57 protein-coding genes (1 of these 57 only partly in view) are annotated in these 55,575 nt (G+C 60.8%); 32 read left to right on the forward strand and 25 right to left on the reverse strand.

The features are described from left to right. Window positions 1-149: 149 nt before the first annotated feature. From VNZ65_RS11615 to VNZ65_RS11625, 3 genes are all read right to left on the reverse strand, one after another. Entirely contained in the window at window positions 150-1,097 is a 948-nt protein-coding gene (locus VNZ65_RS11615) for a cupin-like domain-containing protein (protein ID WP_325669098.1), read from the reverse strand. A 111-nt stretch (window positions 1,098-1,208) separates the two neighbouring features. Then, window positions 1,209-2,471 carry a hypothetical protein gene (locus tag VNZ65_RS11620; protein WP_325669100.1) on the reverse strand — a complete coding sequence of 421 codons (1,263 nt, stop codon included), beginning with the start codon at window positions 2,469-2,471 and terminating at the stop codon, window positions 1,209-1,211. A 308-nt stretch (window positions 2,472-2,779) separates the two neighbouring features. Then, window positions 2,780-3,685: a LysR family transcriptional regulator gene (locus tag VNZ65_RS11625; protein ID WP_325669102.1), complete on the reverse strand. Its 906-nt coding sequence runs from the start codon at window positions 3,683-3,685 to the stop codon at window positions 2,780-2,782. A 93-nt stretch (window positions 3,686-3,778) separates the two neighbouring features. On the opposite strand from VNZ65_RS11625, the gene VNZ65_RS11630 reads away from it, so the two are divergent. Beyond that, entirely contained in the window at window positions 3,779-4,846 is a 1,068-nt protein-coding gene (locus VNZ65_RS11630; RefSeq protein ID WP_325669104.1) for a zinc-binding alcohol dehydrogenase family protein, read from the forward strand. 18 nt (window positions 4,847-4,864) lie between these two features. On the opposite strand, the gene VNZ65_RS11635 is transcribed toward VNZ65_RS11630, so the two are convergent. Both VNZ65_RS11635 and VNZ65_RS11640 read right to left on the reverse strand, forming a co-directional pair. After that, a complete protein-coding gene (locus VNZ65_RS11635) occupies window positions 4,865-5,275 on the reverse strand; it encodes an SRPBCC domain-containing protein (RefSeq protein ID WP_325669106.1) in 411 nt (136 codons plus the stop codon). A gap of 137 nt (window positions 5,276-5,412) precedes the next feature. Beyond that, window positions 5,413-5,637 carry a VF530 family DNA-binding protein gene (locus tag VNZ65_RS11640; RefSeq protein ID WP_062118045.1) on the reverse strand — a complete coding sequence of 75 codons (225 nt, stop codon included), beginning with the start codon at window positions 5,635-5,637 and terminating at the stop codon, window positions 5,413-5,415. Window positions 5,638-5,783: 146 nt separating this feature from the next. On the opposite strand from VNZ65_RS11640, the gene VNZ65_RS11645 reads away from it, so the two are divergent. Then, the gene (locus tag VNZ65_RS11645) at window positions 5,784-6,137 is read left to right on the forward strand and encodes a FlxA-like family protein (protein ID WP_325669110.1); all 354 of its coding nucleotides are present in this window, start codon (window positions 5,784-5,786) and stop codon (window positions 6,135-6,137) included. A gap of 88 nt (window positions 6,138-6,225) precedes the next feature. On the opposite strand, the gene VNZ65_RS11650 is transcribed toward VNZ65_RS11645, so the two are convergent. Then, a complete protein-coding gene (locus VNZ65_RS11650) occupies window positions 6,226-7,566 on the reverse strand; it encodes an SGNH/GDSL hydrolase family protein (protein ID WP_325669112.1) in 1,341 nt (446 codons plus the stop codon). A gap of 670 nt (window positions 7,567-8,236) precedes the next feature. Here VNZ65_RS11650 and VNZ65_RS11655 point away from each other — a divergent pair. The 7 genes from VNZ65_RS11655 to VNZ65_RS11685 all read left to right on the forward strand — a co-directional run bounded on the left by VNZ65_RS11655 (window position 8,237) and on the right by VNZ65_RS11685 (window position 14,241). Next, window positions 8,237-8,893 carry a response regulator transcription factor gene (locus tag VNZ65_RS11655; protein WP_325669114.1) on the forward strand — a complete coding sequence of 219 codons (657 nt, stop codon included), beginning with the start codon at window positions 8,237-8,239 and terminating at the stop codon, window positions 8,891-8,893. A 14-nt stretch (window positions 8,894-8,907) separates the two neighbouring features. Next, complete coding sequence (locus tag VNZ65_RS11660; RefSeq protein ID WP_325669223.1) at window positions 8,908-10,212, forward strand: sensor histidine kinase; 1,305 nt, start codon at window positions 8,908-8,910, stop codon at window positions 10,210-10,212. 245 nt (window positions 10,213-10,457) lie between these two features. Further along, window positions 10,458-11,957 (forward strand): DegQ family serine endoprotease, encoded by a 1,500-nt coding sequence (locus VNZ65_RS11665; RefSeq protein ID WP_325669116.1) that lies wholly within the window; start codon window positions 10,458-10,460, stop codon window positions 11,955-11,957. A 23-nt stretch (window positions 11,958-11,980) separates the two neighbouring features. Then, complete coding sequence (locus VNZ65_RS11670) at window positions 11,981-12,286, forward strand: hypothetical protein (RefSeq protein ID WP_061942826.1); 306 nt, start codon at window positions 11,981-11,983, stop codon at window positions 12,284-12,286. A 494-nt stretch (window positions 12,287-12,780) separates the two neighbouring features. Continuing rightward, window positions 12,781-13,215, forward strand: coding sequence for a YciI family protein (locus VNZ65_RS11675; protein WP_325669119.1), 435 nt, complete (start codon window positions 12,781-12,783; stop codon window positions 13,213-13,215). A gap of 30 nt (window positions 13,216-13,245) precedes the next feature. Next, complete coding sequence (locus tag VNZ65_RS11680) at window positions 13,246-13,773, forward strand: SRPBCC family protein (RefSeq protein WP_325669121.1); 528 nt, start codon at window positions 13,246-13,248, stop codon at window positions 13,771-13,773. 57 nt (window positions 13,774-13,830) lie between these two features. Then, on the forward strand, window positions 13,831-14,241 hold the full coding sequence (locus VNZ65_RS11685; protein WP_325669123.1) for a VOC family protein: 411 nt from the start codon (window positions 13,831-13,833) through the stop codon (window positions 14,239-14,241). 546 nt (window positions 14,242-14,787) lie between these two features. Here the strand turns inward: VNZ65_RS11685 and VNZ65_RS11690 are convergent. The 3 genes from VNZ65_RS11690 to VNZ65_RS11700 are packed head-to-tail and all read right to left on the reverse strand — an operon-like array spanning window position 14,788 to window position 15,832. After that, complete coding sequence (locus VNZ65_RS11690) at window positions 14,788-15,015, reverse strand: hypothetical protein (RefSeq protein ID WP_325669125.1); 228 nt, start codon at window positions 15,013-15,015, stop codon at window positions 14,788-14,790. Window positions 15,016-15,049: 34 nt separating this feature from the next. Continuing rightward, window positions 15,050-15,526, reverse strand: a complete 477-nt coding sequence (locus tag VNZ65_RS11695; RefSeq protein ID WP_098493604.1) for an Lrp/AsnC family transcriptional regulator — start codon at window positions 15,524-15,526, stop codon at window positions 15,050-15,052. Window positions 15,527-15,538: 12 nt separating this feature from the next. After that, a complete protein-coding gene (locus VNZ65_RS11700; protein WP_325669128.1) occupies window positions 15,539-15,832 on the reverse strand; it encodes a hypothetical protein in 294 nt (97 codons plus the stop codon). Between VNZ65_RS11700 and kynB the strand changes: the two genes are divergently transcribed. From kynB to kynA, 3 genes are read left to right on the forward strand one after another with little or no spacing between them, the layout of a single operon-like run. After that, the gene (kynB, locus tag VNZ65_RS11705; RefSeq protein ID WP_325669225.1) at window positions 15,719-16,321 is read left to right on the forward strand and encodes an arylformamidase; all 603 of its coding nucleotides are present in this window, start codon (window positions 15,719-15,721) and stop codon (window positions 16,319-16,321) included. The two genes, VNZ65_RS11700 and kynB, sit on opposite strands and share 114 nt — an antisense overlap. Further along, a complete protein-coding gene (gene kynU / locus VNZ65_RS11710; RefSeq protein ID WP_325669130.1) occupies window positions 16,318-17,580 on the forward strand; it encodes a kynureninase in 1,263 nt (420 codons plus the stop codon). The genes kynB and kynU overlap by 4 nt, the downstream gene beginning before the upstream one ends. Before the next feature lie 9 nt (window positions 17,581-17,589). Further along, on the forward strand, window positions 17,590-18,432 hold the full coding sequence (kynA, locus tag VNZ65_RS11715; RefSeq protein WP_325669132.1) for a tryptophan 2,3-dioxygenase: 843 nt from the start codon (window positions 17,590-17,592) through the stop codon (window positions 18,430-18,432). On the opposite strand, the gene VNZ65_RS11720 is transcribed toward kynA, so the two are convergent. The 6 genes from VNZ65_RS11720 to VNZ65_RS11745 form a co-directional block, all read right to left on the reverse strand. Beyond that, on the reverse strand, window positions 18,427-19,005 hold the full coding sequence (locus VNZ65_RS11720; protein WP_325669134.1) for a hypothetical protein: 579 nt from the start codon (window positions 19,003-19,005) through the stop codon (window positions 18,427-18,429). The genes kynA and VNZ65_RS11720 overlap by 6 nt on opposite strands. A gap of 29 nt (window positions 19,006-19,034) precedes the next feature. After that, complete coding sequence (locus VNZ65_RS11725; RefSeq protein WP_325669136.1) at window positions 19,035-19,280, reverse strand: hypothetical protein; 246 nt, start codon at window positions 19,278-19,280, stop codon at window positions 19,035-19,037. Then, window positions 19,273-20,205, reverse strand: coding sequence for a DNA/RNA non-specific endonuclease (locus VNZ65_RS11730; protein ID WP_325669138.1), 933 nt, complete (start codon window positions 20,203-20,205; stop codon window positions 19,273-19,275). Before VNZ65_RS11730 ends, VNZ65_RS11725 begins: the two co-directional genes overlap by 8 nt. A 171-nt stretch (window positions 20,206-20,376) precedes the next feature. Continuing rightward, window positions 20,377-20,790, reverse strand: coding sequence for an inner membrane protein YiaA (gene yiaA / locus VNZ65_RS11735; RefSeq protein WP_325669140.1), 414 nt, complete (start codon window positions 20,788-20,790; stop codon window positions 20,377-20,379). A gap of 255 nt (window positions 20,791-21,045) precedes the next feature. After that, window positions 21,046-21,558, reverse strand: coding sequence for a hypothetical protein (locus VNZ65_RS11740; protein WP_325669142.1), 513 nt, complete (start codon window positions 21,556-21,558; stop codon window positions 21,046-21,048). Between the two features lie 76 nt (window positions 21,559-21,634). Beyond that, window positions 21,635-22,585, reverse strand: a complete 951-nt coding sequence (locus VNZ65_RS11745) for a GlxA family transcriptional regulator (RefSeq protein WP_325669144.1) — start codon at window positions 22,583-22,585, stop codon at window positions 21,635-21,637. A 188-nt stretch (window positions 22,586-22,773) separates the two neighbouring features. On the opposite strand from VNZ65_RS11745, the gene VNZ65_RS11750 reads away from it, so the two are divergent. Together VNZ65_RS11750 and VNZ65_RS11755 are read left to right on the forward strand one after the other, a co-directional pair. Next, window positions 22,774-23,388 carry a cysteine hydrolase family protein gene (locus VNZ65_RS11750; RefSeq protein ID WP_325669146.1) on the forward strand — a complete coding sequence of 205 codons (615 nt, stop codon included), beginning with the start codon at window positions 22,774-22,776 and terminating at the stop codon, window positions 23,386-23,388. A 22-nt stretch (window positions 23,389-23,410) separates the two neighbouring features. Then, window positions 23,411-23,872, forward strand: a complete 462-nt coding sequence (locus tag VNZ65_RS11755; protein WP_325669148.1) for a cupin domain-containing protein — start codon at window positions 23,411-23,413, stop codon at window positions 23,870-23,872. 7 nt (window positions 23,873-23,879) lie between these two features. Here VNZ65_RS11755 and VNZ65_RS11760 read toward each other — a convergent pair whose 3' ends face one another. Then, a complete protein-coding gene (locus tag VNZ65_RS11760) occupies window positions 23,880-24,428 on the reverse strand; it encodes a GNAT family N-acetyltransferase (RefSeq protein ID WP_325669150.1) in 549 nt (182 codons plus the stop codon). A gap of 118 nt (window positions 24,429-24,546) precedes the next feature. Between VNZ65_RS11760 and lepB the strand changes: the two genes are divergently transcribed. Then, window positions 24,547-25,212, forward strand: coding sequence for a signal peptidase I (gene lepB, locus VNZ65_RS11765; RefSeq protein ID WP_325669152.1), 666 nt, complete (start codon window positions 24,547-24,549; stop codon window positions 25,210-25,212). Between the two features lie 11 nt (window positions 25,213-25,223). Here the strand turns inward: lepB and VNZ65_RS11770 are convergent, their stop codons facing one another. After that, window positions 25,224-26,165, reverse strand: a complete 942-nt coding sequence (locus VNZ65_RS11770; protein WP_325669154.1) for a LysR family transcriptional regulator — start codon at window positions 26,163-26,165, stop codon at window positions 25,224-25,226. Between the two features lie 147 nt (window positions 26,166-26,312). On the opposite strand from VNZ65_RS11770, the gene VNZ65_RS11775 reads away from it, so the two are divergent. The 9 genes from VNZ65_RS11775 to VNZ65_RS11815 all read left to right on the forward strand — a co-directional run bounded on the left by VNZ65_RS11775 (window position 26,313) and on the right by VNZ65_RS11815 (window position 33,576). After that, complete coding sequence (locus tag VNZ65_RS11775) at window positions 26,313-27,611, forward strand: citrate:proton symporter (RefSeq protein ID WP_325669156.1); 1,299 nt, start codon at window positions 26,313-26,315, stop codon at window positions 27,609-27,611. 26 nt (window positions 27,612-27,637) lie between these two features. Then, complete coding sequence (locus VNZ65_RS11780) at window positions 27,638-28,972, forward strand: acyclic terpene utilization AtuA family protein (RefSeq protein ID WP_325669158.1); 1,335 nt, start codon at window positions 27,638-27,640, stop codon at window positions 28,970-28,972. A 1-nt stretch (window position 28,973) separates the two neighbouring features. After that, entirely contained in the window at window positions 28,974-29,297 is a 324-nt protein-coding gene (locus VNZ65_RS11785) for an AtuA-related protein (RefSeq protein ID WP_325669160.1), read from the forward strand. Between the two features lie 64 nt (window positions 29,298-29,361). After that, window positions 29,362-30,747: a M20/M25/M40 family metallo-hydrolase gene (locus VNZ65_RS11790; protein ID WP_414649108.1), complete on the forward strand. Its 1,386-nt coding sequence runs from the start codon at window positions 29,362-29,364 to the stop codon at window positions 30,745-30,747. Between the two features lie 127 nt (window positions 30,748-30,874). Next, a complete protein-coding gene (locus VNZ65_RS11795) occupies window positions 30,875-31,792 on the forward strand; it encodes a DMT family transporter (RefSeq protein WP_325669164.1) in 918 nt (305 codons plus the stop codon). A gap of 71 nt (window positions 31,793-31,863) precedes the next feature. Further along, window positions 31,864-32,091, forward strand: a complete 228-nt coding sequence (locus VNZ65_RS11800) for a hypothetical protein (protein WP_325669166.1) — start codon at window positions 31,864-31,866, stop codon at window positions 32,089-32,091. Beyond that, window positions 32,088-32,654, forward strand: a complete 567-nt coding sequence (locus VNZ65_RS11805) for a DUF2975 domain-containing protein (RefSeq protein ID WP_414649106.1) — start codon at window positions 32,088-32,090, stop codon at window positions 32,652-32,654. The genes VNZ65_RS11800 and VNZ65_RS11805 overlap by 4 nt, the downstream gene beginning before the upstream one ends. A gap of 8 nt (window positions 32,655-32,662) precedes the next feature. Then, window positions 32,663-32,896: a helix-turn-helix transcriptional regulator gene (locus tag VNZ65_RS11810; protein ID WP_325669168.1), complete on the forward strand. Its 234-nt coding sequence runs from the start codon at window positions 32,663-32,665 to the stop codon at window positions 32,894-32,896. 269 nt (window positions 32,897-33,165) lie between these two features. Further along, window positions 33,166-33,576, forward strand: a complete 411-nt coding sequence (locus VNZ65_RS11815) for a hypothetical protein (RefSeq protein WP_325669169.1) — start codon at window positions 33,166-33,168, stop codon at window positions 33,574-33,576. 115 nt (window positions 33,577-33,691) lie between these two features. On the opposite strand, the gene VNZ65_RS11820 is transcribed toward VNZ65_RS11815, so the two are convergent. After that, window positions 33,692-33,919 (reverse strand): hypothetical protein, encoded by a 228-nt coding sequence (locus tag VNZ65_RS11820; RefSeq protein WP_325669171.1) that lies wholly within the window; start codon window positions 33,917-33,919, stop codon window positions 33,692-33,694. Window positions 33,920-34,238: 319 nt separating this feature from the next. Here VNZ65_RS11820 and VNZ65_RS11825 point away from each other — a divergent pair, with 319 nt between their 5' ends. From VNZ65_RS11825 to VNZ65_RS11835, 3 genes are all read left to right on the forward strand, one after another. Beyond that, window positions 34,239-35,609 (forward strand): DUF308 domain-containing protein, encoded by a 1,371-nt coding sequence (locus VNZ65_RS11825; protein WP_325669173.1) that lies wholly within the window; start codon window positions 34,239-34,241, stop codon window positions 35,607-35,609. A 596-nt stretch (window positions 35,610-36,205) separates the two neighbouring features. Beyond that, window positions 36,206-38,464, forward strand: coding sequence for a filamentous hemagglutinin N-terminal domain-containing protein (locus VNZ65_RS11830; RefSeq protein ID WP_325669175.1), 2,259 nt, complete (start codon window positions 36,206-36,208; stop codon window positions 38,462-38,464). Window positions 38,465-38,606: 142 nt separating this feature from the next. Beyond that, window positions 38,607-40,352, forward strand: coding sequence for a ShlB/FhaC/HecB family hemolysin secretion/activation protein (locus tag VNZ65_RS11835; protein WP_325669177.1), 1,746 nt, complete (start codon window positions 38,607-38,609; stop codon window positions 40,350-40,352). A gap of 138 nt (window positions 40,353-40,490) precedes the next feature. Here the strand turns inward: VNZ65_RS11835 and VNZ65_RS11840 are convergent, their stop codons facing one another. Then, window positions 40,491-41,474, reverse strand: a complete 984-nt coding sequence (locus tag VNZ65_RS11840; protein WP_325669179.1) for an AraC family transcriptional regulator — start codon at window positions 41,472-41,474, stop codon at window positions 40,491-40,493. Window positions 41,475-41,597: 123 nt separating this feature from the next. Here VNZ65_RS11840 and VNZ65_RS11845 point away from each other — a divergent pair, with 123 nt between their 5' ends. Then, window positions 41,598-42,491 carry an SDR family oxidoreductase gene (locus tag VNZ65_RS11845; protein WP_325669181.1) on the forward strand — a complete coding sequence of 298 codons (894 nt, stop codon included), beginning with the start codon at window positions 41,598-41,600 and terminating at the stop codon, window positions 42,489-42,491. A gap of 296 nt (window positions 42,492-42,787) precedes the next feature. Here VNZ65_RS11845 and prpF read toward each other — a convergent pair whose 3' ends face one another. The 4 genes from prpF to prpB all read right to left on the reverse strand — a co-directional run bounded on the left by prpF (window position 42,788) and on the right by prpB (window position 49,217). Continuing rightward, on the reverse strand, window positions 42,788-43,978 hold the full coding sequence (gene prpF, locus VNZ65_RS11850; RefSeq protein ID WP_325669183.1) for a 2-methylaconitate cis-trans isomerase PrpF: 1,191 nt from the start codon (window positions 43,976-43,978) through the stop codon (window positions 42,788-42,790). Between the two features lie 331 nt (window positions 43,979-44,309). Further along, on the reverse strand, window positions 44,310-46,928 hold the full coding sequence (acnD, locus tag VNZ65_RS11855; RefSeq protein WP_325669185.1) for a Fe/S-dependent 2-methylisocitrate dehydratase AcnD: 2,619 nt from the start codon (window positions 46,926-46,928) through the stop codon (window positions 44,310-44,312). A gap of 185 nt (window positions 46,929-47,113) precedes the next feature. Then, window positions 47,114-48,286: a bifunctional 2-methylcitrate synthase/citrate synthase gene (prpC, locus tag VNZ65_RS11860; protein ID WP_325669187.1), complete on the reverse strand. Its 1,173-nt coding sequence runs from the start codon at window positions 48,284-48,286 to the stop codon at window positions 47,114-47,116. Between the two features lie 43 nt (window positions 48,287-48,329). Beyond that, window positions 48,330-49,217, reverse strand: coding sequence for a methylisocitrate lyase (gene prpB, locus VNZ65_RS11865; RefSeq protein ID WP_061942892.1), 888 nt, complete (start codon window positions 49,215-49,217; stop codon window positions 48,330-48,332). A gap of 381 nt (window positions 49,218-49,598) precedes the next feature. Here prpB and prpR point away from each other — a divergent pair, with 381 nt between their 5' ends. Together prpR and VNZ65_RS11875 are read left to right on the forward strand one after the other, a co-directional pair. Further along, the gene (prpR, locus tag VNZ65_RS11870; RefSeq protein ID WP_325669190.1) at window positions 49,599-51,254 is read left to right on the forward strand and encodes a propionate catabolism operon regulatory protein PrpR; all 1,656 of its coding nucleotides are present in this window, start codon (window positions 49,599-49,601) and stop codon (window positions 51,252-51,254) included. A gap of 22 nt (window positions 51,255-51,276) precedes the next feature. Continuing rightward, window positions 51,277-51,681: a GFA family protein gene (locus VNZ65_RS11875; RefSeq protein ID WP_325669192.1), complete on the forward strand. Its 405-nt coding sequence runs from the start codon at window positions 51,277-51,279 to the stop codon at window positions 51,679-51,681. A 44-nt stretch (window positions 51,682-51,725) separates the two neighbouring features. Here VNZ65_RS11875 and VNZ65_RS11880 read toward each other — a convergent pair whose 3' ends face one another. Further along, window positions 51,726-52,322, reverse strand: a complete 597-nt coding sequence (locus VNZ65_RS11880; RefSeq protein WP_325669194.1) for an NADPH-dependent F420 reductase — start codon at window positions 52,320-52,322, stop codon at window positions 51,726-51,728. A 121-nt stretch (window positions 52,323-52,443) separates the two neighbouring features. On the opposite strand from VNZ65_RS11880, the gene VNZ65_RS11885 reads away from it, so the two are divergent. Then, complete coding sequence (locus VNZ65_RS11885; RefSeq protein ID WP_325669196.1) at window positions 52,444-53,385, forward strand: LysR family transcriptional regulator; 942 nt, start codon at window positions 52,444-52,446, stop codon at window positions 53,383-53,385. A gap of 64 nt (window positions 53,386-53,449) precedes the next feature. Then, window positions 53,450-54,049 (forward strand): NAD(P)H-dependent oxidoreductase, encoded by a 600-nt coding sequence (locus VNZ65_RS11890; protein WP_325669197.1) that lies wholly within the window; start codon window positions 53,450-53,452, stop codon window positions 54,047-54,049. 220 nt (window positions 54,050-54,269) lie between these two features. Here VNZ65_RS11890 and VNZ65_RS11895 read toward each other — a convergent pair whose 3' ends face one another. Then, window positions 54,270-55,575: the 3' portion of a hypothetical protein gene (locus VNZ65_RS11895; protein ID WP_325669199.1), read on the reverse strand. It continues 203 nt past the right edge of the window; 1,306 of the gene's 1,509 nt are visible here — the last part of the coding sequence; the start codon falls outside the window, past its right edge; its stop codon occupies window positions 54,270-54,272.

Raw genomic sequence — 55,575 nt, forward strand, 5'->3', positions numbered from 1 at the left:
CCTGCCTCATCTGTCGGCATCTCGCTGGTCCTTGACCCGTATCGCGTCGTTGCGCCTCGTCGCCATAGCACCGCTATGTCTCCTTGGCACGCCTAGCGCTACGGGCCAAGGCCGGCGCGATATACCGACAGATGAGGCAGGACACGACACTAGTATTTATGGCAGGTGCAATTACCCCAGCGGTACAGATGCATTTTGTGGAAGATGTGCTTGATCTCGTTCGGCACGCCGCCGAACAGGACTTCCGGCGCCGTCAGGCCAAACACGCCGAGGCTGATCGACGGCTCCAGCGCCACCACCGCGTGCCAGGTGCGCTTGGGAATGAACAAGGCATCGCCCGCTTCCACCCTGGCATACAAACCCTGGGTCTTTTCAAATTCCTTGAGCTGTTCCGGCTGCTGGTCCAGGCGCGAGATGTTGATATCGCTCAGGATCGCGCCCCAGTCGAACTTCTCGGAGATGCACATGTGCGGCGTATTCTCCGGCGGGAACAGGATGAATTCCTTGCTGCCGCGCACCTGGCAAAACCAGTTGTGCGGGAAATCGTAGTGCAGCCCGGTGACGGTGTTGGCCGGCCCCATGAACACGTATTCCCAGGTCCAGCGCCAGCCCGGCCACAGATCCCTGATCGAGAAATCGTGGCGCAGCGCCGGGAATTCGTCGAGGATGTTCCACTGCGCCAAGTACATGCGGTCCGGCTGGAACGATTGCATGTGCGACCAGTCGAGGAAAAATTTCTCGCCTGCCGCCAGCTGGCGGCGCCGGCGGTCCGGCAGCAGGCCGACGTCGTCCGCCAAAGGCTCCCTGGCCAGCTGCGCCAGTTCCTGCAGATAAGGACCGACCGGCATCACCGGCCGGTGCCGGGTCTGGCCCTGCTCCACCAGGCCGTTCTGGAATTTCACCTGCGGCTCGCCGCCATCCTTGTAGCGCAGCGCCGCCATCTGCTCGAACGACCAGTTGCTCTGCGCCGGCCAGTTGCGCAATGCGCCTTTCACCAGCAGCGGCCGGGTGCGCGCGCCGAAGCCGCCGTCGCGCTGGAGCTGCTCGGCGTCGATCTGGTCGACTAGCTGGAAAGATGGGCCGCGGATCGAAGTCATGGTCAATAAAAATAAGCTGAAAGAATGGCGACATGCCGAATCCGCTAGTTTAGCAGGATGCGCGGCAGTTTTTTGCCGCCGGCCGCTTCGCCCAGAGCGGCTGCGCGACGTTCAGAAATTGCGGATATCGTCCTGGATCATGCGGATCCGGTTGTCGCTGTTGAGGCGGTTGATCAGCTGGGCCTGCGCCGCCTGCCACAACTGGTCGCGGTCCATCAGGTAGCCTTCGGTGCGATAGCCGTAACGGCCGTTGCCCGGCACATCGCCGTAGTAGCTGATGGTGGTGCGGCGGCTTTCCGCCACTTCGTTATAGCGCAGGTCCAGGTTGGGCACCCGGGTCACCGACAGGTCCAGAGTGATCTGCATCGAATTTTCTTCCACCATCACCCGGCGGTTGAAACGATAGGTGCGTACCGAGCTTGTGCCGTCCTGGTTCTTGACGTCGACATTCTCGCTCACCGCTTCCACGTATTGCCTTACCTTGGGCGGATAGTAGAGATAGGAAGTGTTCAGGTACATGCCGAGGTCGGCCGTGCCGCCGCTCTGGTACTGGAAGCGGGTGAAGCCAAGATCGAACAGGGCCAGCACGCTGCGGGTGATGTCGCCGTTGGGTTCGTTGCTGCTGACCTGCAGCACCACCGTGCCCATGGCGCGGTATTTGTCGGCCAGCGTCTGCGCATCCTTGTAGGCGCCATGGTCACGGTAGACCGTGTAGGCATTGTAGAAAGCCTGGCCGGCGTCGCGGTACATGGCGCGGCTGCGCTGCTGGTTGCGCGCGACCAGGTCCTGGCCCTGCCGGTAGAATTCGCCGGCGTCCTGGCTGTCGGCGGCGAGCTTGTATTTTTCCGCCAGCTTGGCGGCATCCTTGTAGGGGCCATATTGCTGAAAGGTCTCCACGGCGGCAGCATAGCCGATGGCGGCCTGGCGGTTATCCTTGGCGGCGGCCGCGGTGCCGGCTTTCAGGTAGTACTGGCTGGCCAGGAAGTCGCGCAGCACGGGCTCCGAATAACGCTCCGGCAAGTCGGTATACTTGGCGTAATAGCTGCGGCTGGCCAGCAAGCTGCGGATTTCCAGCAAGGCCGAATAGGCGGCGATTTTCTGGTCGTAGTCGCGCTCGCCGGCATTCTTGACGGTCGATTCGTAGCTGGCTTCGATAATCCGGAAGCGTTCGCGGATGCCGTTGCGCTCATCGCTGTCATCGTAGCCGGGCTTCTTGTATTTGTCATCGAGATAGCTGATTGTCGATCTGACACTGGCGACATAGTTACCTTTTTCAAACTGCGAAATCGAAGTCGACAAGGAAGCGCAGCCGGCCAGCAGCAAGGCACAGCCGAACAGCAGCAAGGCGGATAAAATGGTCTTGGTTTTTTGCATGCAATTTCCCGGTGATGGCTAGCGTTGCAGTCATGGCAATGAGCAATGGCAGATCTTAAGCGCAAGCTAAGATGCATGCAATCTTTGCGACTGCTGAAAAACACGCAGGAAATGCGGCAGATAAAAAAAGCCCGCCACCTTGCGGCAGCGGGCTAAATATCAACATAGGAGAGGATAGGCTCCGATAGACAACTCATTCTAGTAAGAATCCGCTGCCGCCACACCTGTCACATTTAACAGGTTTACAAATCGAGAATCCTGTCATTCATTTACTAATCGACAATGCGTTTCCGATAGTATTAAAGTCATCATGTCAGCGCCGCAATGGCGTCGCGCAGCCATAGCAAGGCGGGATCGTTGTGGTTGCGCGGGTGCCAGCAAGCGAACAAGGAAAATCCCCGTGCCGGGAACGGCAATGCAAAACCATCCAGGCGCTCGCGATGGCGCTGTAAAAAACGGCTGGGCAAGGTCGCTACATAGTCGCTGCTGCACAACAAGTCCGGCACCAGCGTGAAATTCTGCACGGACAGCATGACCTCCCGCTGCCGTCCCAGCAATTCCAGATGTTCATCCATGAAGCCATGGAAGCTGCCGCCGCTGGTGGACACCAGCACATGCTTCAGCCCGCAGTACTGATCCAGATCGAGCGCAGCGGCGCCGCGCGGATGGCCTTTGCGCTGCGCCATGACAAAGTGCTCGTCATAGATTTTCCGCGCTTTCATGGCAGCCGGCACCATGCGCTCCGAACCCAGCAGCAGATCGATCTCCGAACGTTCCAGCTGCTGCGCCACCTGGCGCTGATCGGCGCTGACGAAAGCGATCCTGACGCCGCCGCCGGCCAGTTGCGGCAGCTGTTCCATCAGGCGCAGGCCGAGCACGGCGGTAGCGTTGTCGTTGGCGGCAATCACGAAGCGGCGACTGTCCTGCCAGGGATCGAAGGCCGGACGCTGCCTGACCACCGTCTGCAGATCGCTGAGCGCGGCGTGCAGCGGCGCAATCAAGCCCAGCGCGCGCGCACTGGGGGTCATGCCGCGGCCACTGTCGGCCGGTATCAGCAAGGGATCGTCGAACACCTTGCGCAAGCGCGCCAGCTGGGTCGACACCGCCGGCTGGGTCAGGTGCAGGCGCGCCGCCGCCTTGGTCACATTGCACTCTTCCAGCAGGGCGTCGAGCGACACCAGCAAATTCAAGTCTATCCCGCGAAGATCAATCACATTGATAGGTCCTATGCCATTAATTGATTTCAAATATACGTCGGCGCGCCTTAAAGTTCAATCGTCGTCGTCACAAACCCACAGGAGAGCAGCATGAAAGCATGGATGTTCAACCGTAACGAATTGACACTGGCGCTGCAAGATACAGCGCAACCCGAATTGCGCGCCGGCGCCGCGCTGGTGCGCATGGAAGCGGTGCCGCTGCTGAGCTATACCCGTAACTATCTGCAAGGCGAGCTGCCCTACGCTTACCCGCCTGGTCCTTTTACGCCGGGCACCAACGGCATCGGCCGCATCGTCGCAGTCGGCGCCGGCGTGCAGTCGCTGCGGCCTGGACAGCGGGTTGCCCTCAATCCTTACTGGATCGCCGACGAGGCCGTGGCGGAAGCGCCGCAGGTATTGATCGGCCTGACCGGCATCAGCGCCGACAGCGCGCCCATGCTGGCGGAATATCCGCATGGCAGCTGGCGCGAGGTCGCCGACTTTCCCGCTTCCACGCTGCTGCCGCTGGACGGACTCGATCATGTGGCGGCAGAACGGCTGGCGCTGCTGGCGAAATTCATCGTTCCTTTCGGCGGCTTGCGGCGCGGCCGCCTGAGCGCCGGCGAAACGGTGGCAATCAACGGCGCCGGCGGCTACTTCGGCTCCGCTGCGGTGCTGGCCGCGCTGGCGATGGGCGCGGCCCGGGTGATCGCCCTCGGCCGCAATGCGCAGGCATTGCAGCAACTGGTCGAACTGGGTAAAGGGCGGGTGCTGGCGGTGCTGCTGACAGGCGACGTTGCCGCCGATGCGGCAGCCATCCGCGCCGCTGCCGGCAGCGGCGTCGCGCTGGGACTGGACATGGTCGGCCAGGCGACCGACGCCGGCAGCACCCTGGCGCTGCTGCATGGCCTGGGACGCGGCGGCCGGCTGCTGCTGATGGGCAGCATGCAGGTGGATCTGCCGCTGCCGTACGGCGCCATGCTGCTGAATAACTGGGAACTGATCGGCAACTTCATGTACACCGCCGCCGATTACCGCGCGCTGCTGGCGCTGGTGCGGGCCGGCCTGCTGCCGCTGGATGCGGTGGAGCTGAAGACCTTCGCTTTTTCCGCACTGGAAGCGGCGATCGACCATGCCGCGCAGATGAAGGGCTTGCAGGCGACGGTGGCGCTGTTTTAGGCAAACACCGGCAATCCGCTAGCGCGTGGCCGACCATTCATTGGCCAGGAACTCGCGCCAGGGTTCGAAATATTTTTCGCGCCAGCCTTTCTTGACCTCCTCGTAGTCCTGCTCGGGGACGTCCAGGTGCACCAGGTCGATGCGGCCGTGTTCGCCCTGCGGATGGAAGGAGAGAAACAGGATGGAATCCGGCTCGTCGGCGCCAAATGCCGGCGAGCGCCAGGTCTGCACGATCAGGCGCGGCTTGACCACCTGCAGCATGACGCCGCTGAGGGCGCCGTCGAAGGCCTGGAACGGGTCGCCAGCCTCGGCGCCTATGGCTGCCGGCAAGCCGGTGATGGCCTGGTGCAGCTGCGGATCGAGATACATGTCGAACAGCGCTTCGGCAGACGCCTTCAAGACCACGGTCTTATAAATCACGTTGCGCATGCTGGTTCTTCTTTCAGGGCAGTGAGATCAACAAGCGCCACGGGTCATCCGGGTTTCTTGAAATGGCGCAACAAGCAATTCCTTGCCGCCGGCAATCCACGCGGCTGCGACAAAACTTTACCCTATTTTCAGAAATCTCATTTCATCGCCCGCCGCATGCCGACGTACAGGGCTTCCACCTTCTCGCGCGCCCACTCCGTCTTGCGCAGGAATGTCAGGCTGGACTTGATGCTGGGATCGCTCTTGAAACAACGGATGTCGATACGCTGGCCCAGGCCTTCCCAGCCGTAATGCGCGACCAGTTCGGTCAGCATCGCCTCCAGCGTGACGCCGTGCAGATGATTGTGTGATGTTTGTGTCATGTGCTTCTCGATCAGGATTCAGATCCGTATTTTACGTCGCTGCCTGCGGTTTGCGGCGCGCTGCCGTTTTCCTTGCGGTCAGCACGGGATTAAAGAAAGCGAAGATTTTGCCGTTATCTGAATGACACTAACCCTGAAAGGATGTCATGAAAATCAGCGCAAGCCAGGCTGCGGCCCCTTCGCCAAGCAATATCGCGACGCAGATCGCCGCCTTGCAGAAGCAGCTCGCGCTCCTGCAGAAACAACTGTCATCGACATTGAAGGAAATGCCGGGGCCCGGCGAAAAGGAGCTGGCCGAAATGCAAGTCAAGAGCCTTCAGCTGCAGATCACTTCCATAGAAGCGGAAATCAGCAGGCTGACGCAGATGGCGGCGCTGCCGCAGTTAGGCGATGCGGCTTCAGCCATGGCCGGCCCGCAGCAGAAAGGCCAGGACCGGCCGGCGCCGCCGGCCGAGCGGCGCAAGCATGGCGCCGGCGGCAACGTCGATGTGTATATCTGATGCGGGATGCGGCCCGGCGCGGATCTGCCGGGCCGCTTCGCCGCCGCTGGCTACCTCGCTGGCTTCCTGTTGGCGCTTAACAACACGCTTAAGGTTGCAGGTTGGCCTGGTAGAACGCCGTCACCGCATCGGCCAGCAATTTGTGCGTATGCGTGGTCGGATGCAAGGTATCCCAGAACACAAAGCTATCCGGATTGCTGCACTGTGAGCGCGCACTCTGCTTGCTCAGGTAGTTCGTGCTGGAATCGGTGTTGATGTTGAGGCAGGACTGGGTGGTGTTGCTGACCTGGTATTTGGCCGGATTGGACAGCAGGTCGTTGAACAAGGCATAGGTATCGAACAGCTGGATATGCAGGCTGCTGCCGTATTGCGCCTGCAGCGTTGCGACCAGCGCCGTCAGTCGGTTGTTGAGGTCGATCACCTGCGCCGCCACCGTCGGGCCGGTGGTCTTGATGCCGAACACCGGCGCCTTGGAAACGTCAGGCAGTTTCAGCAGCAGGATATTGCGGGCGCCGGACTGGATCAGGCTTTGCAGGGCCTGGGTTTCGCCGCTGATGACCTGGTCCACGGTGCTGTTGTAATTGACCAGGTCATTGCCGCCGATCAGCAAAGTGAACAAGGTATTTTGCGGCTGGTAGTTCTGCGCCTTCTGCATGTAGCTGACATACGACTGCACCTGCTGGATCACGCCTGGAATCACCAGTTGCTGCGTATCGACGCCGGCGCCGCCGATCGCCCAGTTGTACAGAGGCAGTTGCAGGTTGTTGGCGAAATATTCGACCCAGTTGTTGCCGTTGCTGAAGCGGCCGAGAAACCAGCTGCTGGAATTCGGCAAGTTCCAATTCGAGGCGTTGTAGATATTCTGGTTGTCGGACAGGCTGTCGCCGAAGGCGACGATCTTGTTGATGCCGCTCTGCGCCACGCTATCGTTGGTCCAGACCGTGTAGTTGAACGACAGCGCATTGTCGGCGGCGGCGACCAGCGCCACCGGCTGGCTGATGCCCTTGGCGTTCAGCGTGCTTTTGCATACCGACTGCAGCGTGCCCTGATCGGTATCGCTGTAGAACATGTTTTCCCAGTTCAGCAAACCGCCTGCCCACCAGTAGCCGTTGATACGGTAATAATCGCCGCTGGAAGGATCCAGACCCCAGGCATAGGTGGTGGTCGGCTTGGTCGGATCGCTGCCGGTGCGGTACCAGCAGCGCAAATAAGTATAGGTATTGGTGCTGGCGGCGTTGACCGCGGCGCCGGCAGCCAGGCTGCGTATAGCCGGCGTCTTGGCCGGCTTCTGTTTCAGCAGCTGTTCCTTGGACAACGGCCCTGCCGAGGACAGATGATGAGTGTAGGCGGGATCGGGTTTTACATCGGCGGCGACTTGCGCCAGCGCCATATTCGAACACAAAGCACAAAATACAAACAGAGTTTTCATTGCTGGATTCCTTGTTTTGTCTTGCCATCTTTGGATCACTTGGAAGGTCCGGCGCAAGTTGCGGTGAGGCGCCGGCTGCGGAATAGGCCGCGGTCGCCCGCTAAACGCGGCTGGCGCTCAGCGGGCGGCAGCAAAGGCATGCCCGGGCGAATATTGGCACGTGGCAACAATTAAGAATTGACAATATCGGCCATTAGATTTCCGCTTCTAATTCCCTATTCCCTGCCTACTTACCCACAGATTGTGTGGACAGGATTGTTGATAACCCTGCGGCAATCTAGCTATGTGCATGATTTATATGGGATTTTCATCGCTGCTCAAAGTGCGCATCCGGACTTACCCACAGATTTTGTGGACAGCATTGTTGATAACTACCGTGCAATTCCCTTAAGTGCTTGATCCGTAAGGGAATTTTGTCTCTGCTCAGTTTCGCTCTGTATACTTACCCACAGATTTTGTGGACAGTCCTGTTGATAACTGCTGAGTGATTTAGCTAAGCCACTGATCTGTATAGGTTTTTTATCCATGCTCGGATGGCGGCACAGGCCGCTTCGGAGCGTGGCGTCATTTGTTTAAGAATCATTTAATTCAATCCGGCTAAACTGCTGCAATTGGCGGCCGCATGATTTCGCAGGAATGCGCCCACAGTTTTTTCTAAGGAGCCGGAGCTATGCGTTTGCTGTTGGTAGAAGACGACCTGATGGTGGGCGAAGCCGTACGCAAGGGATTGCGCCAGGACGGCTTTGCGCTCGACTGGGTGCAGGACGGCGTCGCTGCGCTGAGCGCACTGGGACAGGAAGACTATCAACTGTTGCTGCTCGATCTCGGCCTGCCGCGCAAGAACGGGCTGGAAGTGCTGAAGTCGCTGCGTGCCGGCGGCAACCAGATTCCGGTACTGATCCTGACCGCGCGCGACGCGGTGTCGGACCGCGTGGCCGGGCTCGACGCCGGCGCCGACGACTACCTGGTCAAACCGTTCGACCTGGAAGAGCTGGCGGCGCGTATCCGCGCACTGCTGCGGCGACAGTCGGGACGCGCCGAACCGCTAGTGGAACTTGGCGGCCTGGTCCTCAATCCCGCCACCCATGAAGTCACGCTGGACGGCCAGCAAGTCAATCTGTCGGCACGTGAATTCGCCCTGCTGCGCGCTTTCCTGGACCGCCCCGGCGTAGTGCTGTCGCGCGCCCAGCTGGAAGAAAAAATGTACGGCTGGGACGACAGCATAGAAAGCAATGCGGTCGAGGTATACATCCACGCCTTGCGCAAGAAGCTGGGCAGCAATTTCATCAAGAATGTGCGCGGCATCGGCTACATGGTGGCCAAATGAGAATGACGTCGTCGCTGCCGTCGATCCGCAAGAGCCTGCTGCGCTGGCTCGCTGTGGGCCTGGGCAGCGGCATCCTGCTGGCCGGGCTGGCGCTGTACTACCAGGCGCGCGGCGAAGCCAACGCGCTGTTCGACTACCAGATGCGGCAGATCGTCGCCTCGCTGCCGCGCCAGGCCTTTCCGCCGATCATCGACGGCAGCGTCGGCGGTCCGCAGCTGGACGACCAGATCATGATCCAGATCTGGGACAACACCGGGGTCGTCATCTATCACTCGCATGCCCAGGATTTCCTGCCCTTGCAGGCCGAACTGGGTTTCGCCAACGTACGCCTGCGCAGCGGCGTGTGGCGGGTCTACAGCGCGCAGATAGGCAACACCGTAGTGCAGATCGCGCAACCGCAAAGCGCGCGCAACCAGATCGCCGCGCAGATGGCGGTCAAGACCGTGACGCCCTTGCTGCTGCTGTTCCCCTTGCTCGGCGTCCTGATCTGGATCGCGGTCAGCCGCGGCCTGGCGCCGATCAAGCGTGCCGCCGCCGAAGTACAGGCGCGCGACATGCACGCGCTGTCGGCGATCCCGGACGCCACCCTGCCGCAGGAAATCCAGCCGCTGACGCAAGCCTTGAACGATCTGCTGGCGCGCCTCGGACAATCGATCAATGCCCAGCGCGCCTTCGTCGCCGACGCCGCGCACGAACTGCGTACGCCGCTGACCGCCCTGCGGCTGCAAGTGCAACTGGCCGAGCGCGCCAGCGACGACCACGAACGGCAAGCGGCTTTCGGCGATCTCAAGCAGGGACTGGACCGCGCCACCCACTTGCTGCAACAGTTGCTGACGCTGGCGCGGCAGGAGCCAGGCGCTTTTGAACAAGCCCACGCCCGGCTCGACCTGGGCGCATTGATGCACAGCGTGGTCAGCGATTTCGCGCTGGCCGCCAATGACCGCCAGGTCGACCTGGGCATCAGCGCCGAGACCCCGGCCAGCATCAACGGCAATGCCGACGCCCTGCGCATCCTGCTCAACAACCTGGTCGACAATGCGCTGCGCTACAGTCCCGCCGGCAGCAGCATCGATGTCTCGCTCGCCAGCGACGCCGCAGGTGTCACGCTGGCAGTGGAAGACCACGGCCCGGGCATCCCGGAAGCCGATCTGCAGCGTGTGTTCGACCGCTTCTATCGCGCCGCCGGCAGCCAGGCGCAAGCCGTCGGCAGCGGCCTCGGGCTGGCGATCGTCAAGCAGATCGCCGACGCCCACCGGGCCAGCGTCAGCCTGCGCAATACCGGCCACGGCTTGCTGGCAAGCGTGCACTTCCCGGCCTGAAGCGGCGCCAGACTGGCGCAAAAAAACTTTGGATTTGATTGTTCAGGCGTATCTGTGAGCAAAGGGGACGCTATCGCGCATAGGCAGGGTGGGCACGCTTTTGTGCCCACGCGGATAGCAATACAGCGTGGGCACAAAAGCGTGCCCACCCTCCCCCCTCCCGCAAAAAGACTTTGGATTTTTTAAGTTTGCTTTAATTCTGGCTCTTTATGCTGTGTGTTATTCCATCAGCGAAGGAGCAACACATGAGCCGTCTGACCTTTAACCGCAGCGCCATCGCCATCGCCGTTCTGCTCGTAGCCGGCGGCGCATACCTGCATTCCAGGAATGGCGATATCGGCATCGACAACGCCAACGCAGCAATTCCGCCGGCAGTGACGGCGCCAGTTGCCAGTCCGGCGCCGGCCGGCAATGCCGCGCCTGCCGTCGCCGTGGCCACCGATTTTTCCAGCATCGTCGAGCGCGCCGGGCCGGCGGTGGTCAACATCAGCGTCACCGGCAAGGCCAAGCAGAGCGCCGTCTCCGACCAGGATGACGACTCCGGGCTCGATCCGAACGATCCCTTCTCGCAGTTCTTCAAACGCTTCGGCCCGCAGCTGCAGATCCCGCGCCATCCGCAAATCATGCGCGGCGAAGGCTCGGGTTTTATCATCAGCCCTGACGGCCTGATCCTGACCAATGCCCACGTCGTCGACGGCGCTTCCGAAGTGACCGTCAAGCTGACCGACCGCCGCGAATTCAAGGCCAAGGTACTGGGCTCGGACAAGCAAAGCGACATTGCCGTGATCCGCATCGACGCCAAGAATCTGCCGACGGTGCAGATCGGCAATCCGGCCCTGACCCGCGTCGGCGAACCGGTGCTGGCGATAGGCTCGCCGTACGGCTTTGAAAACACCGCCACCGCCGGCATCGTCAGCGCCAAGTCGCGCTCGCTGCCGGACGACACCTATGTGCCGTTCATCCAGACCGACGTCGCCGTCAATCCCGGCAACTCCGGCGGCCCGCTGTTCAACATCAAAGGCGAAGTGATCGGCATCAATTCGCAGATCTACAGCCAGACCGGCGGCTACCAGGGCTTGTCGTTTGCGATACCGATCGACGTCGCCACCAAAGTCGAACAGCAGCTGGTGGCGCACGGCAAGGTCACCCGCAGCCATCTCGGCGTCAGCGTGCAGGAAGTCAACCAGGCCCTGGCCGAATCGTTCGGCCTGAAGAGCGCCGCCGGCGCCCTGGTCAGCTCGGTCGACAAAGGCAGCCCGGCCGACAAGGGCGGCATGCAAACAGGCGACGTCATCCTGCGCTTCAACGGCCAGGCCATCAATCACTCGGCCGACCTGCCGAGCCTGGTGGCCGACACCGCCCCCGGCACGTCCAGCACGATCGAAGTGATGCGCGGCGGCCAGAGCAAGACCCTGACCGTCAAGCTGACCGAAGCCACGCCGCTGAAAATCGCCGGCAAGGACAACGGCAGCGACTCACAGGGACGGCTGGGCCTGGCCTTGCGTGAGCTCAGTCCGGACGAGCAGCAGCAGGTCGGCATCCGCGGCGGACTGGTGGTGGAAGACGCCAGCGGACCGTCGGCGCTGGCCGGCATCCAGCGCGGCGATGTGATACTGTCGCTCAACGGCAAGCCGGTCAACAGCGTCGAACAGCTGCGCCAGCTGGTCAGCAAGGCCGGCAAGAACGTCGCCCTGCTGGTACAGCGTGACAAGGACAAGATCTTCGTTCCTTTAAACCTGGGCTAAGGCTCACCACACTCGGGGCAGAGATGTTCAATCCGATAAAAAACCATAATTTATCGCAGCACATCCTGCCCTCCTCCGCCACCATGATCGGCGTCTGCATCACCGCGCTGTCGATTATCAAACTCGCAAGATTCAGCGGCCTGGCCATCTGGCTCAGCCACCTGCTGGCGCTCAACAGCCTGGTGTTCCTCACCAGCGGCGTACTTTCTTACGCATCGATGCGTTCGCGCCAGAGCACGCGCCTCGAACAATATGCCGATATCGCCTTCATCTTCGGCCTCACCCTGCTCAGCCTGTCGACCGTTTTCATGGCGGTGGTGATTGACTGAACATTCCGGATTGAATTCTCATTCACCCAAAGTTATTCACAGAATCTGTGGATAGTCCTGTTGATAACCTCTGTCAACATCCTCTATGTAGCTGATCTATATGGTTTTTTCCGCCGTGCTTAATGTTGTGCGCGATATTGGCTGAATGCCCAAAAAATCGGCAATTGCAACCCTCGATCCGATCTTCCCTGGCACGGCCCGGGATTTGAGCGATCGATCAGTTTGATTGTCCTGCGCGCTTGCCTAAGCTGCGATTGAACCCGCGCGCCGCCCAGGCCGTCCAACCGTGCAGCACTGTCCAGCGCTGTCATCCAGAGAAAATATGTGATGCTTTAACAAGCAATCGCTCGCCAGCAAATATAATCGAAAAAATATTGCGCGGCTGTCGATTCGGGCCTGCGCCCTTCGACTAGTTAGCAGATTCAGGATTTAATCGGCCACGGGCCAAGAACCAAGAGCTACGTAAGGCAACCACAACCAACGGAGATTTCAAGATGCGATTCATGATCATACGCAAGGCCGACCAGGCGACCGAAGCCGGCGAAATGCCAAGCGAAGAACTGATAACGGCCATGATGAAGTACAACGAAGAAATGATACAGGCCGGCGTCATGCTGGCCGGCGAAGGCTTGCAGCCCAGCGCCAAGGGTGCGCGCATCAAGTTCTCCGGCGGCAAGCCGACCGTGCTCGACGGTCCTTTCGCCGAAACCAAGGAACTGATCGCCGGTTTCACCATGATCCAGGTCAAGTCAAAGCAGGAAGCCCTCGAGTGGGTCAAGCGCTGGCCGCCGCTGGATGCCGGCGGCGGTGTCGAACTGGAGCTGCGCCAGGTATTCGAAGCAGAAGATTTCGGCGATGAGCTGACGCCGGAACTGCGTGAAACCGAAGAACGTCTGCGCCGCCAGGCCAACGACAACGCCAAGCCTTGATCCTTCCATCCATCGACCAGCGGAGAACCCATGCTCAAGACCATCGCCATCGTTATTGTCGTCGCCATCGCCGCGATCCTAGGCTATGCCACGTTGCGGCCAGACGATTTCCGCGTCCAGCGCTCCATCACGATCAAGGCGCCGCCGGAAAAAATCTTTGCCCTGATCGACGACTTTCACGCATGGGGCAGCTGGTCGCCTTTCGAAAAGCTCGATCCGGGCATGAAACGCAGTTTCAGCGGCGCCGCCAGCGGCAAGGGTGCGGCCTATGCCTGGGACAGCAGCGGCAAGGCCGGCGCCGGCAGCATGGAGATCAAGGAGTCTACGCCGCCCAGCAAGGTCCTCATCACGCTGGATTTCACGAAACCGCTGGAAGGCCATAACACGGCCGAATTCAGCATCGACACCCAGGGCGACAGCAGCAAGGTCACCTGGGCCATGTATGGACCATCGCCCTATGTCGCCAAGGTGATGGGCATCTTTTTCAGCATGGATAACATGATCGGCAAGGATTTTGAAAGCGGTCTTGCCACCCTGAAAAGCGTTGCAGAAAAATAAGCGACGAGCATCCCTTTCCGCATTTCCATCATTCGTCATCCATTACAGGAGCATGTCATGCAATTGCACCCCTACCTCAATTTCAACGGTACCTGCGACGCCGCCTTCAAGTTCTATGAAAAAGTCCTGGGCGGGAAAATCACCTTGAAGCTGCGCTTCGGCGAAACCCCGATGGCCGAACAATGCCCACCCGGTTCGCAAGACCAGATCGCTCACGTGCGCCTGGAATCCGGCAGCATGGTGCTGCTAGGCTCCGATTGCCCGCCTGAGTTTTTCGAAAAAGCCCAGGGCACCGTACTCTCGCTAAACGTCGACAACATCGCCGAGGCTGAGCGCGTGTTCAATGCATTGAAAGAAAACGGCAGCGTCAAGATGCCGCTGGAAAAAACCTTCTGGGCCGTCCGCTTCGCCATGCTGACTGACCAGTTCGGCACGCCTTGGATGGTCAACTGCGAGAAGGATAACTGATCGGGGCGCAACTTTATGTACTCCGTGGTCCGTCAATTGGGGTCAGAGTAATTTTCGCAAAAAACCGCGAAAAAAAACTCTGACCCCAATTGACTATTGCGCCGAGGTTTTGACGTTGGGGTTGCTTTTGAAGTTGCCGTTGCTTTTGAAGTTGCCGTTGCTTTTGAAGTATCCCGCATGCGGACGTTGCCAAATCCGGCGCGTGTCAGCCGGGTGAGGGGCAAAACTCGCCTTCGGCTCAAACGTGCCCCTCACAATTCCCGGCTGACACGCGCCGGATTTGGGGACCCGACCGAAGGGAGGGCAACGGCTGTGCGGTCGCCTTTTCTTTGCCTACTTTCTTTTGGCCGGGCCGCGCAGGCAAGCAAAAGAAAGTAGGCGGCTGCCGGGCCGCTCCCGGCTTGCATCCACGGAGTAGCAACTGTTTTAGCAACGCGCAGGCCGTTCTTAGTATGCCAAGGCATGTACTCCGTAGAACGTCAAATGGGGTCAGAGTAATTTACGACGATAAAGCCGTCGTAAAAAAACTCTAACCCCATTTGACTTCTACAGCTGAGGTGTTTTGGTGACGGTTATACGGTCGATGAAGAATTCGCCGTCTATGCATTTGCGGTGCGGCACGCCCGCCACCTTGAATCCCGGGCCGCCGTCCGCCACCCAGACGCGGGCAACGGTATCGAACTCCTCGACCTCCAGCCCCAACATCGCCGCCGACAGCACAAACTGCGCACCGTCCTTTTGCCTGTCACGAATTTCGTCTATCGTCTTTGCCATATTTTCAATCTGCTTTTACAGTCCGGTTAAATCATCAAGCATCGCGCAATAACTCGCGCGGCAATTCATAGGTTTCCTTGATCGCCTGCAGCACGATATTCGAACGGATATCCTGCACGCCCGGGATCTTGTACAGCTTCTCCAGCACGAACGCCGAATAATGCTTGAGGTTGCGCGCCTTCACCCGCAACAGGTAATTGGCGTCGCCGGTAATGATATAGGAGCCCACCACCTCCGGATAATTCTGCAAAGCCTGCATGAAATTCTCATGCCAGCTTTCCACATCCCGCCGCATCGTCACCTGCACGAACACATCCAGTTCCAGACCCAGCTTCTCCGGACTCAGCAAGGCGCTGTAACGGCTGATGATGCCCTCCTCCTCCAGGATCCGCACCCGCCGCAAACAGGACGAAGGCGACAGGAACACCTGCTCCGCCAGGTCCTGGTTGCTGATACGGCCATTCTGCTGCAACAGCGTCAGAATGTTCAAATCGATGGCATCGAGCTGCATTGAAATTATCTTTCAATATTTATAGTTAATATCTATATATATTCTAAAATTAATGCAAATTTTACAGCAATTTCGTATAAAAATTCCAAGCCGCTCGCCTAAAATAATTCCATCGTTTCCATCCGGCCAGAGGAGAAAACCATCGCTACCGCACAACAAATCTGGGACATCAGCCCGCTGCTCGCCGCCAGCATTCCGGTCTGGCCCGGCGACACCCCCTTCAGCGCCCAGGCCACCTGGGAAATCGCCGACGGCTGCCCGGTACATGTCAGCCGCATCACGCTCTCCACCCACACCGGCGCTCACTGCGACGCCCCCAGCCACTATGACACCCAAGGCCTGGCAATAGACCAGGTGCCGCTGGATGCCTATATCGGCCCCTGCCGCGTCATCCATTGCATAGGCGCCGCGCCGGTCAAGCCGGAGGATATCGCGCACGCGCTGGCCAATGTGCCGCCGCGCGTGCTGCTGCGCACCTACGCCCGGGCCCCGCAGCAGCAGTGGGACCCGGCATTTGCCGCCGTCGCGCCGGAAACCATTGCCTTGCTGGCGCAGCATGGCGTGCGCCTGGTCGGCATCGATACGCCCTCGCTCGATCCGCAGGAATCCAAGACCATGCAAGCCCATCACGCCGTCCGCCGGCATGGCATGGCGATTCTCGAAGGCATCGTGCTCGACGCGATTGCCGCCGGCGACTACGAACTGATCGCTTTACCCTTGCGCCTGGCCGGCATGGATGCCAGCCCGGTGCGTGCCATCTTGCGCCCTCTTTCATCATCAGGAATCCAGCCATGACCAACACCATAGACAGCCGCGCCGCCTGCCAGGCGCTGGACGCCAGCGATCCGCTGGCGCCGCTGCGCGCGCAGTTCGATCTGCCGCCCGGCGTGATCTACCTCGACGGCAACTCGCTCGGCGCCCGTCCGCGCGCAGCGCTGCAGCGGGCGCAGCAGGTGATCCAGCAGGAATGGGGCGTCGACCTGATCCGCAGCTGGAACAAGGCCGGCTGGTTCGATCTGCCGGCCCGCCTCGGCAACCAGCTGGCGCCGCTGATCGGCGCCAGGGACGGCGAAGTGGTGATCACCGATTCCACCTCGATCAACCTGTTCAAGCTGCTGGCCGGCGCGCTGCAGCTGCAAGCAGCCAAGCCGGATGCGGCGACACGCAAGGTGATCGTCACCGAACGCGACAATTTCCCTACCGATATCTACATGGCGCAGGGCCTCACCGAATGGCTGGAGCGCGGCTACCGCATCCATCTGATCGACTCGCCACAGGAACTGGCCAGCGTCGTCAACGCTGAAACCGCGGTGCTGATGCTGACCCATGTCAACTACCGCAGCGGCCACCTGCACGACATGCAAGCAGTCACCGCCGCCGCGCAGGAACAAGGCGCACTGGTGCTGTGGGACCTGGCGCATTCGGCCGGCGCCTTGCCGATCGACCTGCATGCGGCGCATGCCGATTTTGCCGTCGGCTGCACTTACAAATATCTGAACGGCGGTCCGGGCGCGCCGGCGTTTGCCTGGATCGCGCCGCGCCACCACGCGCAGTTCCGTCAGCCGCTGTCAGGCTGGTGGGGTCACCGCGCGCCGTTCACCATGCAGCCCGGATTCGCCCCGGTGGACGGTATCCGGCGCGCGCTGTGCGGCACCCAGCCGATCGTTTCGATGGCGCTGGTGGAATGCGGCCTGGACGTCTTCGCGCAAACCGACATGCAAGCGTTGCGCAAGAAATCGCTGGCGCTGACCGACCTCTTCATCAGCCTGGTGGAGAGCCGCTGCGCCGGCCTCGACCTGACGCTGGTGACGCCGCGCGCCCACGCCGAGCGCGGCAGCCATGTCAGCTTCGCCCATGCGCACGGCTACGGCATCATGCGCGAGCTGATCGCGCGCGGCGTCATCGGCGATTACCGCGAACCGCAAGTGATGCGCTTCGGTTTTACGCCGCTGTACACCGGCTTCGCCGACGTCTGGGACGCGGTCGAAACCCTGCGCCAGATACTGGTAAACCAGGAATATCAGACCAACGCGCAGCAAGAAGCTGTCACCTAGGAGACAACAATGGAATGCCCTTATAAGCCGAACGAGAGCTGGCACGGCGCGCAGATGGAGTTCAAGGAAGACATGAGCTATGGCGATTACCTGGCGCTGGACCAGGTCTTGTCAGCGCAGCGTCCGCTTTCGCCCAATCACAATGAGATGCTGTTCATCATCCAGCACCAGACCAGCGAACTGTGGATGAAGCTGATGCTGCATGAGCTGCACGCGGTGCGCCGGCAGCTGCGCGCCAACGAACTGGCGCCGGCGTTCAAGATGATGGCGCGGGTGGCGCGCATCATGGACCAGCTGGTGCATGCCTGGGATGTGCTGGCGACCATGACGCCGCCGGAATACACCGCGATCCGGCCCTACCTGGGCCACTCGTCCGGCTTCCAGTCCTATCAGTACCGGGAAATCGAATTCCTGCTGGGGAACAAGAACGCCGCCCTGCTGCAGGTGCACCAGCAGTCGCCGGAATCCTACGCGCGTCTGCAAGATGCGCTGCTGCAGCCCTCGATCTACGACGAGGCGCTGATGCTGATGGCGCGCGCCGGCCTGGCGCTGGATCCGGCACGCCTGAACGCCGACTGGAGCAAGGCGACCGTCGCCGATGCCTCGGTGGAAGCGGCCTGGCTGACGGTGTACAAGACTCCGGACAAGCACTGGGAGTTGTATGAGCTGGCGGAAAAACTGGTCGACCTGGAAACCTCGTTCCGCTACTGGCGCTTCCGCCACCTGACCACGGTGGAACGCATCATCGGCTTCAAGAAAGGCACCGGCGGCACCGAAGGCGCCAGCTATCTGAAGATGATGCTGGACGTAGTGCTGTTCCCGGAATTGTTTTCCCTGCGCACGTCCTTATGAGGCAGCCGGCCTGCGGCTGGCGGCGCGTTCGCGCGCTTCCCTGACGTCGGCCGGATCGCAGCGCAGCTCCAGCAGCTGGTTGACGGCGATTTCGTCAGCCAGCGAAGTGGCCGTTACCGTGGCGCCGAAGAAATTCGCATCCAGGCTCAGCGCATGGCAAATCCGCTTGCGGCCTGCTTCGTCCGGCGGCAGTTGCAAAACCACCGTGAGAAAATTTGGCGCGGCGCCGCCAGCAGCGCCCTGTCCCGGCAAACCAGGCGTCAGCGGCGCAGCGATTTGCGGCTGTGCATGGACCGCCACTGGCGGCGCGCTGGCCTGTGCCAGCTCAGCCATGGTCACCACTACCGCGCTGTGCGGACCGGGCCACTTCTTGACGCCGCCGATCAACGCCGGCACGCCGCCGCTGACTTCGTATTCGGTTTCGGAAATCTTCTCGTAATGGAAAGGCTCCCAGCCGTCGACGCCGTGCTTGCGCATGGCCACCTGTTCCAGCAGCTGGCTCTGCGGCGCGCCATTGCCGAGCATGCCGACATCGCTCAAGCCGCCATCGCTATCCGCTGTTGCTGCATTCAATGCCTCATCCATCTGCCTGCCTCTTGTATTCAAAACGGATTGCTGACCTTGACTACCGGCGCGGCGGCGATCTGGTCCGGCAAGGTTTGCGATTCCAGCACCGCCACCACGTTATCGAGCAGCGCCTGCAAGGTCTTTGCGTGTTCCAGTCCGGCCCGGTCCAGCGTCAGGTCGAGATCGCCGAACAGGCTGACCCGGTCCAGGCGGTTTTCGACATTCAGCTTGCCGATGGCAAGGGTTGCGCTTTCATCGGCAAACGGCACAAATTTAGACATGCGACCATCCTTTGTTTATCAGGTTCGTAACGAAATTGACCAGCATCTTCACCACATCATCCATCAATTTGGACAGCAAGTCCTTTTCTATTTTCTTGATCTGGGCAGCCGGCTCGGCGCTTCTTTCCGGGACATTGCGGTCCGCGGCGTAACGTTCGCCGCCGCTGCCGCGCCCGCCCGCCGCCGGCAAGGCCATGGCCACGTCCTTGACGCGCTTCGGCACGCCAGGCAGCAAATCGATGCGCAAGGTGTTTTCCAGTTGCGACAGCGACAAGGTCTGGTAGTGCGAGGTATCCGCATTCTTGATGAAATAGGCGGCCGCCTGCTGTCTCTTCGGACTATAGACGACTTTATAGATATAGGTCGGCACCAGCACGTTGCCGACCTTTTGCAGGTCCTGGCCGAGGAAGGCCGGGCCGGTGATCACGTACAGCTCGCCCTCTTTCACTGCCAGGCGCCGTACCGCGCTCTCGATCTCGGCCCAGATGTGGCGGTTGTTCTGCGGATTCTGCGGCACCATGTTGGCCAGGCTGAAGCTTTCATATTGCGAAGTGCGGTTGGCCATGTCGCCGTTCGGGCTCATGTGGCCGCGGTCGAAACCGGAACGGGCATAGTCTTTCAGCTCGGCGCGGTCATTGATCAGCAAGGCCGGTTCGGGATGAAAGGAGTTTTCGCGCGACAGCGTGCGCGCCGCGATGATGGTGTTGCCGGTCAGGTGCTCGGCCGACCACAGCGGCGTGCGCGTGATGCCTGAATGCATGACGGCAAAAGCCTGGAAGCACAGCTCCTGCGTCTGGCGCGCCAGCTTGTCGTTAAGAATCCTGGGGGCTTGGCCGGCAGCGTAATGGGAGGGACAATCGGTTGCAAAAGCGGAGGATGTCAGCAGTAAGCCAACGATGAGAAAACGACGAAACCTGTGCGGCATTGTTCACCAAAACTGTATAAATACCCAGTATAAGGTTTAACTTAAATCGCACCAAGCATTATCCTGATTTGTAGAACACATTTCGCTATCGCGTGGGCAAAAAAACTTGCCCACCCTACCCTATCTAGCCGATTGGTAGGGTGGGCACTGCTGCCCACGCGGGCGTATTTCCTAGTCGGCGACGACCTGCTTTGTGCCTTGCATGTCGCGCGTATTCTTTTGCACGGCGATGGCGCCGAACAGGGCCAGGGCAAACGACATGCCGTAGAAACCCTTTTCGCTCAACTGCAGGTTGGCGTTGAACAGACCGATGGCGAGCAGGAACACGGCCAGCAGCACCGACAGCCAGCACAAGCCATAGTAAATCCCGGTCACCGGAATACCCTCGACCCGGTCGCGCACGCTTTTTTGCACGGAAATGGCGGCGAACAAGCCGTACACCAGCAAGGTGAAATAGTAGCCCCGCTCGTTGAGCAGCATGTTGGCGTTGAACAGGCCGACCAGAAAAGCGATGAAACCGGCGAGCAGCGCCGCCCATGAGGCAGCGACGAAGGCGAAAGACGGCTGTTGAGACGGATGCGACATAGGTGGTTCTCCCTTTGTTATCAAATAATGCACCGGCGGCCTTGGAAATACTTTGCCAAAACTTCAATTTCGGTGGCAATCATACCTGCCCTTTTTTGCAATAGGCAATGATATGGATTAATTACTCTAACCGGCCATCTCTTACCTCCCGGCGTGCTGAAAATCGGCGGCCAGGCCGTCATGCAAGACTATGCCGGGCGCGTGTATTCATCCCGGCCATGATGCGCCGGCGATAAAAGTCAGCGAGGGATTCGGTTAGTGCGGCTTGCGGAATCCGCTATCCACCCAGGCGCTGGCGCTGGCCGGGCTCAGCTTGAAGCTGGCGGCGACGCGCACCTGCGCCAGCTGTTCGCGGTCCTGGTCGTGGGCGCTCAGCAGCGCGTAAGGGAAGTCATCGTCGGGCACGATGTCCAGGGTGACGCTGATGTCTGCCGCGCCATCGCTGACGACGACGGTCTTATGCAGCATCGCATGCAGCTGCTGCTCATGGCGGCGCACGAATTCGGAGGCGGTCTTGACCAAAGTGATGAAGGCGGAAGGATCCAGCGGCTTCGGATTCTTCTTGTCGCGGCCCATGGTCCAGGGGCCGATCAGCGCCGGTTCCGGTTCGCCATCCTTGATCATCGCCACCGCCCAGCCGTCATCGTCGTCGTTCTTGATGATGCGCGCGGTCCAGCCGTCGTCTTGCCACAGGCGCGGTTCCTGGATCTGTTGGTCGGCGCCGGCGGCGGCGGATTCTTCGGGGGATGCTGCGGAATGATCTGTCATTGCGTCGGAAAGCTATAAATCCTGGAAATTGCAAAAAATGCGGGAAGACGCATTGTATAGCAGCAGCGCCAAACCCTCATGGGCGCCGGTACTGCTTGCGGTAGGCGGCGGGCGAGATGGCGAAGGCGGCGCTGAAATGCTGGCGCAGCGACACCGTGGAACCGAAGCCGGCCAGCTCGGCAATTCTGTCGATCGCCTTGTCGGACGTTTCCAGCAAGCGCTGCGCCGATGCCAGGCGGTGGTTGAGCAGCCATTGCGAGACGGTGGTGCCGGTCTTCAGCTTGAAGCGGCGAGTGAAATTGCGCCGGCTCATGGCCGCCCTCTCGGCCAGCACATCCAGGCACAGCGGCTGCTCCAGGTGTTCGATGGCCCAGTCCAGCGTGACGGTCATGGCGTCGCTGCCGCCGCTGGCCGGCAACGGCTGTTCGATGTATTGCGCCTGGCCGCCGTGGCGGTGCGGCGCCACCACCATGCGGCGGGCGATACGGTTGGCGACGTCGGCGCCATGATCGCGCCGCAGCAGGTGCAGGCAGCAGTCGATGGCGGCGGCGGTGCCGGCCGAGGTCAGGATGTCGCCGTCGTCCACGTACAAAACTTTCTGGTCCAGCTTGACCTTGGGATACTTGCGCGCAAAATCCTCGCTCCAGACCCAGTGGGTGGACGCGGCGCGGCCATCCAGCAGGCCGGCTTCGGCCAGCACGAAGGCGCCCAGGCACAGGCCGACGATGCGAGCGCCGCGCGCATGGGCGCTGCGCACAGCCTGCAGCAATAATTCCGGCGGTTTTTCATCCGGATCGCGCCAGGCCGGCACGATCACGGTATCGGCCTCTTGCAGCGCCGACAAATCGTGCTCCACCTCGATATTGAAGCCCGACATGGTCGGCACCAGGCCGGTTTGCACACCGCAGATCAGCAGCCGGTAGCGCGGCACGCCCAGCCGCGCCAGGTCGTCGCCAAACACCATGCAGGGCACGGACAGGTGGAACGGGCTGATGCCCTCGAAGGCGATTACCGCAACGGTATGCATTTTTCGGCAATGGGGATGGAAATCAACATGGCCCGATCCTATCATATTATGTCTATCGGGACACTTTCGCTCCCAGCCCCAGCCACCGATACTGCGTCCTGTTCCGCCGCTTCCCGCCAAGGGAGACGGCGCAGGCAGCGATAGACGATGGGCGTCCATCGTGCCTGACATCAACCGGGAGCCTCACCATGCAACAACATCCAACCATCCGCACCATGGCCGGCGCCGTCGCGCCGACCAAACTCGACACCGCCGCTACCGCCTTGCTGGTGATCGATTTCCAGAACGAATACTTCAGCGGCAGGATGCCGATTCCGGACGGCGCGCGCGCACTGCGCAACGCCAGCCGCCTGATCGCCATGGCCGACCAGGCCGGCATGCCGGTGTTCCATGTCCAGCACCTGAGCCCGGCCGGTGCGCCAGTATTTGCCGCCGACAGCGTTAACGTGCAATTCCATGACGAACTGCTGCCGGCGGTGCATCACAACGTAGTGCAAAAAACTTCCGTCAGCGTATTCCCGACCAGCGATATCGACCAGCGCCTCAAGGCGGCCGGCATCAAGACGCTGATCATCAGCGGCTTGATGACCCATGCCTGCGTGGCCGGAGCGGCGCGCGACGCCGTGCCGCTCGGCTATGAAGTCATCGTCGCGGACGACGCCTGCGCCACCCGCGATCTCGACAGCGCCGACGGCAGCGTACTGCCGCATGCCCTGCTGCATCGCGCGGCATTGGCCTCCATCGCCGACACCTTCGGCGCGCTGCTGACCACCGAACAGCTTCTGCAACTGCCCCTGGCTTAAGCCAAATCATGAAAGGATGTTGATGAATACCTTCTCCAAGACATTACTGGCCCTGAGCGCGCTGCTAGTCTCCGCTCAACTGCATGCAACTGCAGGCGACGGCCATGCAAAACGCGCCGGCGCGCTGATTTCCGTGCCGGCGACAGATTTGCAGTGGACTGCAATTCCAGGCAGCGGCGGCATCAAGTACGCCAACCTGCGCGGCAACCTGGCGGGTAAAGGGCCTTACGAAGCGTTCGTGATTTTCCCGGCAGGGAAAGACAATCCTTACCACACGCATTCGCAGAATTTGCCGACAGTGGTGCTGAAAGGGACGTTCTACGCGGTGATCGACGGCAAGCGGGTGGAATATCCAGCCGGTTCTTTCTATGATCTGCCGGCCAGGCTGCCTCACTACAGCGGCTGCAATAAAGGCGAAGACTGCCTGCTGTTTCAGTATCAGACCGACCATTTCGACCTGCTGCCGCAGACACCCAAGAGCTAAGCCGCTTTTATGCCGGCTGGTAAGCGGCGCGGCTCAGGGCATAGATGACGCTGCCGGCGCCGCCCAGCGGTTCGGCAACCTTGTCTACCTGCACCAGGCCGACTTTTTCCAGCACCCGGCGCGAGGCTTGATGGGTTTCCCTTACCAGAGCCCAGATCTGCTCCAGCTCCAGGGTCGCGAAACCGAACGCCAATGCATGCGCGGACAATTCGGTAGCGAGTCCCTGCCCCCACACGCTAGTGGCAAAGCGATAGCCGAGGTTGACCTTGTCCCGCTCGCCGAAGCGGGCAAAAGTCAGGCCGCCAAAACCGATGACCTGCCCGGGATCCTCTTTCAAACTCAACGCCCATTGTCCGAAACCGTACTGCTCCCACTGCCTGAGCCAGCGCTCCATGGTGATCTCCGCTTCCGCCACGCTCCGATAGGGGCCGGCCGGATTGAAGGTGTTGGTGGCCGGATCGCCGTAGATGCTGAACAGGGCGGCAATATCCCGGCTGTCGGGGCGGCGCAAAGCCAGCCGCGCGGAGTAAAGAATGGTTGGTGAATTTGGTGGCATACTGTGCGGATCTGAGAGCGGATATGCTCCATGATAAGGCTATAAAGAGATTGGGACCGCCACGCAAGACATGGCGGCGCCAGGAATGCATCGGCAATCACTCGAAGGCGGAATGACAATGAAAAACTGGATCCGGCTCAACAAGGGATTTTTACTGTTCCTGTTTCTTTTCGGGATTTTCCGCACCGCCGTGGCTGACTGGAATCCGATTCCGTCCGGCTCCATGCGCCCCAACCTGCTGGAAGGCGACGTGGTGTTCGTCAACCGCCTGGCGTTCAACCTGAAAGTACCGCTTACCAATATCGTACTGGGCCATCTGGGTGAGCCCAAACATGGCGATATCGTCACCTTCTTTTCGCCGCTGGACGACACCAGGCTGATCAAGCGCGTCATCGCCCTGCCCGGCGACACGGTGGAAATGCGCGATGAAAAAATCATCATCAACGGCCATGAAGCCAGCTATGCGGTACTGGACAGCGCGCCGGAACCGCTGGGCCAGGACAGCATCGTCGCCCTGCGCCTCAATGAAAAAATGGGCAGCGAGCAGCACCGCATCCAGGTCCTGCCGCAAGTCAACGCCAACCGCAATTTCGGCCCCATCACGGTGCCGCAGGATCACTACCTGATGCTGGGCGATAACCGCGACAACAGCGGCGACTACCGCCACTTCGGCTTCGTGCCGCGCGAACTGCTGATAGGACGCGCCGAACGGATCCTGGTGTCGGCCGACATCAAGGGCAACTGGATGCCGCGCACCGAACGTTTCGGCATGGCCTTGCAGTAAGTCGGCGAATTTCAGCGCGCCGGATTGCGCCGCAGCGGCCGGCTGCTGCTCGCGGGTGCTATTTTAAGCAGCCGCTTTTCAATCAGTTCCGACATGCCCTGCGCCGCTATCGAGAGCGCGCGCTCCTTCTTTTTCACGATCAGGATCGGCCGCACCACATCCAGCGCTTCCATCGGAATGCTGACCAGGTTCATCTTGCGGAACTGGAACAAGGTCAGCTCCGGCACGAGGCTGACGCCTAGCCCCGCTTCAATCAGGCCGGCCACGGTCGCCAGGTGCTCCACTTCCAGCCCGGAATTCTTCACCGCTATGCCGCGCAACAATAACTCGACATGCTGGCGCACGCTGGTGGAGCGGGCCAGATGAATCAATTCGCAGCCGCTCAGGTCGGCCAGCCGGATGCGCTTTTTGCCGGCTAGCGCGTGATCCTGGCGGCACACCAGGTAGAAGGGATCGCTGCACAAGGTCTTGGTGTCGAATTCCCCCAGGCTGGCGCCGGGCGCGGTCAAGGCAATATCCGCCTTGCCCTGGCGTAGCAGCGCCAGACACTGGTCCGACAAGGCGTCGAACAACTGCACCGTGATGCCCGGATAAGCCTGCTTGTATTCGGCGATCACCGCCGGCAAGCCATGCGCCGCCAGCGACGGCAAGGCGGCGATCGCCACCCGGCCGCGGCGGCGCGCCACGTAATCGCTCATGTCGGCAAACGCCGCTTCAATGTCGCCGACCAGGTTGCGGGCAACGTCGGCGAACAGTTCGCCTTCTGCCGTCAGCGTGACGTTCCGGGTGTCCCGCTCAAACAGCTTGGCGCCGACCGCCTGTTCCAGCTTCTGGATCATGACGCTGAATGCCGATTGCGACATGCAGCAACGCTCGGCGGCGTGCGTGAAATGCTTGCACTCCTGCAATGCCAGGAAGGCGTGCAGCGAACGGGTGGAAATATTCAGCTTCATGGCGGGCCGCCTATTATTCTGTTTTTTCGATCAATTTATCGAAAAAAAACATTTTACAGCACAAACCCAGGCCGCCAGAATCGGGAAAAGTACAAAACAATAACAAATACATCCATAAAAATATCCACAGGATAGGAGACAGACAACATGCTGGCACTGCTTGGCTTCATCACCATCTTCACGCTGCTGGCGGCGATTCTGACGAAACGGATGTCGCCGCTGGTGGCCCTGATCGCCATCCCCATCGCTGCAGCCCTGATCGGCGGCTTCGGTCTTGAGACTTCCACCTTCATCGTTGCCGGCATCACCAAGATTGCACCGGTGGCCGGCATGTTCGTGTTTGCGATCCTGTTTTTCGGCATCCTCACCGACGCCGGCATGCTGGATCCGATCATCTCCGGCATCCTGCGCATCGTCGGCAACCGCCCCAGCCGCATCGTCCCCGGCACCGCCCTGCTAGCTTTGCTGATTCACCTGGACGGCTCCGGCGCCGTCACCTTCCTGGTGACCATCCCCGCCATGCTGCCTTTATATGCGCGGCTAGGCATAGACAAGCGGATACTGGCTTGCGTGGCCTCGCTCGCCGCCGGCGTCAATTTCCTGCCGTGGACCGGCCCCATGATCCGCGCCTCGGCCGCCTTGCATATCCCGGTCAGCGAGATTTTCATCCCCTTGATTCCGGTGCAGATCGTCGGCCTGGTGTTCGTTTTTTCAGTCGCCTGGTATCTCGGCCTGAAGGAAGAACGCCGGCTCGGCCTGAGCAAGGGCGCGGCAGCCGGTATCGTGCACGCGCGCGAGCTATCGGCAGACGAGCAGAAAATCCGCCGTCCGCAGAATTTCTGGATCAACCTCGTGCTGGCCGTTGTCGTGCTCGGCGTCATGATCAGCGGCAAGGTCGATCCGGTGGTGATGTTCATGATCGGCGTGGTGCTGGCGCTGATGATCAACTACCGCAATGTCGACATGCAGCGGGCGCGTGTCGACGCCCATGCCAAGGCTGCACTGCTGATGGCCAGCATCCTGTTCGCCGCCGGCGTGTTCACCGGCATCATGGGCGGCTCCGGCATGCTGTCCGCCATGGCCAAGATGGCGGTCGGCTTCGTGCCGCCCTCCATGGCGTCGCATATCCCTGTGGTGCTGGGCCTGCTGGCCATGCCGTTGTCGATGCTGTTCGATCCCGACTCTTTCTACTTCGGCGTGCTGCCCGTGATCGCCGAAGTCGGTCATATGCTGGGCGTACAGCCGCTGCATGTGGCGCAAGCCGCGCTGCTGGGCCAGATGACCACCGGCTTCCCAGTCAGCCCGCTGACCCCGGCCACTTTCCTGGTGGCCGGCCTGGCCGGCATCGATCTCGCCGACCACCAGAAATACACTTTCAAATATCTGTTCGCGGCATCCGTCATCATGACCATCACCTGCGTCGTCATCGGCGTCTTCCCCTTGTAACAACAGAACCAGCCCAGGAGCTTATCGTGAGACCTATCAGAATCGGCGCCGGCGCCGGCTATTCCGGCGACCGCATCGAACCCGCCGTCGAACTCGCCGAAAAAGGCGAGCTCGACTACCTGGTGTTCGAATGTCTGGCCGAGCGCACCATCGCCATCGCCCAGCAAACCCGGATGCACAATCCGGCGCTGGGCTACGATCCCTTGCTGGAACAGCGGATGCAAGCCGTGCTGCGCATCTGCAGCGAAAAAAAAATCAAGATCATTACCAATATGGGCGCCGCCAATCCGCTCGCCGCGGCCGCCAGGGTCAGGCAGATTGCCGCGGACATGCAGCTCGACCTGAAGGTGGCAGCGATCACCGGCGACGATGTGCTGGAAACGCTGAAAGCCGGCGCCTATGTCAGCGACCAGGGCCACCCGGTCAATGCCTTGGCAGACCGGCTGCTATCGGCCAATGCCTACCTCGGCGCGGCGCCGCTGGCAGAGGCGCTGGCGCAAGGCGCCGACGTCATTGTCACTGGCCGGGTCGCCGATCCCTCACTGTTCCTGGCGCCGCTGATCCACGAATTCGGCTGGGCCATGGATGACTGGCAGCGGCTGGGGCAAGGCACGCTGGTCGGCCATCTGCTCGAATGCGCCGGACAGATCAGCGGCGGCTACTTCGCCGATCCCGGCTGCAAGGACGTGGCCGGGCTGGCGCGCCTGGGATTTCCGATCGGCGAAGTGGCGCAAGACGGCTCGGTGGTCATCACCAAGGTGGCGGGATCGGGCGGACAGGTCACCGCAGCCACCTGCAAGGAACAGCTGCTGTACGAGATCCATGATCCCGGCGCCTACCTGACGCCGGATGTCGTCGCGGATTTTTCCGCCGTGCGCGTGACTGAAATCGGGCCCGACCGCGTGCTGCTGCAAGGCGCGAGCGGACGCGCCAGGACCGATACGCTCAAGGTATCGATAGGCTATATCGACAGCTATATAGGCGAAGGCCAGATTTCCTACGCCGGACCAGGGGCGCTGGAGCGCGGCCGGCTGGCGCTGGAGATCGTGGCGCAGCGGCTGCAGCTGAGCGGCGTCGGCTTCGATGAAATCCGCTACGACCTGCTCGGGGTCGACGCCATCCACGGCGCTGCATTGTCGGCGCAGGCAGCGCCGCCTTACGAAGTACGTGTGCGGGTGAGCGCCCGCTGCAGCAATCTGCGCGATGCCACGCGCATCGGCAACGAGGTTGAAACACTGTATACCTGCGGGCCGGCAGCCGGCGGCGGCGTCACCAGGGCGGCGCGCGAAGTGGTCGCCGTACAGTCCACCCTGCTGCCGCGGCAACTGGTGCAAGGCGCCATTCATTTTACAGAGGCTTGACATGAAACTACGCGAACTCGCTCACTCCCGCGCCGGCGACAAAGGCGACATCTCGAATATTTCCGTGATTGCCTATCATGAAAAAGATTATGCCTTGCTGGAAAGCTATCTCACGCCGGAACGCGTGAAACTGCATTTCTCGGAGATTGTCGATGGCGACGTCGCGCGCTATGCCTTGCCGCAGCTCGGCGCCCTCAACTTCGTCATGCAGCGCGCCCTGGGCGGCGGCGTGACACGGTCGCTGGCGCTCGACGCGCACGGTAAATGCCTGAGTTCAGCCATGCTGAACCTGGACATCCCCGACGAGCTGTGCAAGGCTACCTGAGCATCCAGCCAACCAAGAAAGGAAATCCATGAAAACGCAGATTCGCCCATTGCCGCTGAAGACCATGCTGTCCCTGCCCCTATCCCTTTTCTTTGCCGCACTGGCGGCGTCGGCCGCCGCACAGACGCTCACGCCCGCGCAGCAACGCTATCACGATCTCTACAAGGAACTGGTGGAAATCAACACCACGCACTCCGCCGGGGACACCACCAAGGCCGCACACGCCATGGAAAAGCATCTGTTGGCAGCCGGCTTCAGCGCCGCCGAGGTCCAGGTGATCGAACCGTTTCCGCGCAAGGGCAACCTGGTGCTGCGCTTCAAGGGCAACGGCAGCAAGCAGCCCTTGCTGTTGCTGGCGCATATCGACGTGGTCGAAGCCAAACGCGAGGACTGGAAAACCGACCCGTTCCAGCTGCAGGAAAGCGGCGGCTACTTCACGGCGCGCGGCTCTATCGACGACAAGGCCATGGCCTCCGCTTTCGTCTCGGTGCTGAGCCAGCTGAAACAGGAAGGATTCAAGCCCAGCCGCGACATCATCCTGGCGCTGACCACCGATGAAGAACGCGGCGACGTCGACAGCAACGGCGCCAAATGGCTGATCGCCAACAAACCCGAGCTGCTCAAGGCGGAGTTCGGCATCAACGAAGGCGGCGGCGGCGAACTGCGCGGCGGCAAGCCGAACCTGCAGCGCATCCAGGTCGCCGAAAAAATCTTCGCCACCTACGAACTGGAAGCGCGCGACGCCGGCGGCCATAGCTCGACGCCACATGCCAATAATCCCATCTACGCCATCTCGGCGGCCCTGACCCGGCTGGGCGACTACCGCTTCCCGGTTCATCTGGCGGAAGTCACCACTGGCTATTTCGCCCGCAGCGCACCGTTCGCCAGCGGCCAGCTGGCGGCCGACATGCGCGCGGTCGGCAGCGGCAAGCCGGACGACGCCGCCATCGAACGCCTGTCGGCGATTCCGGACTACAACGCGCTGCTGCGCAGCACCTGCGTGGCGACCATGGTCAACGCCGGCCATGCCGAAAATGCCTTGCCGCAATCGGCCAAGGCGACGGTCAATTGCCGCATCCTGCCGCAAGACGATCCGGAGCAGATAGATCGCCAGCTCAGACAGGTAATCGGCAATGACAAGATCAGCGTGCGCTACACCAACAAGCCGCGGCGCAGCCCCGCTTCGCCACTCGACGGCGACCTGGTAAAGACGGTGGCAAGCCTGACGCAGGAGATGTGGCCAGGGGTGCCGGTGGTGCCGGCCATGAGCACCGGCGCCACCGACAGCAGCTATATGCGCAATGCCGGGATTCCCATGTATGGCGTGTCGGGCTTGTTTGTCGAGCCGTCCGACCGCCGCACGCACGGGCTGGACGAACGGGTCGAGATCCCGCGCGTGTATGAAAACCGGGAATTCCTGTATCGCCTGGTCAAGCGCCTGGCAGAGTAACGGCACGCTGCGGCGCGCCGGCGTGCGCAGCTTGAATTTCACCGCAAGAACCAGAGTTTCAGCGGTCTGGACCAGCAGTATCTTTCAGGTTCGCGGCGCTTGCCGCTCAACCTGAAGGAAAGCCACCATGAACCTGCTTGAACTCTGCCTGCTGGCGGCGATCTGGGGCGCCTCCTTCCTGTTCCTGCGCATCGCTGCACCCGAATTCGGCCCGCTCGCCCTGATCGCCCTGCGTGTCGGTATTGCCGCCCTGGTGCTGGCGCCAGCGCTGCGTTCTGCGTCGGCGCGCAGCCAGCTGCGCGCCAAGGCCTGGCCGCTGCTGGTGGTCGGCATCAGCAATTCGGCGCTGCCGTTCGGCCTGTTTGCCTATTCCACGCTGTACATCAATGCCGGACTGGATTCCATCCTGAACGCCAGCACGCCGATCTGGACTGCGCTCATCGCCGCCGTCTGGTTCCAGGCCGGTCTCGGCCGCCAGCAGCTGGCCGGCTTGCTGCTGGGTCTGGCCGGGGTGGTGCTGCTGGTGTGGGATACCATCGGCGCCGGCATTGCCGGCGTGCCGCTGGCCATCGCCGCCGCGCTGCTGGCTGCGGTCTGTTACGGCTTCGCGGTAAATTACTCGAAACGCCGTCTGGCCGGGGTACAGCCGCTGGTAGTGGCTTTCGGCAGCCAGCTGTCGGCCGCCATCGCGCTGCTGCCGCTGGCGCTGCCGTTCTGGCCGCGCCACGCCATCGCTATCTCAACCTGGAGCTGCGTGGCGGCGCTCGGCGTGATCTGCACCGGCTTTGCCTACATCCTGTACTTCCGCCTGATCGAGCGCGCGGGTGCAACGTACGCGGCATCGGTGACCTTCCTGATCCCGCTGTTCGGACTGCTATGGGGTGCGCTCTTCCTTGGGGAAAAGATCACCCCCACCATGCTGGCCGGCTGCGCCATCGTGCTGCTGGGGACCGCCCTGGCCAGCGGCAAGCTGGCAAAGCGCTTCGGCAAAAATCGCGACGGCCGCCTCTCCGGGAAATTAACAATCAATAATAAATCACCATAAAATCATCATTTATTATTGTTTTACGATAATTTTAGATTAGAATACGACCATCCCATCAACGAGGAAGCGTCGTGAAGCCGGATCTCATCATTTTCGCTCGCCGGTGCCTGGCGACATTCAGTTCGTGGCTGGCGATCGCCATCATGGCGCTGTATGTCGGCTTCAAGGTCATGCCGTTGATCGGCATCCATGGTTCCATGAAAATAGGTTTCCATGCTGGCCCGGCCGACCACGCCATGGCGCGCCTGGGCAATGTTTTCAACGCCTATCTTTCCATCCATCTGAATTATCAAAAATGACAGCGCCTAAACAACAGAACCTGAAGCAAGACCGGATTGCGCGGACCAGCCAGCACATGGCGGGTATTACCATGCTGCTGCTGGTTGGCATGCTGGTGCTTAATATCGTCTGCTGGATATTCCCCGAAACGTTTACCTCGCTGGCCGATTTCACCAAGAGCGCCACCTCGCTTGGCGTCGATCCGGCCAGCCTGCCGCACTGGCAACTGGCGGGCGTCATGGTGATCACCAGCATTCCGCTGCTGGCGCTGGCATACGGTTTATATCAGCTGCGCGCGCTGTTCCAGCGCTATGCCCAGGGCGAATATTTTTCGCCGCTGGCCGCTATCCATCTGGGCCGCGTCGGCTACAGCGTAGCCTGGTGGGTGCTGCTGGGCGTGCTGTGCCAGCCGCTGTCGAGCGCCTGGCTGACGATGATGCGGCCGGCCGGACACCGCTTGCTCACCGTCGGCTTCGGCAGCAATGAAGTGGTGTGCCTGTTCATGGCCGCTTCCATCACCGTGATTGCCCGCATCCTGCAGCGCGCCAGCGAAGTCGAGGCTGAAAACCGACAGTTCGTTTAAGGATGTAGATGAGTATCGTGATTACGCTGGACGTCATGCTGGCAAAACGCAAGGCCAAGTCGAAGGATCTGGCGGCAGCCATCGGCATTACCGAACAGAATCTGTCGCTGCTGAAGCAAGGCAAGGTGAAAGGCGTGCGCCTGGAAACCCTGGAAGCGATCTGCCGCTATCTCGACTGCCAGCCGGGTGACCTGCTGAGCTACGAACCTGACGGCAAGCTGCCGGAGGCTGCTGGCGACTAGGATACGAGGGCTCGCAGGCTGCCCAATTACGGAGTGAATGGAAAATGTCTAACGCAAGCCGCTGGCCATCAGCGCGGCATTCACGTGCCATGCATTGGGGTATCGCTGTCTCCCTGCTGTTGCACGCCGTCCTGCTGCAAATGTTTTTGCATCATGACGCCGCGCCGGTCACTGAGACCCGCAGCACGTCCGCGGATATGACGCTGTTTCTGTTGCCGGCGCCGCAGCCGCGGCTGGCGCTCGCACAGGTACAACGCCTGCAACCTGCCATGCCGCAGGCGGCGCAACGCAATTCCCGTCGACCCGCATCCGATAGCAGCAAGAAAAGCATGACGCTGCCCCTGCCGGCATCGCCCAACGTCAAGGAGACAATTCACGCGGAAATGCAAGAACAGCAGGCGCTGCCAGAGCCACGACCTCGCGTGGACCTGGACGCTGCAGTGAAAATGGCTGGAAAATTTGCCAGGGATCCAAACGGCATGCGCGACGACAGAGCGGTCGCCCAATTGAAAAATCATCCGCTGCAAGCGGACAATCCCGACAGCCGCCTGGCGCAAGACATACAGCGTAGTGCACGCGCCGATTGCCTGCAAAGCAAAAGCTCAACGGGGTTGCTGGCGCCGTTGTTCCTGGTCGCCGACGCCGTGCTGTCAAAAAAAGATGGGGGCTGCAAATGGTAATCTGAAAAACCGGCAATCAAAGCGCAGGCAAACCAGCCGGTCAGGCCTCGGCCAGCCGACTGCCCGGCTTCGCAACTCTTGTAATTCTTGTTTTACCAGCCGTGCTTTACCTGCTTCACGCGCCGATAACGCGACGCGCTTCCCGCTCAGCCAGTTCCAGCGCCGCCTGTTCGGTCTTTACCGGGCGACCGCAGCCTTTACCGATGATTTGCACAAAAACCTGATCGCCGCGCTGCGTCGATACCTGGATCACGCCTTTGAACATACCGCCCGGCGCTGGCGCAACCTGCGCTTCGACCGTCTTGTTTCCCTTGGTTTCTTTAAAAGCCATTTTGTTCTCCATGCTAATCGTGGCGTGATCTTAGCATGCATTGTCAGGCTAGCCGGCGCTGCATTCCAGCGCCGCTCGCTGGTCCCGTCGTGGACAGATCCGGGCTTCCGGCAGCCGCATATTTTTTCTACCGGATTTGCTGCGCAAACAACCCGCACATCTCATTTATCATCATAAAGATAAACCTTCCCTCAGCCAATTTGCTTGACATGACATCATTGCCAAGAAGAAAATAATTCATCTGGAACGGCTCAGACCAATGCGTGCGCCGCCATATCGCCCTGGCCGTGGGACATGCATCGTTGCCACAAACGAATTTGGGGGTATATCCATGATCCGCCTGGTGTTGTTGTTATTAGGGGTAGAGTATCTGCGCAAGCGCTGGCGCAGCATCCTCGTGATCGGACTGCTGTGGCTGATTGCCGGCCTGGTCGTGTTTGTCGATGCGCTCGACAATGCCGCGTACTTCCCCATCAATTTCTTTGCTTACCTGTTCCTGATCGAAGGACTGGCGACGCTGGCCGTGGCATGGACCGGCGTCGGCGGCCAGCGCATCCTGCGCTACGTGAAAGGCAGCGCCGTGGTGCTGGCGGCGATACTCATCTTCGCCGGCCATCACCATGGCAACTTCTTGCTGTCGATGATCTTCGGTACGCTGTTCCTGAGCGACGGGCTGATACAGTGCATTTCAGCCTATATGGTGCGCTATCGCCGCTGGCGCGTCGCCTTTTCCTGGGGCGTGGCCGAGATCCTGCTGGCGATCTTTTTTTACCAGCCCTACCCGACCCATTATGTCGGCACGCTGCCATATTGCCTGGGCCTGTTCCTGATTTTCGGCGGCGCCAACATGATTGCGCTGGCAGCGCGTGTGCGCCGCATGAGCGGCAATCCCGCCTTGTCGGAGTCGGCGCATCCGGCAGTGCAGCCGGATGAAGCCCTTGCTGCTGCCTTCACCCAAGTGGAATGGGAGGGACCGCCGGCAGACCATGAACAGGCGCTCACGGTGCACGTCTGGACGCCTACCGGTTCCGCCAAGTCGCCGACCCAGAATTATCCGATTGTCGACCGTTACATCGCGGCGGTCGATATCAACGGCGTGATCTCTACCGGGCATGCGGCATTGGAAACGCCGGAGGGGATTTACATCAGCCTGTACCCGGGGGTAGAGATCGACCGTTCGCCCGACGATTTCGGGCGCCTGCTGCGCGCCACCCGCGAGAACGATGTGCCGGGCGTATTCCAGCCGGATTATGCGACGGAATCGAAAGCATGGTGTCCATCCACCATCCAGGTGCGCATCCGCAATTACGATCCGCGCCGGCTGCAGTCTTTCTGGCTGCGCTATCGCAGCGACACCACCTACAACCTGACCCATCGCAATTGTTCCAGCACCGTAGCGCAAGCGCTGGAAGCCGCCATCGACGGCGCCGTCGGCCGCCTGTACGGCAAGCGCGCCGGCTGGAAGGTTTTCCTGCGGATTCTGGCAACGCCGGAGTTGTGGGTGGCCGCCCAGATCAGGAAACGTGCAGTGACGATGGCGTGGACGCCAGGGCTGACGCTGGACTATGCCCGGGCGATCAGCATGCTGGCCGATCCGCGCCCGTTCGCCTGGTGGAAGCTGGCAAGGGCTGCCGTGAACCGGATGGCGCATTTGCGGCGCGAATGGCGCGCGCAAGACCATGACGCCGTCGATGCTCGCTAAGCTGTCGCCGTTAAAAATCTGGATTCATCAGACTTTTCTATGAGTACAAAAATATTGACATGTAGGGTGGGCACGCTTTTGTGCCCACGCGGATAGCGCTACAGCGTGGGCACAACAGCGTGTCCACCCTACCTCTCATGCGCGATAGCGTTCCCTTTACCCACAGAGAAGTCTGAACAAGCAAAATCTGTAGCGGCTTCGAATTGATTAACGAGAGAAGACTCTTTCTCACTATGGGAAGGAAGGACGGCAAGCTGGCCACGGTCATGCTGCCGCGGCGAACAGCCAGCCGGACCAGCAATCGAGTCCATCGTTTCGCCTCTTTGTCGTCATCTCCCCTGTCACTTTCAGATATAACTGACAAGAAACAAGTCATTCGGCTAACTTTTTTTTTGTTTTGCTACACCTATACTTCATCACGTCGATTTGCTGGCCAGCAGGTCAAGCCTCCTACCCAGATTATCAAATATTCATCAATCTCTTTGTAAGGTTCTTCTTATTAGTTCGACTGACACCCGGATAGTTGCAAAAAAGGCATCTATTAATTTGATATATCCGCAGTTATTGCCCTTTAGATTCTTTAAGAAAGCCACTGTATGTTTCTAGATCAAAAAAATACCCTCCGCATTAAATCGCTGAGCGCAGTGATCGCACTGCTCTGCGTGAGCCAAGCTTACGCGGTTGGCAACGGCACTGTTGCTGCCGGCACCGGCGCGATCAACAGCAATGGCGCAAGCACGACGATCAATCAAACTTCCAACAAGCTGATCGTCAATTGGGACAACTTTAATATCGGCAAAGGCGAAAGCGTTCACTTCACCCAGCCCAACCAGAATGCCGCCGTCTTGAATCGGGTTACGGCAGGCGGCGCGACCAACATCCTCGGCAACCTGGATGCAAACGGCCGCGTTTTTGTAGTCAATCCGCAAGGCATCATCGTCGGCGCAGGCGCGCAAATCAATGCTTCCGGCGTCGTGCTGTCCGCCTTGAACATTTCCAATGACAGTTTCTTGAACGGTAAAAGCAGCACTGGACAAGAGTTATTGACGTTTACCGCCGTCGGCAACGGCGCACAAGTTCAAAATAACGGCACGATCACCGGCGGTGCGAATGGTGTGGCGTTAATTGCACCGCACGTTTCGAATCTGGCGGCTGGCAGCATCACAAGCAATGGCGGTGATATCAGTCTGGCTGCTGGCAACGCTGCCGAATTTACGACGACGACCAAGGGCAGCACCAGCAAAACAATAGCCACCTCCACCAGCGGCGCCGACCACGCTTCGGTCACTAATGCCGGTTCGATACAAGCCAATGGCGGCGGCGTCAGCGCCGATGTCACCAGCCTGAATGCAACGCTTGACACCGTCATCAATAATACTGGCAGCCTTGAAGCCCTTGCCGCAGCAAGCTCGCCCGGCAAAGACGCCTCGATCAATCTGCTGGCACGCAACGGCGGTGATATCCAGCTGGCTGGAGCACTGAATGCAGGCAATTCCGTCACTGCTGCCACTGACGGCAATATCACGCTCAGCAATACGGATATCACAGCTGGCGCCACGAATATCCAGACCAACATCGGCAAAGGCTCGAACAGCAATATCAATGTTATCGGCAACGTGAAGACCAGCGGCGATCTGTATGCGGATGATGGCAGCAATAGCGGTGGCGGCTACACCAATGCGGGCAGCTTCAACCAGCAAGGCAATCTGACTGTCGGCGGCGCGCTCAACGTTTCCTATAACAAGGTTGCCCAGGATGCAGGCAGCAACACCAGCGCCGGCGGCGCTGCGACTTTCACTACGCAAAATGGCGGCAGCTACAACAACATTACCTCGTCTAAGAGCATTACGCTCGCAGACAAGAAGTCCGATATCACCTCGAACGGGAAGCTGGATGCCCCGGCAGTGGATGCTCCGGTGAACACGCCTGTGGTTCCTGGCTTTCTGGATAGCTTTACCACTGCCTATATCTTGTATTTAGCTATCGAGAGAGAAACCGCGCTCCTGTTTCAACAATACCAGGCGCTTGGCACCGCCACTGGTCCAGACGGGAAATTGAATCCGGTTCTGCAGGCCCAGCAAGATAAATACAATGTGGCCCTTGAAGCAATGAAACCACTGTATGCCAGCCTGGATGACCAATATGGGACAAGCCAGGCCGATCTCATCAAGACAGGCATTTACAATCGCTGGACCGCCAGCACGCCGGTAGTGCAACCGCCGGCGCCAGTAGCGCCTGCCATCCCGCAAAGCGCCGTGGACAGCCTGATCGCCGCCTATACAGCCGCATATTCTGCCTCCAAGGAATATAACGATCTTTATGCGCAATACCAGGCTGACGGCAGCTTGTACATCAACGGCAAACTCAATCCTGCCCTATATCCATTGCAGGACAAGATTCAGGCCACCCAAGCGGCGCTTAATCCCCTCATCGTGAGTTTGCGTGCGCAATATGGGACTGATGTGGTGAATAAAATCGGCAACGATTTTACCCAGCAATGGAATGCCGCCGCTACGCCAACGCCTGTGACACCGCCGACACCTGTGACACCTGTGACACCGCCGACGCCAGTAGCTCCAGGAGTTCCGCCGGCTCCTGCCATTGCCGGTGTTCCGCAGAGCGCCGTGAATGATTTTTATGCAGCGGCCGTTCCCTACTATTCCGCGATAAAAGCCTATAACACTGCGCTTAACAAAGGGATGTCGCAGTATGACCCGGCTGCCAAAGCGCTATATGCGCAAATCGAGACAGCTGCCGCAACATTCAATTCCATGTCCGCCAGCTTTGGCGCCACGTACGGCAATCAAGCGACACAGAATGCAACGAACAAGTTCGGTCAACTGATATCAGGATGATTTTCAATGGACTAGCGGCTGCGCCATGTCGTGATGTCCTGTAGCTGACACCAGGCCAACCCACGCCACCAAGGCGTGGGTTTTTTACTCCAGGCATTTACGGGAAAAATTCACATAATCCTGTTTTTTACGAAGTATCAAAATGAAAACCCTTTTGAGCTTTATCGGCTGCATCACCTTAAACGCCAGCGCGTTCGCAATCGATTTGCCTAAAGCACCGGCAACCAACGCAGGTGCTTTGCTACAGCAGAACAAAGCCCTTATCGACGGCAACACGCAATTCATGCCACAAGCTGGAATGCCATTGCCGCTGCAGGATGACAAGGCAACACTGCAGCTCGAACACGCGGCCGAGCCGACGGCCGACACTATTTTTGTCAAGCGCTTTGAAATTGATCAGGATTTTCCCGCACCGGTAGCGAGCAAGATACAAGCTTTGTTCGCCAGCTACCAGGGCCGCAATTTAAGCATTGCAACTATCGACCAGGTACGGCATCAGCTCGACTTCATCCTGCGTACAGATGTCGATTTGCTGGTGTTTGTCGAATTGCCTCGGCAAAATATCAATCAGGGTATTATCCGTTTTAAGTATGTGCCGGCAAAAATACAGGCCGTACATATCGCCAACAGTTCGCCGATTTCTACCAAGGTACTGGAAAAATTCCTGCCGCCGCCAGGACGGACAGTCACCGTTGTCAACCTCGACATCGACGCTGCCCCGCGTCCATGGCAAGACATGACGAATAGCATCAAGCGCATCAATGACCTGCCAGGCGTCGCCAAAGTGATGCCGCAGCTGTCTCCAGGAACGGAACCCGGCACGACACAAGTCAACCTGGAAGTAACGCCGGCGCCGCGCGTACGTGCCGCCGTGTTGACGGATAATTCCGGGTCCACTTCATCCGGAAAAAATCGGGTAGGAGGACAAGTCATCGTCAATAGCCCACTGGGCCTGGGCGACCAACTGCAGGCAACCGCTTATTTTGCTCCCAGCGCCTTGCAAAACAAGGAAGGCCAGAACGGCCATACCGGTATTGGCCAGATATCCTATGAACTGCCGCTAGGATATCGAGGCGACCGTATTGGCGCCTCCTATGCCCGCGTCAACTATGCCGCCGGCGGCGCCCTGGCCGACCTCAGCGACGGCCTTGCTGAAACCGCCAGCCTGTATCTAACGCATCCTTTCCTGCAACGCCAGGATGCCAGCCTGACCCTGCGCGCCGCGCTCAATGACAAAAACCTGACCGACTCCTTATTTTCTCTGGCGCAAAAACGCCACGCGCAAACCGCGCAGTTGACACTGTCAGGCTCTCGTCAAGGCAGCCTGATGAATCTCCCAAATACACTGCAATTTTCTACCGACCTTAGCGCGGGCTCGCTCAAGATACGCGATCCCGGCCTGTTCGAGGAAGACTCCCTGGCACATGGCGGCTACATCAAATCCGCTTCCAGCCTGCAGCTTGGCCAGGCATTAAGTCCCACCATGCTGACGAGCCTGAAAATCAGCGGGCAGTTAAGCAATGCCTATCTCGATTCTTCTGAAAAAATGTCCTTGGGCGGAGCCGCCGGGGTGCGCGCTTACAACAACAACCTTGCCAGTGTCGATCAGGGTGTGGTGACATCGCTGGCGTTTACCAAGGTCTTACCTTCGATAGCGGGCTTGTCCGGCAGCGTGTTTTACGATATCGCCCGCGGCCAGATTGATAAAAGCGCGAAAAATGAAGATGGCAACCTCTTCACTGCCAGCGGTTATGGCGTCGGCGTATCCTGGCAATACAAAGAGCGCCTGTCTTTCGACGTCGCTTATAGTCGCCGCATAGGTTCGTCTGCAGGACAATTCTTGCCGGCCAGCGCCCAGACCTGGATCAATTCCGCTCTGATATTCTGATGAATTTAACCACTCAGAACGCATCGCCGGGCACGCGCACCTATCCTTCCAGATGACGCAAGACCATGACGCCGTCGACGCCCATTATTGATACTTTCTTAAATCATGGGCAATCGCTTGTCCCGTTTACGGAACTCTCTATAGGCCGCTAGCTGAACGACTTTCGCTTGCAAGTGCAAGCCTGGGAGATTCCTCCGCGCCATGGGATGCAAAAACCGCAGCCTGGCCACGGCCATACTGCCGCGGCGAGCAGCCCATGACGCGCTTGAAGGCTGTGCTGAAAGCGGCTTCGGATTCATAGCCGAGCGCCAGTGCAATGACAGCAACCGGATCGCCCGAATGCACCAGCTTGTCGCCCGCCACCAGCATCCGCCAGCGCGTCAGATATTCCATGGGCGACTTGCCCACTGTCTCTTTGAACTTCTGCGCAAAGGTCGAACGCGACATGCCGATGCGCTGCGCCAGTTCCTGCAATGTCCAGCGATATCCCGGTTCTTGGTGCATGGCGCTGATTGCCGCCCCCATCTGCTGGTCCGCCAGGGCGAACAGCCAGCCGACGCCGCCGTTCAGTCCTTCTGCCAGATGCAGCCGCAGGGCCTGGACCAGCATCATGTGGCCGATATGCTCCACGATCAGCTGGCTGCCGGGCTGCGGCTCGCGCAATTCCTTCGTCATCCGCTCGATAGACCAGCGCAGCGCGGCCTTGTCCGATTCTTTCTGCAAATGCACGATCGGCGGCAGCGCGCCCAGCAAGATGCCGGCGTGATTGCCGGCCAGAGCGAAGTGGCCGCCGACAATGAAGCAGACAGCGTCGGCGCTGAAGCTATCGATGCTGCCATTCTTTGCGGCGCGCAGCGCGAGGGCGTCAACCGGCGGCAAGCTGAGGTCGCTGGCAAGACAGAAGGAACGCCCGCGCGGCAGCAGGAAACAGTCGCCCGCCTGCAGCTGCACCGGATCGGCAACCCCATCCACCGCCAGCCAGCTCTGCCCGGAAACCACGGCGTAGCATTTGATGCCTTTCGGCTCGGGGAACTGGAGGCACAAGTCGCGGCCGATATCAAAACCGCCGCAGCCATAACTGTGCAGCTTCAGCAAGGACAGCACATCTGACAGCGGATCCATCACTCCTCCGGACGATTGCGAAAGTAATGCGGACTTTACAGCATAGCCAATCCCCATTCAATCACCTATCTTAAGCTCACCGGCTGCCAATGCGGCCGACCAACAAAGTGAAGGGAATTCGTCATGCGTGTTTTCGTAACCGGTGCTACCGGTTTTATCGGTTCTGCCGTTGTCCAGGACCTTATCAACGCCGGCCATCAGGTGCTGGGCCTGACCCGCTCCGATGCCGGCGCCGAGTCTCTTGCCGCCGCAGGGGCCCAGGTGCATCGAGGAGATCTGGAAGACCTGGAAAGCCTGCGCAGCGGCGCCGCGCTTGCGGATGGCGTGATCCACACAGCTTTTATCCACGACTTCTCGAAGTTCAAAGAGAACTGTGAAATCGACCGGCGCGCCATTGAAGCGCTGGGAGCCGCGCTCGGCAGCTCTGGCCGGCCCTTGATCGTTACCGCCGGCACCGGAGTATCGCCGTCAGGCCGCCTCAGGACCGAAGTAGATGCGGCAGCGCCCAGCACCGCCTTCCCGCGCGGCGCGTCGGACGAGGCAGCACAGGCGGCCGCTGCGCTGGGCGTGCGCGTCTCGGTGCTGCGCCTGCCGCAGGTGCATGACCGCGACCGCCAAGGCCTGGTCACCTACGCCATCGCCCATGCGCGCGAAAAAGGAATCTCAGCCTATGTCGGCGAGGGACTAAACCGCTGGCCCGCCGTGCACCGCCTTGATGCAGCTCCTCTCTACCGGCTGGCGCTTGAGAAGGGATCTGCCGGGGCGAACTATCATGCTGTCGCAGAACAAGGCGTACCGTTTCGAGAAATCGCGGAAGCCATCGGCCGCGGCTTGAAGATACCGGTCGTCGCAATCTCCCCTGAAGAAGCGGCCGCGCATTTTGGCTGGCTCGGCTTTTTCGCCACAATGGACGCCCCCGCTTCAAGCACGCTGACGCAGCAGCGGCTGGGATGGCATCCGATGCAAAAGCCCGGGCTGATTGCCGACCTCGATCAGGCCAGTGCTTTTAAAGACTGAGCCAACTCGGGCCTGCTCATCCCTGCTTCTTGAACGCCAGCTGCGCGAAACGTTCGCCGATGCGCCGATGCGTTGCCGCATCCGGATGCAAATTATCGGGCAGAGGCAATTCCTGCGCGTCCGCCGCGCCATACAGCGCGCGGCCGTCAACATAGGACAGATTGAGCTAAATGGGGTCGGAGTCGGAGCTAAATGGGGTCGGAGTCGAATTATTGATCCTTAAAAATTCGACTCCGACCCCAATTAATGTAAAAGCAACGGTCTTGCTGGTTTACCTGGCAGGGATAAGCAGGCTCTCAGAATGCATCGCCCGGCACGCGTACCCAGCCTTCCATCAGGACCCGCGCGCTGCGGCTCATGATGGCTTTGCTTACGCGCCATTCGCCGTCGGCCTGGCTGGCTTGTGCGCCTACCCGCAAGGTGCCTGACGGGTGGCCGAAGCGTACGGCGTCGCGGGGGCCGCCGCCGGCGGCCAGGTTCACCAGGGTGCCCGGTATCGCCGCGGCGGTGCCGATGGCGACGGCCGCGGTGCCCATCATGGCGTGGTGCAGCTTGCCCATCGACAGCGCCCGTACCAGCAGGTCGATGTCGGCGGCGGCGACTTGTTTGCCGCTGGACGATACGTAGGCGGCCGGCTTGGCGACGAAGGCCACTTTCGGCGTGTGCTGGCGCTTGGCGGCTTCATCGAGTTGCTTGATGAGCCCCATGCGCAGCGCTCCGTGTGCGCGTATGGCTTCGAATTTTTCCAGCGCTGCGGGGTCGCCGTTGATGGCGTCCTGCAGCTCAGTGCCGTTGTAGCCGAGCGCTTCCGCGTTGACGAAAATGGTCGGGATGCCGGCATTGATCATGGTGACCTTGAGGGTGCCGATGCCGGGGACTTCCAGGTCGTCGACCAGGTTCCCGGTCGGGAACATGGATCCGCCTGCACCCTCTTCGTCGGCGGCCGGATCCATGAATTCCAGCTGCACTTCAGCTGCAGGGAAAGTGACGCCATCGAGCTCGAAGTCGCCGGTTTCCTGCACCGCGCCGTTGGTGATGGGCACATGGGCGATGATGGTCTTGCCGATGTTGGCCTGCCAGATGCGCACCGTCATCACGCCGTCTTGCGGAATGCGGCCGGCATCTACCAGGCCGCTGGCGATGGCGAAGGAACCGACCGCGGCGGACAGGTTGCCGCAGTTGCCGCTCCAGTCGACAAACGCCTTGTCGATGGCGACCTGGCCGAACAGATAATCGACATCGTGGCCGGGCTTGCTGCTCTTAGCCAGGATCACCGTCTTGCTGGTGCTGGAGGTGGCGCCGCCCATGCCGTCGATCTGCTTGCCGTAGGGGTCCGGGCTGCCGATCACGCGCAGCAGCAGCGCATCGCGCGCGGCGCCGGGCGCCTGCGCTGCCGCCGGCAAGTCTTGCAGGCGGAAAAACACGCCTTTGCTGGTGCCGCCGCGCATGTAGGTGGCAGCGATCTTGATCTGGGGTACGTGGGTCATATCATGCTTTCCTGTTGAGAGTTCCATCATTCATGACATAGTCGCAGAAATGGTCGGAGTCATCTTGGGTCGGAGTCATCTGGGGTCAGAGTCGACTTTCGCGGGGCTTTATCGCGAAACTCGACTCTGACCCCACATGACGGATTCGGAGAAAGAAAAAGCGCATTCAAGGTTTTTTTCTAACGACACGGTATGTACTCCGTAGGCCGCTAAGTGGGGTCAGAGTGAAGTTTCTGCAAAAAGCGCGCAGAAAATTCACTCTGACCCCAGTTAGCTGCGTGTGCGAAGCGCGACGAAAATCAGGTTACTATTTTGATCGACCGGTGCCTTGTCAGGCAGCCGCCGACGATTCGAGGAAGTCCTGAGCGAAACGCTGCAGCACACCACCCGCTTCGTAGATCGAGACTTCTTCCGCGGTGTCGAGGCGGCAGGTGACTGGCACTTCGAGCCGCTCGCCGTTCTTGCGGTTGATGACCAGCGTCAGCGTCGTACGTGGAGTGCGTTCACCAATCACGTCGAAGGTTTCGGTACCGTCGATGCGCAAGGTATTGCGGTTAACGCCAGGCTTGAACTCCAGCGGCAGCACGCCCATGCCGACCAGGTTGGTGCGGTGGATGCGCTCAAAGCCTTCCGCCGCGATCGCTTCCACCCCCGCCAGGCGCACGCCTTTGGCGGCCCAGTCGCGCGACGAACCCTGGCCGTAGTCGGCGCCGGCGATCACGATCAGCGGCTGCTTGCGTTCCATGTAGATCTCGATGGCTTCCCACATGCGGGTGACCTTGCCTTCCGGTTCCACACGCGTCAGCGAGCCGGCTTTGACCTTGCCGCTCATTTCGCCACTCATCTCATCCTTCTCTCGCACCATTTCATTCTTCAGTGTGGGATTGGCAAAGGTAGCGCGCTGAGCGGTCAGATGATCGCCGCGATGGGTGGCGTAAGAATTGAAATCTTCCTCCGGCAAGCCCATCTTGGCCAGGTATTCGCCGGCGGCGCTGTCGAGCATGATGGCGTTCGATGGCGACAGGTGGTCGGTGGTGATGTTGTCTCCCAACACCGCCAGCGGCCGCATCCCTGTCATCGTGCGGGCGCCGGCCAGCGCGCCTTCCCAGTAGGGCGGGCGGCGGATGTAGGTGGTCTGCGGACGCCAGTCGTACAGCGGGCTGACCTTCTCGCCGTTATCGGCGACCACGGCGAACATCGGTTCGTAGACCTTGCGGAACAGCTCCGGTTTGACGCTGGCGGCGACGATGGCGTCGATTTCTTCATCGGACGGCCAGATGTCTTTCAGGGTCACGGAATGACCGTCGGCGTCGATGCCGAGAATGTCTTTCTCGATGTCGAAACGGATGGTGCCGGCAATCGCGTAAGCCACCACCAGAGGCGGCGAAGCCAGGAAAGCCTGCTTGGCGTAAGGATGGATGCGGCCGTCGAAGTTGCGGTTGCCGGAGAGGACCGCGGTAGCGTACAGATCGCGCTCCACTACTTCTTTCTGGATGACCGGATCGAGCGCGCCGCTCATGCCGTTGCAGGTGGTGCAGGCAAAGGCGACCACGCCGAAGCCCAGGGTCTCCAGTTCCGGCAGCAGTCCGGCCGCTTCCAGATACAAGGCGACCGTCTTCGAGCCCGGCGCCAGCGAGCTCTTGACCCATGGCTTGCGGCTCAGGCCGCGCGCATTGGCGTTGCGCGCCAGCAGGCCGGCAGCGATCATGTTGCGCGGGTTGTTGGTGTTGGTGCAGCTGGTGATGGCGGCGATGATCACGGCGCCGTCCGGCATCAAACCAGGCTCATTCTCTACCTTGCCGCTGATGCCGCGTGCCGCCAGTTCCGAAGTCGGCACGCGGCTGTGCGGATTGGATGGTCCGGCGATATTGCGCACCACCGACGACAGGTCGAAACTGAGGACGCGTTCGTACTCGGCGTTGCGCAGGCTGTCGGCCCACAGGCCGGCTTGCTTGGCATAGGTTTCCACCAGCACGACTTGCGCTTCCTCGCGGCCGGTGAGCCGGAGGTATTTGATGGTCTGCTCATCGATGTAGAACATCGCGGCGGTGGAGCCGAACTCCGGCGCCATGTTGGAAATGGTGGCGCGGTCGCCCAGCGTCAGATGCGAGGCGCCCTCGCCGTAGAATTCGAGATAGGACGACACCACCTTTTGCGCGCGCAGGAACTCGGTCAGCGCCAGCACGATGTCGGTGGCGGTGATGCCCGGCCGCGGCTTGCCGCTCAGCTCGACGCCGATGATGTCTGGCAGCCGCATCCAGGAGGCGCGGCCCAGCATCACGCTTTCCGCTTCCAGGCCGCCGACGCCGATGGCGAGCACGCCCAGCGCGTCGACCATCGGCGTGTGGCTGTCGGTGCCGACCAGGGTATCGGGGAAGGCGACGCCGTCTTTCACCTGGATCACCGGCGACATGCGCTCAAGGTTGATCTGGTGCAGGATGCCGTTGCCAGGCGGGATCACGTCGACGTTCTTGAATGCCTTCTTGGTCCAGTTGATGAAATCGAAGCGGTCTTCGTTGCGGCGGTCTTCGATGGCGCGATTCTTGTCGAAGGCGTCGGCGTCGAAGCCGCCGCACTCGACCGCCAGCGAGTGATCCACCACCAGCTGGGTCGGCACCACAGGGTTGACCAGCGCCGGGTCGCCGCCCTGCAGGGCAATGGCGTCGCGCAGGCCGGCCAGGTCGACCAGCGCGGTCTGGCCGAGGATGTCATGGCACACCACGCGCGCCGGGAACCACGGGAAATCGAGGTCGCGCTTGCGCTCGATGAATTGCTTGAGCGATGCGTTCAAGGTCGCCGGCTCGCAGCGGCGCACCAGGTTCTCGGCCAGCACGCGCGAAGTGTACGGCAGCTTGTCGTAGGCGCCGGGCGCGATGGCGTCGACCGCGGCGCGCGTATCGAAAAAATCCAGCTTGGTGCCGGGCAGAGGTTTACGGTTTGCAGTATTCATGGCTCAGTCGGGAAAGTAGGTTTATGTTTAGGCGACCCCGCCTCGTCGGCCACGGCTACGCGCCCCAGGTCATTCCCGCGAACGCGGGAATCCAAATTGCGTGCAATGGCAGGAAAAATGGATCCCCGCGTTCGCGGGGATGACGTGGCCGACGAGGCGGGGTCGCCTAGACGGTTTTTTTTACGCTAGCGTTTGCCGATCGGAACAAATTCCAGGTTGTCCGGGCCGACATAATTGGCCGACGGCCGGATGATCTTGTTGTCGATGCGCTGCTCAATGATGTGCGCGGCCCAGCCGGAAGTGCGGGAAATCACGAACAGCGGCGTAAACATCGCCGTCGGCACACCCATCATGTGATAAGACACGGCGGAGAACCAGTCGAGGTTGGGGAACATTTTCTTGACTTCCCACATCACGCTTTCCAGCCGCTCGGCGATATCGAACATCGCGGTCGAGCCGGCTTCCACCGACAATTTGCGCGCCACTTCCTTGATCACCTTGTTGCGCGGATCGGAGACGGTATACACCGGATGGCCGAAACCGATCACCACTTCCTTGTTGGCGACCCGGTTGCGGATGTCGGCTTCCGCCTCGTCCGGATTGTCATAGCGCTTCTGGATTTCAAACGCAGCTTCATTGGCGCCGCCGTGTTTCGGACCGCGCAAGGCGCCGATGGCGCCAGTGATGGCGGAGTGGAAATCGGAGCCGGTGCCGGCGATCACCCGGCTGGTAAAGGTGGAGGCATTGAATTCATGCTCGGCGTACAGGATCAGCGAGACGTGCATCGCTTTTTCCCACGAAGCGGACGGCTTGACGCCGTGCAGCAGGTGCAGGAAATGACCGCCGATGGAATCGTCGTCGGTTTCGACTTCGATGCGCTTGCCGTTGTGGCTGAAGTGATACCAGTACAGCAGCATGGAACCGAACGAAGCCATCAGGCGATCGGCGATGTCGCGCGCGCCGGGCGCGTTGTGGTCGTCTTTCTCCGGCAAGGCGCAGCCGAGCACCGAGACGCCGGTGCGCATCACGTCCATCGGGTGCGAGGCGGCAGGCAAGGCTTCCAGCGCGGCCTTGACGCTGGCCGGCAAGCCGCGCAGGGCTTTCAGCTTGCTCTTGTAGCCCTTCAGTTCGGCGCTGTTCGGCAGCTTGCCGTGCACCAGCAGGTAAGCGATTTCCTCGAATTCGCAAGTGTCGGCGATATCCAGGATGTCGTAGCCGCGGTAATGCAGGTCGTTGCCGGTTTTACCGACGGAACACAGGGCCGTGTTGCCTGCCGCGACGCCGGACAGGGCGACGGATTTCTTCGGTTTGAAAGCGGTGGTTTGTTCGTTTGCTGGATTTGCTGTTGCTTCGCTCATTGCCTGATCTCCTGACGGAAAAGAATCGTTGTAATGGATGGTCTTATTTCTTCTGGGCCGCGAACAAGGCGTCCAGGTGCCGTTCGAAATCGTGATAGTTGATGCGCTCGTACAGTTCCATGCGGGTCTGCATGGTGTCGACCACATTCTTTTGCGTGCCGTCGCGGCGGATCGCGGCATACACGTTTTCCGCCGCCTTGTTCATGGCGCGGAAAGCCGACAGCGGATACAGCACCAGGCCAACATCGGCCGACTTCAACTCTTCCACCGTGAATAGCGGCGTCGAGCCGAATTCAGTGATGTTGGCCAGCACCGGCACTTTGACCGCGGCGGCGAAAGTCTGGTACATGCCCAGTTCGGTGATAGCTTCCGGAAAAATCATGTCGGCGCCGGCTTCGACGCAGGCGATTGCGCGTTCCAGCGCCGATTCCAGCCCCTCGACCGCGAGCGCGTCGGTGCGCGCCATGATCACGAAATTGTCGTCGGTGCGGGCATCGACCGCGGCTTTGATGCGGTCGACCATTTCCTGCTTGCTGACGATTTCCTTGTTGGGACGATGGCCGCAGCGCTTGGCGCCGACCTGGTCTTCGATGTGGATCGCAGCGGCGCCGAACTTGATCATGGACTTGACGGTGCGCGCCACGTTGAAGGCGCTGGCGCCGAAACCGGTGTCGACGTCGACCAGCAAAGGCAGGTCGCAGACATCGGTGATGCGGCGCACGTCGGTCAGCACATCGTCCAGGTTGGAGATGCCGAGGTCGGGCAAGCCGAGCGAACCGGCGGCGACGCCGCCGCCGGACAGGTAGATCGCCTTGAAGCCGGCACGCTTGGCCAGCAAGGCGTGGTTGGCGTTGATGGCGCCGATCACCTGCAGCGGCGATTCTTCCTGCACCGCCTTGCGGAAAGCCGCGCCTGCGGAATATGAACTCATGTCTTCTCCTGAAAAAAATTGCACCCTACGGGTAGTAATGCCGATTTGCGAAAACTTGTAGGGTGGGCACTTGCGCCCACGCGGAACCTCGATCATTCGAGGAAGGAGTTCAGCGTGGACAGCAAATCTGCCCACCCTGCGTCTGTTTCATACAGATAGCTGCATGGGGATTTACCTACTATAGAGCAATCAGCGTGCCAAACCAGCCCGCAGCAAGGGCGGATCGCAAGGAAAATAGAAATAACAGAATTAAATCAAATACTTAGAAAATAAGATGGCAAAAAAATCAGTTTCATTTTGCGCGTCATAAAGCAGTAGAAATGTTTCACCATGTGTTACATTTATCCGTATTGAAACACATGCGTTAAACGCATTTGAAACATGCAACCCTCCTCCCCTGTCCGCCGCCATACCGACCATGGCGCCAATGCTGGCGACAGCAACCAGAAACCGGTGATCTGGACCGTCTCGGTGTCGCGCCTGTCCGACCTGTTCCGCGATATCACGCTGGAATACGACGACCGCGCGACGATCGAACCGATCGAACTGGGCTTCGACGAAGCCGCGCGCCATATCCGCGAGCGGATGGCAACCGAACGCTGCGACGCGGTGATCTCAGCCGGTTCCAACGGCGCCTACCTGAAAAGCCGGCTGTCGGTGCCGGTGGTGATCGCCAAGGCCAGCGGCTTCGATGTGCTGCAAGCCCTGGCGCGCGCGCGCAAGATCACGCCCGACATCGGCATCATCACCTATCAGTCGAGCATGCCGGCACTCAAGGAATTCCGCGACGCCTTCGGTTTCAATATCCTGCAGCGCGACTATGCCACCGAAGAAGATGCGCGGGCGCAGATCAATGAACTCAAGGCGCGCGGCGTCAAGGCGATCGTCGGCGCCGGCCTGATCACCGACCTGGCCGAGGAAGCCGGGCTGGCGGCAGTCTTCGTGTATTCCGCAGCGTCGATCCGCCAGGCTTTCGACGACGCCCTGGAAATCGCCCGCCTGACCCAGCTGGAAGCCAGCCGCGGCCGCGCCAGCGCGCCGCTGGCCGACACCCTGCGCGCCAAGCACGGCATCAACGATTTGCGCGGCGACTCGCCAGCGATGGAAACCCTGCGCCAGTCCATCGTGCTGTACGCAAAATCGCAGGCAACGGTGCTGATCCAGGGGGAAACCGGCACTGGCAAGGAGCTGGTGGCGCAAGCGATCCACCGCGAAAATCCACGCGCCCTGGCCGGCAACAAACCATTCGTCGCGGTCAATTGCGGCGCGATTGCAGAATCGCTGCTGGAGTCTGAACTGTTCGGCTACGAAGAAGGCGCATTCACCGGCTCGCGCCGCGGCGGCCATGCCGGCCTGTTCGAAGCCGCGCACCGCGGCACGCTGTTCCTGGATGAAATCGGCGAAATGCCGCTGGCGCTGCAAACCCGTCTGCTGCGGGTGCTGGAAGAGCGTGAAGTGGTGCGGGTCGGCGGCACGCGGCCGATTGCGGTCGAGGTGCGCATCATCAGCGCCACCCATTGCGACCTCGAGCAGCGCATCCGCGAAGGCCGTTTCCGCGCCGACCTGTTCTATCGCCTGGCCGTGCTGCGCCTGACGCTGGCGCCGCTGCGCCAGCGCCCGCAAGACTTGATCGCGCTGGCCGAATGGTGCCTGAAAAAAGCGCTGGCCGCGCTGGGCGCCCGCCCGCATCCGAACCTGCATGCCGAAATCATGGCTTGCGCGCCCCTGCTCGGCGCCTACGCCTGGCCCGGCAACGCGCGCGAAGTACGCAACCTGATGGAAAGGCTGGCGCTGTTCCTGGCGGCCGAGCCGCTGCAGGCGCTGTCGCCGGCCTTCATCGCCAGCATCGCGCCGGAATTCGCCCAAGCCGCAGCAATGCCGGCCCTGGCAACCACAGCAACCGCCGCAGACAGCGCAGCGCCAGCCGCGCAAAACATCGCGCAAGTGCTGGCCCGTTTCGATGGCAACCGCGCAGCCGCCGCCAGGCACCTCGGCATCAGCCGTACCACGCTGTGGCGTAAAATCAAGGATCAATGAAACCCTCGCCATGGAGACGCCCATGTCCACGCGAACAGCCTCTTGCACCTGCGGTCAGCTAAGCATTGAAGTCCAGGGCGCGCCGACCGGCGTCGGACTCTGCCATTGCCTGGCTTGCCAGCAAAGAACCGGCAGCGTGTTCGCTGCCCTGGCCGGCTTTGCCGCTCCCTACAAGGTCGTTGGTTCAGCGACCGAGTATGTCCGCACCGGCGATCAAGGGGCCAGGTTCATTTTCCGCTTCTGCCCGGTCTGCGGCACCAATCTGTTCCACACCGAAGAAGGGGTCAGCGGGCGCGTCAGCGTCGCCGTCGGCGCGTTTGCCGACCCCGGCTTTCCGGCGCCCCAGGTGTCCGTCTACGATTGCCGCCGTCATCCGTGGGTTCAGCTGCCGCCCGGCGCCGTCGCGTTCCAGAAGGATCCCCCGTAACAGCCGGCCCTGGCATGCGGCGGCATCCTCCTGCTGCTGGCGCATCAGTCGAATTTCACCAGGTTCAACACCGCCAGCGGACCGCCGGGGAACTGCACCGCGCGGCCTTGGTTGACGCCGCCTAGGTCGACCGCTGCAAAGCCCAGGCGCGCGATCAGATCGCTGACCGTCTTCTTGGCATCGGCATCTGCTCCCGACAGGAACAACACGCGGCGACCACCGTTGGCTTGCGGATCGGCGTCCAGCACGGCGGCAATCAGATGGTTGAAGGCCTTGACCACGCGCGCGCCTGGCGCCAGCTCTGCGAGCACTTCGCTGGAGGCGCGGCCGCCCAGGTCAACCGCCTGGTACGACGGCACTTGCACGGCATTGTTGGCGTCGACCAGGATGCGGCCCTGCCACGGACCGAGATCCTTCAACGCAGCGGGGATGCGATCCCAGTTGACGGCCACGAATACCAGGTCGGCCTGGGCGGCTTCTTGCACGCTGACCGCCTTGATGTGCGGACCAAGTTCGTCAGTCAGGGCTTTCAGCGATTGCGGGCCGCGGCTGTTGGCGATGCTTGCCTGGATGCCGTTGCGGGCAAGTTGGCGGGCGATGGCCGAGCCGATGGCGCCGGCGCCGATAATGGCGATGTTCATGATGTTTCCTTTGAATGAAGTTGAAATTTGTCTTGCTGAGTTGAATCTTAGGCCTCACCGGCTTATAGCGTTAGTAGATGCAAGATATAATCAGTTTCAAGTATTACTTGAAAGACTAAGCATGGAAACCCTCGCCAACCTGGAATCCTTCGTCCGCAGCGCCGAGACCGGCAGCTTTTCGGCGGCGGCGCGGCGGCTGGCGCTGACGCCGGCTGCGGTCAGCCGCAACGTCGCCCAGCTGGAGCGCAACCTCGGCGTGCGCCTGTTCCAGCGCAGCACGCGCGGCTTGACCCTGAGCGAAGCGGGCGAGCGTTTCCTGCAAACCGTGCAGAGCGGTCTCGACAGCATCCAGGGCGCGATAGCCGACATCACGCTCAACGCCGGACAGCCGGCCGGGGTGCTCAAGCTGAGCGCGGCGCCCGGTTTCGGCATGGATTACCTGTTGCCGCTGATGCCGGCTTTCCTCGCACGCTATCCGGCGGTGACGCCGGACTGGCACTTCGATAACCGTCCGCTGGACCTGATCGCCGGCGGTTTCGATGCCGCAATCGGCGGAGGTTTCGAGCTGCCGCCAGGCATGGTGGCGCGCGAGCTGGGAAGGCTGCATGTGATTGCGGTGGCGTCGCCGGCGTTCATGCGCGGCAAACGCCGCCCCAAGGATCCGGCCGGATTGGCGGAACTGGCCGGCATCGTGATGCGTTCGCCCATGAGCGGCCGGATACGCAGCTATGTCATGCGCAACAGCGCCGGCGCTGAAATGGCGGTAGTGCAGAAGCCCGTGATGACGGTCAACGGGCCGGATGCGATCTTCCCCGCCACCCTGCTGGGCCTCGGCGTCGGCATGGTCGCCGTGCCGCATGCCCGGCCGCACCTGGAGAGCGGCGCGCTGGTGCGGCTGCTGCCGGACTGGCATTGCGACGTCGGACCGGTTTCACTGTATTTCACCAGCCAGAAACTGCTGCCGGCCAAGACGCGCGTCTTTGTCGATTTCGTCACAGAGGCGTTCCGCGCGCAGAAGCTGGCGCAAGTCCTGTCCATCCATGGCGGAGATCTGGAGTCGTAGCCGTAATAAAAAAATGTTCGATAAAATGCAGGATCAGTGACTCGTTACGATCGGAAGCCCAATCATGCTTGCACTTATAGTCATCGCCCATCCGAGTACCACCAGCATGAGCCATGCCATGGCAGCAGAAGCGCAGCGATCGCTTGAACAGTTCGGTTACCGACTCGTGACTCACGATCTCTATGCCGAACGGTTTGACCCGGTTCAAAGAACCAATGAAAGTCAAAACACCATCTCCGGCGACCCGCTCGTCGAGCGGTATTGTTCCGAGGTTTCCCGCGCCGATCTGATATTGATTTTCCATCCCAACTGGTGGGGGCAGCCTCCCGCCATCCTCAAAGGCTGGATCGATCGCGTGCTGCGACTCGACACGGCTTACCGATACGCAGAAAATGCCGGATATTCAAGCGTGCCTATTGGTTTGCTGAAAGCCAGATACGCGCTTGTTTTCAATACCTCGAACACACCGGTGGAACGAGAGATGACGGTGTTCGGCGACCCTCTCGAACAAATTTGGCGTCACTGCATATTTGATTTTTGTGGCGTCAAGAATGTCATCCGCCGGATGTATGGCCCTGTGTCGGGAAGCACACCCGAGGAGCGCGCGCGTTGGCTTGCTGAAATTGCAGAACTGGTACGCGGTGTAGCCCAGGTCAATATATAGCGAGTGTGCAAGCGCTGCCATGTCCCTGGAACACGCTCAAGCCTTGCTGAGGCATGTGGATAGCAAAATCCCTATTACAGGAGGCGGTTCCGTGTCCGCGTGGGCACAGGTGCCCACCCTACGAGGACATGCCGTAGACAATTGCGTCCCGCCACATCCGCATGGACACCGGCGCCCATGGCAGGGTGGGCGCCTGTGCCCACGCAGTGCTGACGCACAATTAAGCCGGCTGGTTTTCGGCGCCGTATTGCAGCAGCCATTCCAGGCCCTGCGGCACAGGCTGGTAATTGCCGTATGCATGGCCGCCGGACAGGTCTGCGGCATGTGCCCAATCGCCATCGTTGCCGCTGGCCAGCACGTCGTCCAGGCCCAGCTTGGCGCCGGCAGCGCCATGATCGCTCGCAGCGCCATCGGCAAACAGAAGCTTGCCGCCCTGCTGCAGCACATCGCTGAGCGCCAGCCTGAACTGATTGTCGCCGGCTGCAGGCGCCTGCAGCAACGCACTGAGGTCGAACACCTGGCTGGCGCTGTCCAGTTTCATGACGCTACTGTCGTCGGCATCTTCGACCTGCAGCTGAACATCGTCCGGCAGTGCGAACGCGGCATATCCGGCAACCGCGCTCTGGCGCGCGGCGTCGTCCGTTGCTGCGCCAGCCGAGGACAGCAGCGCGGAGAGCGCGTCGAAATCGAGCGTAAAGTCATGGCCCTGCAGCGCCTCCGGCACCAGGCCGGCATTGAAATCGCTGTATCCGGCCGGAACGACGCCGTCGGCGGACGCCGCGGCCTGCTCGGCAACCACGATCGTCATGCTGGAGAGCAGCGCCAGATTGCCGTCGGCGCCAGGCGCCATGGCGGTGAGCTGATGCGCGCCCTCGCCCAATTCTGGCGAAGCGCCCCAGTTGCCGTCGGCATCGGCCTCTACCGTATCGACCAGCGCGCCATTGTCGTACAGGGCAACTCTGGCGCCCGGCTCGGCCTTGCCGCCCAGAGTCGAGCCGGCATCGGCGGCCCCTGCCTCATTGAGCGCCGGGTCGAGCGCGGCCGGATCCGGAATTGGCTCGATCGCCTGCACCGGCATGGCGATGTCGCGGTTCGCAAACAGCTGGTCGGCAGCCGCACTGGCCGCAACCTCATGTGCGCTGTCGACGATGGGGGCAATCTTGTGCACGCCTTCCGGGTGCGGAATTTCATGGATGATATCCCAGCTGTGTTCCTCGCCGGCGGCAGCCGCGGCCGGATGGGCGCTGTCGGCGGCGGGCTCGGTCCTGATCGCTGGTTCGACTTCGTGATGCAGCGCCGGCCAGCTCTCCCCCGTGCCGCGGGCATTGGCTAGCGCGCCTGGTTTCTTTTCAGCGTTATCGAGCGCGCCGCCAAGGACCAGGTGGCCGACACCGGCGTCGTCAGCTGCGTGCTGCTCGCCGTCGTCCAGCATGGCCCCTGCCGCGCTCAGCACGCCATGGTTGAACTGGCCCAGGCCATGCCGGGCGGCCATATGGCCCTGCCCTTGCGCCAGCCTCTGTCCTTGC

Source organism: Collimonas sp., from assembly GCF_035566555.1.
In the GTDB taxonomy this organism is placed as follows: domain Bacteria; phylum Pseudomonadota; class Gammaproteobacteria; order Burkholderiales; family Burkholderiaceae_D; genus Collimonas.

What these genes read in the sequence shown, in the direction of transcription:
- VNZ65_RS11615 (WP_325669098.1), bottom strand. Translation starts at nt 1,097, where the DNA reads ATGACTTCGATCCGCGGCCCATCTTTCCAGCTAGTCGACCAGATCGAC.
- VNZ65_RS11620 (WP_325669100.1), bottom strand. Translation starts at nt 2,471, where the DNA reads ATGCAAAAAACCAAGACCATTTTATCCGCCTTGCTGCTGTTCGGCTGT.
- VNZ65_RS11630 (WP_325669104.1), top strand. Translation starts at nt 3,779, where the DNA reads ATGAAAGCATGGATGTTCAACCGTAACGAATTGACACTGGCGCTGCAA.
- VNZ65_RS11635 (WP_325669106.1), bottom strand. Translation starts at nt 5,275, where the DNA reads ATGCGCAACGTGATTTATAAGACCGTGGTCTTGAAGGCGTCTGCCGAA.
- VNZ65_RS11640 (WP_062118045.1), bottom strand. Translation starts at nt 5,637, where the DNA reads ATGACACAAACATCACACAATCATCTGCACGGCGTCACGCTGGAGGCG.
- VNZ65_RS11645 (WP_325669110.1), top strand. Translation starts at nt 5,784, where the DNA reads ATGAAAATCAGCGCAAGCCAGGCTGCGGCCCCTTCGCCAAGCAATATC.
- VNZ65_RS11650 (WP_325669112.1), bottom strand. Translation starts at nt 7,566, where the DNA reads ATGAAAACTCTGTTTGTATTTTGTGCTTTGTGTTCGAATATGGCGCTG.
- VNZ65_RS11655 (WP_325669114.1), top strand. Translation starts at nt 8,237, where the DNA reads ATGCGTTTGCTGTTGGTAGAAGACGACCTGATGGTGGGCGAAGCCGTA.
- VNZ65_RS11665 (WP_325669116.1), top strand. Translation starts at nt 10,458, where the DNA reads ATGAGCCGTCTGACCTTTAACCGCAGCGCCATCGCCATCGCCGTTCTG.
- VNZ65_RS11670 (WP_061942826.1), top strand. Translation starts at nt 11,981, where the DNA reads ATGTTCAATCCGATAAAAAACCATAATTTATCGCAGCACATCCTGCCC.
- VNZ65_RS11675 (WP_325669119.1), top strand. Translation starts at nt 12,781, where the DNA reads ATGCGATTCATGATCATACGCAAGGCCGACCAGGCGACCGAAGCCGGC.
- VNZ65_RS11680 (WP_325669121.1), top strand. Translation starts at nt 13,246, where the DNA reads ATGCTCAAGACCATCGCCATCGTTATTGTCGTCGCCATCGCCGCGATC.
- VNZ65_RS11685 (WP_325669123.1), top strand. Translation starts at nt 13,831, where the DNA reads ATGCAATTGCACCCCTACCTCAATTTCAACGGTACCTGCGACGCCGCC.
- VNZ65_RS11690 (WP_325669125.1), bottom strand. Translation starts at nt 15,015, where the DNA reads ATGGCAAAGACGATAGACGAAATTCGTGACAGGCAAAAGGACGGTGCG.
- VNZ65_RS11695 (WP_098493604.1), bottom strand. Translation starts at nt 15,526, where the DNA reads ATGCAGCTCGATGCCATCGATTTGAACATTCTGACGCTGTTGCAGCAG.
- kynU (WP_325669130.1), top strand. Translation starts at nt 16,318, where the DNA reads ATGACCAACACCATAGACAGCCGCGCCGCCTGCCAGGCGCTGGACGCC.
- kynA (WP_325669132.1), top strand. Translation starts at nt 17,590, where the DNA reads ATGGAATGCCCTTATAAGCCGAACGAGAGCTGGCACGGCGCGCAGATG.
- VNZ65_RS11725 (WP_325669136.1), bottom strand. Translation starts at nt 19,280, where the DNA reads ATGTCTAAATTTGTGCCGTTTGCCGATGAAAGCGCAACCCTTGCCATC.
- VNZ65_RS11730 (WP_325669138.1), bottom strand. Translation starts at nt 20,205, where the DNA reads ATGCCGCACAGGTTTCGTCGTTTTCTCATCGTTGGCTTACTGCTGACA.
- yiaA (WP_325669140.1), bottom strand. Translation starts at nt 20,790, where the DNA reads ATGTCGCATCCGTCTCAACAGCCGTCTTTCGCCTTCGTCGCTGCCTCA.
- VNZ65_RS11740 (WP_325669142.1), bottom strand. Translation starts at nt 21,558, where the DNA reads ATGACAGATCATTCCGCAGCATCCCCCGAAGAATCCGCCGCCGCCGGC.
- VNZ65_RS11745 (WP_325669144.1), bottom strand. Translation starts at nt 22,585, where the DNA reads ATGCATACCGTTGCGGTAATCGCCTTCGAGGGCATCAGCCCGTTCCAC.
- VNZ65_RS11750 (WP_325669146.1), top strand. Translation starts at nt 22,774, where the DNA reads ATGCAACAACATCCAACCATCCGCACCATGGCCGGCGCCGTCGCGCCG.
- VNZ65_RS11755 (WP_325669148.1), top strand. Translation starts at nt 23,411, where the DNA reads ATGAATACCTTCTCCAAGACATTACTGGCCCTGAGCGCGCTGCTAGTC.
- VNZ65_RS11760 (WP_325669150.1), bottom strand. Translation starts at nt 24,428, where the DNA reads ATGCCACCAAATTCACCAACCATTCTTTACTCCGCGCGGCTGGCTTTG.
- lepB (WP_325669152.1), top strand. Translation starts at nt 24,547, where the DNA reads ATGAAAAACTGGATCCGGCTCAACAAGGGATTTTTACTGTTCCTGTTT.
- VNZ65_RS11770 (WP_325669154.1), bottom strand. Translation starts at nt 26,165, where the DNA reads ATGAAGCTGAATATTTCCACCCGTTCGCTGCACGCCTTCCTGGCATTG.
- VNZ65_RS11775 (WP_325669156.1), top strand. Translation starts at nt 26,313, where the DNA reads ATGCTGGCACTGCTTGGCTTCATCACCATCTTCACGCTGCTGGCGGCG.
- VNZ65_RS11785 (WP_325669160.1), top strand. Translation starts at nt 28,974, where the DNA reads ATGAAACTACGCGAACTCGCTCACTCCCGCGCCGGCGACAAAGGCGAC.
- VNZ65_RS11790 (WP_414649108.1), top strand. Translation starts at nt 29,362, where the DNA reads ATGCTGTCCCTGCCCCTATCCCTTTTCTTTGCCGCACTGGCGGCGTCG.
- VNZ65_RS11795 (WP_325669164.1), top strand. Translation starts at nt 30,875, where the DNA reads ATGAACCTGCTTGAACTCTGCCTGCTGGCGGCGATCTGGGGCGCCTCC.
- VNZ65_RS11805 (WP_414649106.1), top strand. Translation starts at nt 32,088, where the DNA reads ATGACAGCGCCTAAACAACAGAACCTGAAGCAAGACCGGATTGCGCGG.
- VNZ65_RS11810 (WP_325669168.1), top strand. Translation starts at nt 32,663, where the DNA reads ATGAGTATCGTGATTACGCTGGACGTCATGCTGGCAAAACGCAAGGCC.
- VNZ65_RS11815 (WP_325669169.1), top strand. Translation starts at nt 33,166, where the DNA reads ATGCCGCAGGCGGCGCAACGCAATTCCCGTCGACCCGCATCCGATAGC.
- VNZ65_RS11820 (WP_325669171.1), bottom strand. Translation starts at nt 33,919, where the DNA reads ATGGAGAACAAAATGGCTTTTAAAGAAACCAAGGGAAACAAGACGGTC.
- VNZ65_RS11825 (WP_325669173.1), top strand. Translation starts at nt 34,239, where the DNA reads ATGATCCGCCTGGTGTTGTTGTTATTAGGGGTAGAGTATCTGCGCAAG.
- VNZ65_RS11830 (WP_325669175.1), top strand. Translation starts at nt 36,206, where the DNA reads ATGTTTCTAGATCAAAAAAATACCCTCCGCATTAAATCGCTGAGCGCA.
- VNZ65_RS11835 (WP_325669177.1), top strand. Translation starts at nt 38,607, where the DNA reads ATGAAAACCCTTTTGAGCTTTATCGGCTGCATCACCTTAAACGCCAGC.
- VNZ65_RS11840 (WP_325669179.1), bottom strand. Translation starts at nt 41,474, where the DNA reads ATGGATCCGCTGTCAGATGTGCTGTCCTTGCTGAAGCTGCACAGTTAT.
- VNZ65_RS11845 (WP_325669181.1), top strand. Translation starts at nt 41,598, where the DNA reads ATGCGTGTTTTCGTAACCGGTGCTACCGGTTTTATCGGTTCTGCCGTT.
- prpF (WP_325669183.1), bottom strand. Translation starts at nt 43,978, where the DNA reads ATGACCCACGTACCCCAGATCAAGATCGCTGCCACCTACATGCGCGGC.
- acnD (WP_325669185.1), bottom strand. Translation starts at nt 46,928, where the DNA reads ATGAATACTGCAAACCGTAAACCTCTGCCCGGCACCAAGCTGGATTTT.
- prpC (WP_325669187.1), bottom strand. Translation starts at nt 48,286, where the DNA reads ATGAGCGAAGCAACAGCAAATCCAGCAAACGAACAAACCACCGCTTTC.
- prpB (WP_061942892.1), bottom strand. Translation starts at nt 49,217, where the DNA reads ATGAGTTCATATTCCGCAGGCGCGGCTTTCCGCAAGGCGGTGCAGGAA.
- prpR (WP_325669190.1), top strand. Translation starts at nt 49,599, where the DNA reads ATGCAACCCTCCTCCCCTGTCCGCCGCCATACCGACCATGGCGCCAAT.
- VNZ65_RS11875 (WP_325669192.1), top strand. Translation starts at nt 51,277, where the DNA reads ATGTCCACGCGAACAGCCTCTTGCACCTGCGGTCAGCTAAGCATTGAA.
- VNZ65_RS11880 (WP_325669194.1), bottom strand. Translation starts at nt 52,322, where the DNA reads ATGAACATCGCCATTATCGGCGCCGGCGCCATCGGCTCGGCCATCGCC.
- VNZ65_RS11885 (WP_325669196.1), top strand. Translation starts at nt 52,444, where the DNA reads ATGGAAACCCTCGCCAACCTGGAATCCTTCGTCCGCAGCGCCGAGACC.
- VNZ65_RS11890 (WP_325669197.1), top strand. Translation starts at nt 53,450, where the DNA reads ATGCTTGCACTTATAGTCATCGCCCATCCGAGTACCACCAGCATGAGC.